Annotated in this window: 55 protein-coding genes and 3 tRNA genes (1 of these 58 only partly in view); 30 read left to right on the top strand and 28 right to left on the bottom strand. The window is 59.7% G+C overall.

The features are described 5' to 3' along the window. The first annotated feature begins 457 nt into the window (after positions 1-457). The 12 genes from IEV53_RS12090 (at position 458) to IEV53_RS12035 (ending at position 11,965) form a co-directional block, all read left to right on the top strand. Complete coding sequence (locus IEV53_RS12090) at positions 458-970, top strand: Spy/CpxP family protein refolding chaperone (RefSeq protein ID WP_188427075.1); 513 nt, start codon at positions 458-460, stop codon at positions 968-970. Positions 971-1,152: 182 nt separating this feature from the next. Further along, positions 1,153-2,550 carry a signal recognition particle protein gene (ffh, locus tag IEV53_RS12085; protein ID WP_188427074.1) on the top strand — a complete coding sequence of 466 codons (1,398 nt, stop codon included), beginning with the start codon at positions 1,153-1,155 and terminating at the stop codon, positions 2,548-2,550. A 50-nt stretch (positions 2,551-2,600) separates the two neighbouring features. Continuing rightward, positions 2,601-2,936: a 30S ribosomal protein S16 gene (gene rpsP, locus IEV53_RS12080; RefSeq protein WP_023978627.1), complete on the top strand. Its 336-nt coding sequence runs from the start codon at positions 2,601-2,603 to the stop codon at positions 2,934-2,936. 31 nt (positions 2,937-2,967) lie between these two features. Continuing rightward, positions 2,968-3,525 carry a ribosome maturation factor RimM gene (gene rimM / locus IEV53_RS12075; protein ID WP_188427073.1) on the top strand — a complete coding sequence of 186 codons (558 nt, stop codon included), beginning with the start codon at positions 2,968-2,970 and terminating at the stop codon, positions 3,523-3,525. Further along, a complete protein-coding gene (gene trmD, locus IEV53_RS12070; RefSeq protein ID WP_188427072.1) occupies positions 3,522-4,223 on the top strand; it encodes a tRNA (guanosine(37)-N1)-methyltransferase TrmD in 702 nt (233 codons plus the stop codon). Before rimM ends, trmD begins: the two co-directional genes overlap by 4 nt. A 24-nt stretch (positions 4,224-4,247) precedes the next feature. Then, entirely contained in the window at positions 4,248-4,628 is a 381-nt protein-coding gene (rplS, locus tag IEV53_RS12065) for a 50S ribosomal protein L19 (RefSeq protein WP_025884695.1), read from the top strand. A gap of 41 nt (positions 4,629-4,669) precedes the next feature. Continuing rightward, positions 4,670-6,070 carry a 3-isopropylmalate dehydratase large subunit gene (gene leuC, locus IEV53_RS12060; RefSeq protein WP_025884696.1) on the top strand — a complete coding sequence of 467 codons (1,401 nt, stop codon included), beginning with the start codon at positions 4,670-4,672 and terminating at the stop codon, positions 6,068-6,070. Further along, positions 6,070-6,702: a 3-isopropylmalate dehydratase small subunit gene (gene leuD, locus IEV53_RS12055; protein WP_188427112.1), complete on the top strand. Its 633-nt coding sequence runs from the start codon at positions 6,070-6,072 to the stop codon at positions 6,700-6,702. The genes leuC and leuD overlap by 1 nt, the downstream gene beginning before the upstream one ends. After that, the gene (leuB, locus tag IEV53_RS12050; protein WP_188427071.1) at positions 6,699-7,808 is read left to right on the top strand and encodes a 3-isopropylmalate dehydrogenase; all 1,110 of its coding nucleotides are present in this window, start codon (positions 6,699-6,701) and stop codon (positions 7,806-7,808) included. The genes leuD and leuB overlap by 4 nt, the downstream gene beginning before the upstream one ends. Positions 7,809-7,827: 19 nt before the next feature. Continuing rightward, complete coding sequence (locus IEV53_RS12045) at positions 7,828-9,030, top strand: pyridoxal phosphate-dependent aminotransferase (RefSeq protein WP_188427070.1); 1,203 nt, start codon at positions 7,828-7,830, stop codon at positions 9,028-9,030. A 10-nt stretch (positions 9,031-9,040) separates the two neighbouring features. Continuing rightward, the gene (locus tag IEV53_RS12040) at positions 9,041-10,246 is read left to right on the top strand and encodes a pyridoxal phosphate-dependent aminotransferase (RefSeq protein ID WP_188427069.1); all 1,206 of its coding nucleotides are present in this window, start codon (positions 9,041-9,043) and stop codon (positions 10,244-10,246) included. 36 nt (positions 10,247-10,282) lie between these two features. Beyond that, positions 10,283-11,965: a M3 family oligoendopeptidase gene (locus tag IEV53_RS12035; protein WP_188427068.1), complete on the top strand. Its 1,683-nt coding sequence runs from the start codon at positions 10,283-10,285 to the stop codon at positions 11,963-11,965. A 41-nt stretch (positions 11,966-12,006) separates the two neighbouring features. Here the strand turns inward: IEV53_RS12035 and IEV53_RS12030 are convergent, their stop codons facing one another. Further along, a complete protein-coding gene (locus tag IEV53_RS12030; RefSeq protein WP_229719859.1) occupies positions 12,007-12,555 on the bottom strand; it encodes a thioredoxin family protein in 549 nt (182 codons plus the stop codon). A gap of 112 nt (positions 12,556-12,667) precedes the next feature. On the opposite strand from IEV53_RS12030, the gene IEV53_RS12025 reads away from it, so the two are divergent. Further along, positions 12,668-12,979: a hypothetical protein gene (locus IEV53_RS12025; RefSeq protein WP_188427067.1), complete on the top strand. Its 312-nt coding sequence runs from the start codon at positions 12,668-12,670 to the stop codon at positions 12,977-12,979. Here IEV53_RS12025 and IEV53_RS12020 read toward each other — a convergent pair. Further along, entirely contained in the window at positions 12,952-13,338 is a 387-nt protein-coding gene (locus tag IEV53_RS12020; RefSeq protein WP_188427066.1) for a DUF423 domain-containing protein, read from the bottom strand. The two genes, IEV53_RS12025 and IEV53_RS12020, sit on opposite strands and share 28 nt — an antisense overlap. Before the next feature lie 91 nt (positions 13,339-13,429). Between IEV53_RS12020 and IEV53_RS12015 the strand changes: the two genes are divergently transcribed. From IEV53_RS12015 to IEV53_RS12005, 3 genes are all read left to right on the top strand, one after another. Further along, a complete protein-coding gene (locus IEV53_RS12015) occupies positions 13,430-13,987 on the top strand; it encodes a DUF4142 domain-containing protein (RefSeq protein WP_188427065.1) in 558 nt (185 codons plus the stop codon). A gap of 10 nt (positions 13,988-13,997) precedes the next feature. Next, positions 13,998-14,537, top strand: coding sequence for a cob(I)yrinic acid a,c-diamide adenosyltransferase (locus IEV53_RS12010; RefSeq protein WP_188427064.1), 540 nt, complete (start codon positions 13,998-14,000; stop codon positions 14,535-14,537). A gap of 654 nt (positions 14,538-15,191) precedes the next feature. After that, positions 15,192-15,668 (top strand): hypothetical protein, encoded by a 477-nt coding sequence (locus IEV53_RS12005; RefSeq protein ID WP_188427063.1) that lies wholly within the window; start codon positions 15,192-15,194, stop codon positions 15,666-15,668. A gap of 153 nt (positions 15,669-15,821) precedes the next feature. Here IEV53_RS12005 and IEV53_RS12000 read toward each other — a convergent pair whose 3' ends face one another. The 3 genes from IEV53_RS12000 to IEV53_RS11990 all read right to left on the bottom strand — a co-directional run bounded on the left by IEV53_RS12000 (position 15,822) and on the right by IEV53_RS11990 (position 20,174). Beyond that, positions 15,822-17,762, bottom strand: coding sequence for an OPT family oligopeptide transporter (locus tag IEV53_RS12000; protein WP_188427062.1), 1,941 nt, complete (start codon positions 17,760-17,762; stop codon positions 15,822-15,824). A 50-nt stretch (positions 17,763-17,812) separates the two neighbouring features. Beyond that, positions 17,813-19,513 carry an alginate export family protein gene (locus tag IEV53_RS11995; RefSeq protein WP_188427061.1) on the bottom strand — a complete coding sequence of 567 codons (1,701 nt, stop codon included), beginning with the start codon at positions 19,511-19,513 and terminating at the stop codon, positions 17,813-17,815. A gap of 94 nt (positions 19,514-19,607) precedes the next feature. Further along, positions 19,608-20,174, bottom strand: coding sequence for a hypothetical protein (locus tag IEV53_RS11990; protein WP_188427060.1), 567 nt, complete (start codon positions 20,172-20,174; stop codon positions 19,608-19,610). Between the two features lie 221 nt (positions 20,175-20,395). Between IEV53_RS11990 and ispH the strand changes: the two genes are divergently transcribed. Genes ispH through rnhA form a run of 3 tightly spaced genes read left to right on the top strand, consistent with a single transcriptional unit; the run spans position 20,396 to position 22,886 of the window. Further along, entirely contained in the window at positions 20,396-21,409 is a 1,014-nt protein-coding gene (ispH, locus tag IEV53_RS11985; protein WP_188427059.1) for a 4-hydroxy-3-methylbut-2-enyl diphosphate reductase, read from the top strand. A 45-nt stretch (positions 21,410-21,454) separates the two neighbouring features. Continuing rightward, positions 21,455-22,417 carry a homoserine kinase gene (thrB, locus tag IEV53_RS11980; protein WP_188427058.1) on the top strand — a complete coding sequence of 321 codons (963 nt, stop codon included), beginning with the start codon at positions 21,455-21,457 and terminating at the stop codon, positions 22,415-22,417. Continuing rightward, on the top strand, positions 22,410-22,886 hold the full coding sequence (gene rnhA / locus IEV53_RS11975; RefSeq protein WP_188427057.1) for a ribonuclease HI: 477 nt from the start codon (positions 22,410-22,412) through the stop codon (positions 22,884-22,886). Before thrB ends, rnhA begins: the two co-directional genes overlap by 8 nt. Before the next feature lie 56 nt (positions 22,887-22,942). Here the strand turns inward: rnhA and IEV53_RS11970 are convergent, their stop codons facing one another. Beyond that, positions 22,943-23,950, bottom strand: a complete 1,008-nt coding sequence (locus tag IEV53_RS11970; RefSeq protein WP_188427056.1) for an ABC transporter substrate-binding protein — start codon at positions 23,948-23,950, stop codon at positions 22,943-22,945. Positions 23,951-24,033: 83 nt separating this feature from the next. Here IEV53_RS11970 and IEV53_RS11965 point away from each other — a divergent pair. Further along, positions 24,034-24,109 (top strand) — tRNA-Asn (locus IEV53_RS11965). 19 nt (positions 24,110-24,128) lie between these two features. Here IEV53_RS11965 and IEV53_RS11960 read toward each other — a convergent pair. Continuing rightward, a complete protein-coding gene (locus tag IEV53_RS11960) occupies positions 24,129-25,391 on the bottom strand; it encodes an MFS transporter (protein WP_188427055.1) in 1,263 nt (420 codons plus the stop codon). A gap of 96 nt (positions 25,392-25,487) precedes the next feature. On the opposite strand from IEV53_RS11960, the gene IEV53_RS11955 reads away from it, so the two are divergent. The 10 genes from IEV53_RS11955 to IEV53_RS11910 all read left to right on the top strand — a co-directional run bounded on the left by IEV53_RS11955 (position 25,488) and on the right by IEV53_RS11910 (position 31,735). Continuing rightward, positions 25,488-25,841 (top strand): tRNA-binding protein, encoded by a 354-nt coding sequence (locus IEV53_RS11955; RefSeq protein ID WP_229719858.1) that lies wholly within the window; start codon positions 25,488-25,490, stop codon positions 25,839-25,841. Continuing rightward, a complete protein-coding gene (gene gpt, locus IEV53_RS11950) occupies positions 25,841-26,323 on the top strand; it encodes a xanthine phosphoribosyltransferase (protein WP_188427054.1) in 483 nt (160 codons plus the stop codon). The genes IEV53_RS11955 and gpt overlap by 1 nt, the downstream gene beginning before the upstream one ends. Positions 26,324-26,387: 64 nt before the next feature. Beyond that, positions 26,388-26,464: transfer RNA gene (locus tag IEV53_RS11945), tRNA-Pro, on the top strand. Between the two features lie 24 nt (positions 26,465-26,488). Beyond that, positions 26,489-26,565 (top strand) — tRNA-Arg (locus tag IEV53_RS11940). A gap of 903 nt (positions 26,566-27,468) precedes the next feature. Next, on the top strand, positions 27,469-27,984 hold the full coding sequence (locus tag IEV53_RS11935) for a hypothetical protein (RefSeq protein ID WP_188427053.1): 516 nt from the start codon (positions 27,469-27,471) through the stop codon (positions 27,982-27,984). Positions 27,985-28,182: 198 nt separating this feature from the next. Beyond that, the gene (locus tag IEV53_RS11930; protein WP_188427052.1) at positions 28,183-28,524 is read left to right on the top strand and encodes a hypothetical protein; all 342 of its coding nucleotides are present in this window, start codon (positions 28,183-28,185) and stop codon (positions 28,522-28,524) included. Beyond that, a complete protein-coding gene (locus tag IEV53_RS11925; RefSeq protein ID WP_188427051.1) occupies positions 28,481-28,954 on the top strand; it encodes a lysozyme in 474 nt (157 codons plus the stop codon). Before IEV53_RS11930 ends, IEV53_RS11925 begins: the two co-directional genes overlap by 44 nt. A 59-nt stretch (positions 28,955-29,013) precedes the next feature. Continuing rightward, positions 29,014-29,250, top strand: coding sequence for a hypothetical protein (locus tag IEV53_RS11920; protein ID WP_188427050.1), 237 nt, complete (start codon positions 29,014-29,016; stop codon positions 29,248-29,250). 167 nt (positions 29,251-29,417) lie between these two features. Then, positions 29,418-31,352 carry a GAF domain-containing protein gene (locus IEV53_RS11915; protein ID WP_188427049.1) on the top strand — a complete coding sequence of 645 codons (1,935 nt, stop codon included), beginning with the start codon at positions 29,418-29,420 and terminating at the stop codon, positions 31,350-31,352. Further along, positions 31,352-31,735, top strand: a complete 384-nt coding sequence (locus IEV53_RS11910; protein ID WP_188427048.1) for a response regulator — start codon at positions 31,352-31,354, stop codon at positions 31,733-31,735. Before IEV53_RS11915 ends, IEV53_RS11910 begins: the two co-directional genes overlap by 1 nt. Before the next feature lie 14 nt (positions 31,736-31,749). On the opposite strand, the gene IEV53_RS11905 is transcribed toward IEV53_RS11910, so the two are convergent. The 21 genes from IEV53_RS11905 to mraY form a co-directional block, all read right to left on the bottom strand. Beyond that, entirely contained in the window at positions 31,750-32,727 is a 978-nt protein-coding gene (locus tag IEV53_RS11905) for a DMT family transporter (protein ID WP_188427047.1), read from the bottom strand. A gap of 9 nt (positions 32,728-32,736) precedes the next feature. Then, the gene (locus IEV53_RS11900; RefSeq protein WP_188427046.1) at positions 32,737-34,209 is read right to left on the bottom strand and encodes a PepSY domain-containing protein; all 1,473 of its coding nucleotides are present in this window, start codon (positions 34,207-34,209) and stop codon (positions 32,737-32,739) included. A gap of 94 nt (positions 34,210-34,303) precedes the next feature. Further along, positions 34,304-34,879, bottom strand: a complete 576-nt coding sequence (locus tag IEV53_RS11895) for a nicotinamidase (protein WP_188427045.1) — start codon at positions 34,877-34,879, stop codon at positions 34,304-34,306. Positions 34,880-34,900: 21 nt separating this feature from the next. After that, entirely contained in the window at positions 34,901-35,848 is a 948-nt protein-coding gene (locus IEV53_RS11890) for an HlyD family efflux transporter periplasmic adaptor subunit (protein ID WP_188427044.1), read from the bottom strand. 13 nt (positions 35,849-35,861) lie between these two features. Continuing rightward, complete coding sequence (locus tag IEV53_RS11885) at positions 35,862-36,056, bottom strand: DUF1656 domain-containing protein (protein WP_188427043.1); 195 nt, start codon at positions 36,054-36,056, stop codon at positions 35,862-35,864. A 34-nt stretch (positions 36,057-36,090) separates the two neighbouring features. After that, positions 36,091-38,166, bottom strand: coding sequence for an FUSC family protein (locus IEV53_RS11880; RefSeq protein WP_188427042.1), 2,076 nt, complete (start codon positions 38,164-38,166; stop codon positions 36,091-36,093). Positions 38,167-38,275: 109 nt separating this feature from the next. Then, a complete protein-coding gene (locus IEV53_RS11875) occupies positions 38,276-39,586 on the bottom strand; it encodes a hemolysin family protein (RefSeq protein ID WP_188427109.1) in 1,311 nt (436 codons plus the stop codon). 115 nt (positions 39,587-39,701) lie between these two features. Then, positions 39,702-41,768 carry an NAD-dependent DNA ligase LigA gene (ligA, locus tag IEV53_RS11870; RefSeq protein ID WP_188427108.1) on the bottom strand — a complete coding sequence of 689 codons (2,067 nt, stop codon included), beginning with the start codon at positions 41,766-41,768 and terminating at the stop codon, positions 39,702-39,704. Further along, entirely contained in the window at positions 41,768-43,483 is a 1,716-nt protein-coding gene (recN, locus tag IEV53_RS11865) for a DNA repair protein RecN (protein ID WP_188427041.1), read from the bottom strand. Before recN ends, ligA begins: the two co-directional genes overlap by 1 nt. 78 nt (positions 43,484-43,561) lie before the next feature. Then, positions 43,562-44,377 (bottom strand): outer membrane protein assembly factor BamD, encoded by an 816-nt coding sequence (locus IEV53_RS11860; protein WP_371869875.1) that lies wholly within the window; start codon positions 44,375-44,377, stop codon positions 43,562-43,564. 142 nt (positions 44,378-44,519) lie between these two features. Then, on the bottom strand, positions 44,520-45,527 hold the full coding sequence (lpxC, locus tag IEV53_RS11855) for a UDP-3-O-acyl-N-acetylglucosamine deacetylase (RefSeq protein ID WP_188427039.1): 1,008 nt from the start codon (positions 45,525-45,527) through the stop codon (positions 44,520-44,522). A 167-nt stretch (positions 45,528-45,694) separates the two neighbouring features. Then, positions 45,695-47,182 carry a cell division protein FtsZ gene (gene ftsZ / locus IEV53_RS11850; protein WP_188427038.1) on the bottom strand — a complete coding sequence of 496 codons (1,488 nt, stop codon included), beginning with the start codon at positions 47,180-47,182 and terminating at the stop codon, positions 45,695-45,697. 84 nt (positions 47,183-47,266) lie between these two features. After that, positions 47,267-48,667, bottom strand: coding sequence for a cell division protein FtsA (gene ftsA, locus IEV53_RS11845; RefSeq protein ID WP_188427037.1), 1,401 nt, complete (start codon positions 48,665-48,667; stop codon positions 47,267-47,269). Then, the gene (locus IEV53_RS11840; protein WP_188427036.1) at positions 48,664-49,686 is read right to left on the bottom strand and encodes a cell division protein FtsQ/DivIB; all 1,023 of its coding nucleotides are present in this window, start codon (positions 49,684-49,686) and stop codon (positions 48,664-48,666) included. Before IEV53_RS11840 ends, ftsA begins: the two co-directional genes overlap by 4 nt. Then, positions 49,683-50,621, bottom strand: a complete 939-nt coding sequence (locus IEV53_RS11835; protein WP_188427035.1) for a D-alanine--D-alanine ligase — start codon at positions 50,619-50,621, stop codon at positions 49,683-49,685. Before IEV53_RS11835 ends, IEV53_RS11840 begins: the two co-directional genes overlap by 4 nt. Continuing rightward, the gene (gene murB, locus IEV53_RS11830) at positions 50,618-51,514 is read right to left on the bottom strand and encodes a UDP-N-acetylmuramate dehydrogenase (RefSeq protein ID WP_188427034.1); all 897 of its coding nucleotides are present in this window, start codon (positions 51,512-51,514) and stop codon (positions 50,618-50,620) included. Before murB ends, IEV53_RS11835 begins: the two co-directional genes overlap by 4 nt. Next, the gene (gene murC, locus IEV53_RS11825) at positions 51,511-52,929 is read right to left on the bottom strand and encodes a UDP-N-acetylmuramate--L-alanine ligase (RefSeq protein ID WP_188427033.1); all 1,419 of its coding nucleotides are present in this window, start codon (positions 52,927-52,929) and stop codon (positions 51,511-51,513) included. Before murC ends, murB begins: the two co-directional genes overlap by 4 nt. 55 nt (positions 52,930-52,984) lie before the next feature. After that, positions 52,985-54,100: an undecaprenyldiphospho-muramoylpentapeptide beta-N-acetylglucosaminyltransferase gene (gene murG / locus IEV53_RS11820; RefSeq protein WP_188427032.1), complete on the bottom strand. Its 1,116-nt coding sequence runs from the start codon at positions 54,098-54,100 to the stop codon at positions 52,985-52,987. After that, a complete protein-coding gene (locus tag IEV53_RS11815) occupies positions 54,097-55,290 on the bottom strand; it encodes an FtsW/RodA/SpoVE family cell cycle protein (protein WP_188427031.1) in 1,194 nt (397 codons plus the stop codon). Before IEV53_RS11815 ends, murG begins: the two co-directional genes overlap by 4 nt. A 28-nt stretch (positions 55,291-55,318) precedes the next feature. After that, positions 55,319-56,671 carry a UDP-N-acetylmuramoyl-L-alanine--D-glutamate ligase gene (gene murD, locus IEV53_RS11810; RefSeq protein ID WP_188427030.1) on the bottom strand — a complete coding sequence of 451 codons (1,353 nt, stop codon included), beginning with the start codon at positions 56,669-56,671 and terminating at the stop codon, positions 55,319-55,321. Position 56,672: 1 nt separating this feature from the next. After that, positions 56,673-56,790, bottom strand: partial view of a phospho-N-acetylmuramoyl-pentapeptide-transferase gene (gene mraY, locus IEV53_RS11805; RefSeq protein WP_188427029.1) — the 3' portion only. 974 nt of this gene lie beyond the right edge of the window; 118 of the gene's 1,092 nt are visible here — the last part of the coding sequence; its start codon lies off the right edge, out of view; it ends in the stop codon at positions 56,673-56,675.

Here is a 56,790-nt window from a genome sequence, read left to right as displayed (position 1 = left end):
TCATGTGGCGGAAAGGCACCACATTCATTCGTTTTCCCGGGAAATGTAACAGGGCAGGGGCCGTGTCGACCTGTCGCGGTGCAGGGGCGGGCGCGTTTTCGTGCCAAAGGCTTGGGGCTTCAGCCCGGACATGGTTCGCATGGCTTTTGTCGATCCGGTTCGTCTTGTGCCGCTTCACTGGAACGGCGCGAAGTGACGCTCTCATTCTTTCCGAAAATTAACAAGGGAATGACATGACCGTAACATGAATGTGTTATCTATGACAGATGGGCGTTCTCAAGGGGGCGCAGCCCCCGATAGTCATGCAGTAGAGAGTCTGTAACAATCCATACATTCTGTAGTGCTTTGGCCCTCGTTCTTCTTATTCTTCTTGCTAGAGAGAGGTCATAGGCATCGGACCCGATGTCTTCGCAAATACAGGAAGATGACGAGTATGATCTCGAAGAAGACTTTTAGCATGCTGGCCCTGGCTGCCGCGCCGTCTTTCATGGCGCTGGCTTATGCCCATGCTCCCGCACCGCTCCCGCCCGGACCGATGGCCCCTCCGGGCCATATGGGTCCCATGATGCCCCCGCCGCTCATGGGCATGCTGCGTGGCGTGGACCTGACGAAAGAACAGCGCGACAAGATCCACGCCCTGATGCATGGCCATCGTGCAGAGCGTCGTGATGCCATGCACCAGCGTTTCGATGTCGATCAGAAAATCGGGGCGCTGCTGATGGCGAAGGGGCCGGTCGACAAGGCAAAGCTCGATGCGCTCATCAAGCAGAAGGAAGCGCTCAACGCCAAGGACGAAGAAGCAATGGCTGCCGATGCCGTTGCGATCCATGATATCCTGACTCCCGAGCAGCTCGACAAGGCCCGCACGACCCAGGAGAAGCTCGACTCACTCGAAGGGCAGATCCGCGATCTTCTGCGCCCGCCGCATGCCAAGGGCGATGCAGACAAGGATGAGCCCGACGCTCCCTGATCTCTGGCTCAGGAAGAGGGGCAGGATGTCTCTCTCCTGAGCAATCGGGCGGCATGGGCACGCGAGCGGACGTTTTGTCTTGACTTTGCGCTCTCATGCCTTTAGCTGCCTGACCAGATTTGAAACGCCACCTCGCGAAGACTCGCGCAGTGGCGTCTTTCTGTTGCTTATAAGGGTTCCACGTGTTCGACACGCTTTCAGGCAAGCTTTCCGGTGTATTTGAGGGTCTGTCCAAGCGCGGCAGGCTGTCCGAGGCGGATGTTGCCGAAGCGATGCGCGAAGTGCGTCTGGCCATGCTGGATGCAGACGTGGCGCTGCCCGTCGTGCGCGACTTCGTCAACAAGGTGAAGGAAAAGGCCGTCGGGACGGAGGTGCTTGAGAGCATCTCACCCGGTCAGGCCGTTGCCAAGATCGTCAACGACGCGCTGATCGAGGCGCTGGGCGGTGCTGGTAACGTGCCGCTCAATCTTGCGGCCGTTGCCCCTGTGCCCGTCCTGATGGTCGGTCTGCAGGGTTCGGGCAAGACCACGACGTCGGGCAAGATTGCCCTGCGTCTGCTGACGCGCGAGCGCAAGCGTGTGCTTCTCGCCTCCCTCGACGTCCAGCGCCCGGCCGCCCAGCTTCAGCTGCAGCAGCTGGCGGAGCGCGTCGGCGTCGGCTCGCTGCCGATTATCGCCGGTCAGCAGCCTGTCGAGATTGCCAGGCGTGCCCTCGAGACGGGCCGTCGCGAAGGCTATGACGTCGTCATTCTCGATACGGCAGGTCGTCTGTCGATCGATGAAGCCCTGATGCAGGAAGTTCGCGACGTACGCGATGCGACCAATCCGGTCGAAACCCTGCTCGTGGTCGACGCCATGACGGGTCAGGACGCTGTCAACACTGCGCAGCGCTTCAACGAAGCCGTCGGCATCACCGGTGTCGTCATGACCCGTATGGATGGCGACGCACGTGGTGGCGCAGCGCTATCGATGCGCGCCATTACAGGGGCGCCGATCAAGCTCGTCGGTCTGGGCGAAAAGCTCGAGGCCCTCGACGATTTCTACCCCGAGCGCGTTGCCGGTCGTATCCTTGGTCTTGGTGACATTGCCGGGCTGGTCGAGAAGGCCAGCGAGACGCTCGACCACGAAGAGAGCGAACGCGTCGCCAAGAAGATGATGGCGGGCAAGTTCGATCTCGACGACTATGCCTCGCAGCTGCGCCAGATCGGCAAGATGGGCTCGATTTCGGGCATCGTCGGCATGCTGCCCGGCATGGGCAAGCTGAAGGAAAAGCTGGGCGATCAGGATCTCGATACCTCGATCTTCAAGCGTCACCAGGTCATCATTTCCTCGATGACCAAGGATGAGCGCAAGACGCCCGCCATTATCAAGGCCTCTCGCAAGAAGCGTATCGCTGCCGGTTCGGGCACCACGGTTCAGGAGGTCAACAAGTTGCTCAAGCAGTTTGACGACATGTCCACCATCATGAAGCGCATCAGCAAGATGGGCCTCGGTGGCATGAAGCAGATGCTTTCCGGTCTCATGTCGGGCGGTGCTCCCGGCGGGCGGCCCGGCGGTGGCTTTGGCGGCCCGCGCCGCTAACCCCAACCGGCATGATTTTCACATAGTTTTCGATACCCTGGAGTAAAAATATGAGCGTTAAGATCCGCCTTTCGCGCGCTGGTGCCAAGAAGCGTCCGTACTACCACATCGTGATTGCTGACAGCCGTAGCCCCCGCGATGGCCGCTTCATCGAGAAGGTTGGTGCCTACAACCCGATGCTGCCCTCCGACCATGCTGACCGCATCCGTCTGAACGACGAGCGCATCAAGCACTGGCTGTCAAACGGCGCGCAGGCGACCGATCGCGTTGCCCGCTTCCTTGGTAATGCCGGTCTGATCGAAAAGCCCGTTTACAACGAGCAGCCCAAGCAGTCCGCGCCGAAGAAGCGCGCCCAGGAGCGTGCAGCCGCCAAGGCCGCAGCCTGAGCCATAGACCAGGGATAGGCTTCAGCATTTCATGACGTCCGGCACCGCCTCCAGCAAGATTCTCGTGGCGACCGTGGGCAGGCCCCATGGCGTTCGGGGGCTCGTGCATCTTTTTGCGGCGACTGATGACCCGGCTTCGGTCGAGGAAATCGGCGCGCTGCAGGATGAAAAGGGCAGCGTCTGGCGTGCGGAATGGCAGGGTCATGGCATCGCGCGTCTGTACGATGCTGCCGGCCGTGCCGTAACCGACCGCGATGAGGCCGCACGTCTCGTCAATCTCAAGCTGTATGTCGAGCGGAATTGCCTGCCGGAAACAGAAGAGGACGAGTTCTATCATGCCGATCTGATCGGTCTGCGTGCCGAAACCCGAGAGGGCAAGGTGCTGGGCACGGTTGCGATCATTCATGATTACGGTGCGGGCGTCAGTCTGGAGATTACCGGAAACGGTCAGGACCTGATCGTGCCTTTCACCCATGCCTGCGTCCCCGAGATCCTGTTCGATCAGGGGCGTGTCATCGTCGAGCCGCCTCATGAGGTCGAGGTCGAGGGTGATCTTTCGGGCAAGGGCGATGTGGCGGTGCGTTCATGACCTGGCACGCGGATATTTTCACTCTGTTTCCGGACATGTTTCCGGGGCCGCTCGGGTTCTCCCTTGCGGGACGGGCGCTTGAAGACGGCGTCTGGTCGCTGGGTGTGCATGATCTGCGTGATTTCGGTCGCGGGCGTCATCGCGCCGTGGATGACACCCCCTTTGGTGGCGGTGCGGGAATGGTGCTTCGGGCCGATGTGGTCGCAGAAGCGCTGGACTCGATCGAGGCAGAGGGGCGGCCGGTCGTTTACCCGACGCCGCGCGGTGCGCGCCTGACTCAGGCGCAATCGCGTGACTTCGCCTCGGGTGATGGCGTGGTGGTGTTGTGCGGGCGCTTTGAAGGCGTCGATGAGCGGGTTCTGGAGCGCCGAGGCGTTGTCGAGATCTCGCTTGGCGATTTCGTGCTGTCGGGTGGGGAAATCCCCGCCTATGCGCTGCTCGATTCCTGCGTGCGCCTTCTGCCCGGTGTGATGGGTTCAGAGTTGAGCGATGCCGAAGAAAGCTTCGGCGACGGTCTGCTCGAATACCCGCATTACACCAAGCCCGCCTCATGGGAGGGTATGGATGTGCCACCGGTTCTGCTTTCGGGTCATCATGCGGCGATAGCGGCATGGCGTCACGAGCAGGCGTGTCAGACGACCCAGGTCAGACGCCCCGATCTCTGGGCGGCTTATGCTGAAGCCAAGACTAACAGATAAATTTCGTATTCTCGGAGAAGTAACATGAACATTGTCCAGCAGTATGAGGCGCGCGAAATCGAGCGTCTGACCGCCGCCCGTCCGGTTCCCGAATTCCAGGCCGGTGACACCGTGCGCGTTGGCGTGCGCGTTGTCGAAGGCACGCGTGAGCGCGTTCAGGCTTACGAAGGCGTTGTGATTGCCCGTTCCAACAAGGGCCTGAACAGCAACTTCACGGTTCGCAAGATTTCGAACGGTGAAGGCGTGGAGCGTATCTTCCCGCTTTACTCGCCCAGCATTGCCGAGATCGCTGTTGTCCGTCGCGGCAAGGTGCGTCGTGCAAAGCTGTATTATCTGCGTGAGCGTAGCGGCAAGTCGGCTCGTATTGCCGAGCGTCCCCGTGACACGGTGAAGACGGCTTCCTAAATCAGGATAGTCGAAACCGGTTTATAACAAAGGAGAGTGCGGTGGCACGAACATTGTTCGATAAAATCTGGGATGACCATGTAGTCGAACGCCTCCCGGACGGCACCTGCATTCTCTACATAGACCGTCACCTTCTACATGAGGTGACAAGCCCTCAGGCCTTTGAAGGCCTGAGGATGTCCGGGCGTCGTCTGCGTCGCCCGGATGCGACGGTCGCCGTGGTCGATCACAACGTGCCGACCTCCGACCGTTCGCTGCCGATCGAGGAGCCGGAATCCCGGCTCCAGATCGAAACGCTCGAAAAGAACGTGGCCGAATTCGGCGTTCCCTATTTCAAGCTGCGCTCGAAAGACCAGGGCATCGTGCACGTGGTGGGGCCCGAGCAGGGCATTTCCCTGCCTGGCATGACCATTGTCTGTGGCGACAGCCATACCTCGACCCATGGGGCTATGGGTGCTCTTGCCTTCGGCATTGGTACGTCTGAGGTCGAACATGTCATGGCGACGCAGACGCTGCTGCAGAAGCCTGCCAAGAACATGCGCATCACGGTTTCCGGGCAGGTTGGCCCAGGCGTGACGGCGAAGGACATCATGCTGGCAATTATCGGCAAGATCGGCACCGCAGGCGGTACCGGGCATGTCATGGAATTTGCCGGCGATGCCATTCGCGCTCTCGACATGGCAGGGCGCATGACCCTGTGCAACATGTCGATCGAGGCGGGTGCGCGCGCCGGTCTGGTGGCGCCTGACGAGACGACTTTCGCCTATGTCGAGGGGCGTCGCTTCGCCCCCAAGGGTGAGGATTTTGAAAAGGCCTGTGCGTATTGGCGCACGCTGGCATCCGATGAAGGCGCGGTGTTCGACACCGAGGTCACGCTCGATGCCGCCGAGATCCAGCCGAACCTCACCTGGGGTACGAGCCCTGAAGACGTGATTGCGATCGATGGCATTGTGCCCGATCCGGCGCAGTTCAACGATCCCGCGCGTGCCCGTCAGGTGCAGCGCATGCTTGATTATATGGGGCTCGAAGCCGGTCAGAAAATTGCGGGTACCAGGATCGATGTGGCCTTTATCGGTTCCTGCACCAACAGCCGTATCGAGGATCTCCGCTCGGCGGCCGCTATCGCCAAGGGGCGCCATGTGGCCCCCGGCGTCAGAGCGATGGTCGTGCCCGGTTCTGGTCATGTGAAGGCGGCAGCCGAGGCCGAGGGTCTTGATGCGATCTTCCGCGAGGCCGGGTTCGAATGGCGTGAAGCCGGGTGCTCGATGTGCCTTGGCATGAATCCTGACAAGCTCACCTCAGGCCAGCGTTGCGCCTCGACCTCGAACCGTAATTTCGAAGGACGTCAGGGGCCGGGCGGACGCACCCATCTGTGCTCGCCTGCCATGGCGGCAGCAGCGGCAGTTTCAGGCTGCTTTGTCGACGTGCGGGAGATGGCATGATGGACAAGTTCACGACGCTCACCGCCATTGCGGCGCCCATGCCGGTCGAAAATATCGATACCGATCAGATCATTCCGGCGCGTTTTCTCAAGACCATCCAGCGCAGCGGCCTGGGTAAGAATGCCTTTGCAGCGCAGCGTTATAATGATGACGGGTCGGAGAAGCCTGATTTCGTGCTCAACCGCGAGCCGTATCGCAAGGCTGAGATCCTGATTACGCTCGATAATCTCGGATGCGGTTCATCGCGCGAACATGCGCCCTGGGCGCTGCTCGATTTCGGGATACGCTGCGTGATTGCCCCGAGCTTTGCCGACATCTTTTTCAATAACTGCTTCAAGAACGGCATTCTGCCGATCCGCCTCCCGCGCGAGATCTGTGAATCGCTTATGGAAGACGCGCAGATGGGGGCGAATGCCCGCATCACCATCGATCTGGAAAACCAGCTCGTCCAGCGCCCCGACGGAAGCACCATTCCGTTCGAAGTCGATAGTTTCCGCAAGCATATGCTGATCGAAGGGCTCGATGACATCGGGCAGACGCTCCAGCATGACAGTGCGATCCAGTCCTTCGAGCAGAAGCGTCAGCGAGACGAATCCTGGCGCCCCACTATCGTGATGGAGACGGTTTCGTGAGCCAGGCCACCAAGCTACTCGTTCTTCCCGGCGACGGGATCGGCCCTGAAGTCATGCGTGAGGTCGTCAAGATCGTGCGCTGGCTTGGTGACGCCCGCGGGCTCTCTCTCGAGCTGACCGACGAACTGGTCGGTGGCGCGTCTCTGGCCGCTCATGGCGTTCCCCTGCGTCCTGAAGTCGTTGCGCTGGCCAAAGAAGCTGATGCCGTTCTGTTTGGTTCGGTAGGCGACCCGAAATGGAACCATGTCTCTTTTGACAAGCGCCCCGAGGCTGCCATTCTCGGCCTGCGTCAGGAACTCGAGCTTTTTGCCAATCTGCGTCCCGCACAGGTCTTCGCGCCGCTTGTCGATGCGTCTTCGCTGAAGCCGGAACTGGTTGCCGGGCTCGATATCATGATCGTGCGCGAGACTGTGGGTGGCATCTATTTCGGTGAGCCACGCGGTATCGAAACCCTGGCCGACGGGTCGCAGCGCGGCATCAATACCGAAGTCTATACGACGTCGGAAATCGAGCGCGTCGCCCGTGTCGCTTTCGAGTTGGCCCGTCTGCGCGGCAACCATGTCTGCTCGGTCGAGAAGTGCAATGTGATGGAAAGCGGTCTGCTGTGGAAGCAGGTCGTGACCGCGCTGCATGAGCGCGATTACAGCGACGTCAAGCTCAGCCACATGCTGGCCGATAACTGCGCCATGCAGCTCGTGCGCAATCCCAAGCAGTTCGATGTCATCGTGACCGGCAACCTGTTTGGCGATCTTTTGTCCGATCTGGCGTCGATGCTGACCGGCTCGCTGGGCATGTTGCCTTCGGCGACGCTCGGCCCGGTGCAGGAGAGCGGCAAGCGTCACGCGCTTTATGAGCCGATCCACGGGTCGGCACCCGATATCGCAGGGCAGGGCATCGCCAATCCGCTGGCGCAGATCCTGTCTTTCGCCATGCTGCTGCGTTATTCGCTCAAGCGCGAGGACGATGCGGCGCTGATTGAACAGGCTGTCTCGAATGTGCTGTCAAGCGGCTTGCGCACAGCCGATATCATGTCCGAAGGTATGACACGCGTCGGCACCGAGGAAATGGGCGCCGCCGTTCTTCAGGAAATGCAGAAGCTGGCCTGAGAGCCAGCCGGAGGAAGATATGTCCCTGATCGCTGCCCGGCTTAACCGGATCTCTCCCAGCCAGACGATCGCCATTTCGCAGAAAGCGCGGGCCCTGAAAGAAGCGGGGCGGGACATTATCAGCCTCTCCGCCGGTGAGCCGGATTTCGAGACGCCCGAAAACGTCAAGCAGGCCGCCTGTGCCGCCATTGCACGCGGCGAGACGCGCTATACCGATGTGGCGGGCACGGCCGCCTTGCGCAAGGCTGTTGCGGCCTGGCTCAATCGCGATTTCGGCCTCGATTACAAGGCCGAGGAGATTGTGGTCTCGACGGGCGGCAAACAGGTCATTTATGACGTGTTTACCGCAACACTCGATGCAGGTGACGAGGTTATCATCCCTGCGCCGGCATGGGTGTCCTATCCCGACATCGTAGCGCTGGCCGACGGTACGCCTGTCGTTGTGCAGACAAAGCCTGAAAACGGCTTCCGTCTCGATGCCGAGGCGCTGCGCGGTGCCATCACCCCCAGGACCAAATGGCTGGTGCTGAATTCACCCTGCAATCCGACAGGTGCTGTCTATTCAGAGGCCGATCTGCGTGCGCTTTGCGACGTTCTGCTCGATCATCCGCGCATCTGGGTTCTGACAGACGATATCTACGCAAAGCTGGTCTATGACGGGCTGGTGAGCAAGACGCTGGTGCAGGTCGAGCCCAGACTGCGTGAGCGCGTCGTCACCATGAACGGCGTCTCCAAGGCCTATGCCATGACCGGCTGGCGCATCGGCTTTTCGGCCGCACCTGCCGAACTGACGAAGGCGCTGATCAAGCTGCAGGGGCAGAGCACGAGCAATCCTTGCTCGATTGCCCAGGCGGCAGCGCTTGAAGCGGTTACCGGCCCTCAGGATTTCATCGGTGGCATGGTGTCGGTCTATCAGGAGCGTCGCGATCTCGTTCTGTCGATGCTGGCGCAGGCGCCGGGTCTGACCTGTATCCGTCCTGAAGGCGCATTCTACGTCTTTCCGTCCATTGCAGGCGTGATCGGCAAGAAGACAAGCACGGGCAAGGTGATCGAAAATGACGAGATTTTCGTCACCGAACTGCTTGAAGAGACGGGGGTTGCTGCCGTGCATGGCAGCGCCTTCCTGACGCCGGGCTATTTCCGTATTTCCTACGCCACCGACACTGAAAGCCTGCGCGAAGCGTGCACGCGCATTCAGCGTTTCTGCGCCTCCTTGAGCTGAGAAACCGACCATGAGCTTTCGTCTGGCACAGCGTCTTCAGGGGCTGCCGCAGCCCGCAACGATTGCCATGTCGGCGAAAGCAAGGGCGCTCAAGGCGCAGGGTGTCGATGTGATTTCCCTGGCTCTGGGTGAGCCGGATTTTCCTTCACCGCCCGAGGCGGTCGAGGCGGCCTATCAGGCCGGTCTTCGCGGCGATACCAAATATCCGCCCGTGGGTGGCCAGCCCGCCCTCAAGGCGGCGGTCGCGAAGAAATTTCTCGATGAAAACGGACTGCTTTATGCACCGGAAGAAATACTGATCGGCAATGGTGGCAAGCAGCTGATCTATAATGCGTTTGCGGCCACTATTGATCCGGGTGATGAGGTGATTGTACCTGCGCCCTACTGGGTCAGCTATCCGATCATCGCCCAGATGATGGGGGGTGTGCCGGTCTCTGTGATCTGTCATGAAGAAGACAGATTCCGGCTCAAGGCAGAAGCGCTGAGAGACGCCATCACCCCGCGGACACGCTGGCTGGTGCTCAATTTTCCGAATAACCCGAGTGGTGCCATTCTTGAGCGCGATGACCTCGAGGCTATCGCTGCCGTATTGCGTGACGCGCCGCATGTTCTGGTCATGGCAGACGAGATCTACGAGCATCTCACATTCGACGGCAAAACCCATGCCTCGCTTGCCTGTGTGGCGCCGGATCTCAAGGACCGTATCCTGACCATCAATGGTATGGCCAAGGCCTATGCCATGACAGGCTGGCGCGTTGGTTTCTGCGGTGGTCCGGGGCCCCTGATCAAGGCCATGACCAGCATCCAGAGCAATGCAACATCGGGTATCTGCACTCTGGCCCAGGCCGGTGCGGTCGCCGCGCTGGCGACCCCGGCTGCCGGACGCGACGCCATGCGCGATGTCTATCAGGCACGTCGCGATCTCGTGGTGGCCAGGCTCCGTTCCATGCCGCATGTCACCTGCGCCATGCCCGAAGGGGCATTTTATGCCTTTCCCGGTATCACTGGCGCATTGGGCCGGAAGAGTGCTGCCGGTCGGGTAATTGTCGATGATGTTGCCTTTGCCGAAGCCCTGCTCGAAGAGGCGCATGTGAGTGTCGTGCCCGGAAGCGCCTTCGGCCAGACGGGCCATATACGTCTGTCTGTCGCCGCGTCTGACGCGCTGCTGATTGAAGCCTGCACGAGGCTTGAGCGGTTCCTTCTGACGCTCGTCTGACTGGACGAAGCCGGGTGAGGATGCGACCATGGGCGCATGATCACATCCTTTCCCGTATTCGATACTCTGGATTTTCCCACACCCACGCGTGAGACGCTCGATCAGGCCTATGAGGCGATCGGTGCTGAGCTGGATAATGATGATCTGGCAACAGGACTGGCGCTTTTCGACGCACAGCGTCGTGCCTATGAATCCTGGTCGGCATTGGTCGAACTGCGCTTTTCACAGGATACGCGCAACGCCGATTACGTCGCCGCCCGGGACTATGCCGATAGCTTGACGCCCTACGCCACCAATCTCGAAACACAGATCAAGAAGCGTGTTCTTGCCCGTCGCGAAGACGCCCAAACGCATCTCGGCGCCCATGTTCTGGCGCTCTGGGATGCCGATATCACCACATTCGACGTGCGTATCGAGTCCATGCTGGCGGAAGAGGCGCGCCTCTGCGCTGAATACACGGCACTCCTTGCCGCGGGAGAGATTACGTTCAGGGAGGAGTGTCACAACCTCTCCGGTCTGGAGCCGTTCCAGCAGGATTCCGATCGGGCCACGCGTCATGAGGCTGAGTCTGCGCGCTGGGGGTTCTACGAGGCGAATGGCGAACAGCTCGATCGCATTTTCGACGATCTGGTGAGGCTGCGTACCGGCATGGCCCATACGCTCGGTTTCGATTCCTATATCGATCTCGGTTATCGTCGTATGCGTCGTACCGACTACAATGCGCAGGATGTCGCGCGCTTCCGTGAGCGTATCGCGAGCCATGTCACTCCTTTGGTGCAGGCGCTTCTGCAGCGCCGTCAGCTCGAGATGGGGTGGGATAGCCTCAAGGCCTGGGACGAGGCACTGGTCGATCCGAAAGGTAATCCCGGTCCCGCAGGCGATTACGATCTGATGATTGCGCGCGCCAGAGAGATGTTCACGCGTCTTGATGAGAGCGGTGAAATGGCCGCGTTCTTCACGGAGATGGTCGAGAAAAACTATCTCGATCTGAAAAACCGTGCGGGCAAGGCGGGCGGTGGTTTCTGTACGTCATTCTCGACACAGGGCACACCGTTCATCTTCGCCAATTTCAACGGGATTCACGGTGATATCGGCGTGTTCACTCATGAAATGGGTCACGCCTTCCAGAACTGGAAAAGCCGCGATCTGCCCATGATCGACATGCTCTGGCCGACAATGGAAGGGGCAGAGATCCATTCCATGGGCCTTGAATTCCTCACCTGGCCCGAGATCGATCTGCTCGTGGAAGAGGGGGCAGGTGAGCGGTATCGTCGTCTGCATCTGATCGAGAGTCTGAGCTTCCTGCCCTACGGAGCCTGTGTCGATCATTTCCAGCACGAGATTTATGCAAAGCCCGGCATGAGCCCTGAAGAGCGTCACGCGACATGGCAGCGCCTTGAAAAGCAGTATCTGCCCTGGCGTGACTGGGGCGATCTGGCCTATCCGGCCAAGGGTGGTCGCTGGCAGGCCCAGCGCCATATCTATAACTCGCCCTTCTATTATATCGATTATACGCTGGCGCTCTGTGTGGCGCTTCAGATCTGGCTGATCGCTCAGGTCGATACCCCACGGGCGCTCGAACTCTATCGTGGGCTATGCGAAGCCGGAGGAAGCCAGGCGTTCTGCAGCCTGGTGCGCAATGCCGGACTGACCGTGCCCTTTGAGGATGATGCTCTGGCCGAAATCGTTGATGAAGCCGAGCAGATGCTCATGATGTGACGGGTTTCCCCTCCCTCGTCTGAGGGAGGGGAGAAGCGGGATCAGCCGCGGCGGTTCCATTTGTCGAGCAGGTCGAGCACCGATTGCGACGACATTGCACGGGCATTGCCGAGCGTGTTGGCGCCGTCGGCATTGAGCAGCTTGCGGCCCGGCGTGACGATCAGCACGGTCGGCACTTCATGAATTGTGACACCGAAACGTTGGGCGATATCGAGATTCTTGTCGATGCGTCCGACATTGACCGGCACGACCACAAACTGGGATTCGAGCCATTGTGCGACTTCCGGCTGGTTGAAAAGTCCAGCTAGCATGCGGCAATCGGGGCACCAGTTGCCGCCGAAATCGATGAGTACCTTGCGCTTCGTGCGCGCTGCGGTGGCAAAGGCTTCTTCGACCTGGGTCTTCGCGAGGGCGATATCGGGATAGACATCCTTCGCCGGCGTGATCTGCACCGAACTGTCGATCTTTGGCGGGGCTGGCGGACCATCTTCGGCAAATGCCGTGCTGCTGGCACAGGGGAGCGTTGCGGGAGCAAGGGCGGAGAGGCCGAGGGCGAGGGAGGTCATGACGCCAAATTTGCGTTTCAGCACGATGCGGGCCTTTCGAAGCTTAAAAAAGGTTTGAGGGCAGGGTGGTTGAAAATCCGCCAGAGTATGAAATGTTTTGTCTCGCCGGGGAATACAAGAGCGCAAGGGACCTGTGATGAAAGAACGTAACGATGTCGGCGGGGCTGCAGGTGAAGTCTCCATCACCACGACCCTTGTCCGCACCATAGGGCTTGTTGGACTGACGCTTGTGCTCGCGCTTCTGATCCGGTTCGTGCCGTTCCTGTCCCATGGCGTGCAATGGGTGGCGGGAACGAGTGCATGGCAGGGGCTCTATTCCCTGTTCGGTATTGATACCAGTCTCGGGCGCGAGCAGCTTATCCTGATCGGGATCATGCTTTGCTGCTTCATTGTTGCGCTCGGGCTTCAGACGGCACTGACCTATGTCATGCTGCGTCTGAAGCGGTGAGCGAAGCAGGCCAGTACGGCCAGGCTCAGCCATGCGAGCATGGTCAGGGTGCCTCCGAACGGGGCCAGAAACGCGACATTGGGCCCCTTCAACGCCAGTGAGACGACAGGCAGGGTGAAAAGCACCGTACCCGCTGCCATGGGCAGGGCGACCCAGCGCAACGCTGCAATCCCGCTCACGCCGAGGCCGAGCAGGGCGAGCACATGCCACATCAGCATCTCGACCCCGCGTGACAGCATGGGTCTTCCGCCCGGTATGAATGCTTGATCGGGCAGATGGGCCCCAAGTGCTGCCAGCATGACGGCAAGGCAACCGAAAATACCGCAAAAACAAAAAATCACACGTTGCCAGACAGGCATGGGCGGAACGCTTTCGTCTCTTGAGGGTTCAGAACGAGGCTGCTGGCATTCTATGCCAGTCCTCGCAGAGTAAAAAGTAAAGGTCGTTATCATGAAAGCTGGTCTCTGGATCGGATTGGCAGCCCTGCCACTATGCGCGTGCACGCCGGGTTATCCCCGTCTGCCGCCCTTGCCGGACAAGGCGCCTCCTTTCACGACAGCAGATGCAGCGTTTCTGCAGCAGGCAAATGAGCATGACCTGACCCAGATCGCGCTGAGCAAGCTTGCGGTGGACCATGCGCGGGCCACCGAGGTGAAGGATCTCGCCCAGACCACCCAGAAGAATTACGAGGCGCACCGCAAGACGCTGGCAACGCTGGCGAGCAAGCATGACCTCACCCTGACAGAGACACCTCTGGCCAATGATCAGGCGGCGATAGACCGTGTATCGCATCTGCACGGACCGGCTTTTGACAAGGCCTATGTGACGGCACTGCGTGACGAATCACAGGCAAATGAAAAGGCTATCGCTTCGGCAACTGGCACGAAGGATAGCGATCTCAAGAGCGCAGCGACGGGGCTTCAGAAACTCGACGAGCAGGCGATCTCTTCAGCCTATAGCTGGATGCCCAAACTCGCCGTGCGCAAGACGCATAAAGTCGCACGTTGAGGGGCAGGTCGTGAGCGTTCGTCTGGACAGGATTGTCACCCGCGGTGGTGACCAGGGCATGACCTCCCTCGGCGATGGTGCGCGCATCCGCAAGGATGCTCCCCTGATAGAGGCGATGGGTTGTGTCGATGAGCTCAACGCGGTTGTGGGGCTTGTGAGGCTGCATTGTCCCGGTCGAGACGAGCTGGCGCGTATCCAGAACCTGCTTTTCGATCTGGGCGCTATCCTGTGCATCCCGGAACGCGGAGACGATCGGAAGCTTGTGGCCAGGGGAGTCATCTGGCTGGATGCCGAGATCATTGCTCTGCGTGAGAGTCAGCAGCCCCTCACCAGCTTTGTTCTTCCCGGTGGATCGGTGGGGGCAAGCTGGGCGCATATGGCACGGGTCGTCGCCCGTCGTATCGAGAGGCGCGTTGTAGCACTCGATCAGCCGCGTCTGGCTTCGGGCGTCATGTTCCTGAACCGGTTGAGCGATTACTTCTTCGTGCTTGCCCGTCACATGAATCAGGATGGAAAAACGGACATTCTCTGGCAGCGCGGGGTCGGGTGAGGCACGTAATGGCTGATTGCACCCCGAGAACGGTCTGAGCGGCGGTCGTTCTGCCGAGGGTGACTGCTGTGCGATATATGGACCATGCTGGGAGCGTTCTTTCAGTCGATATAAAGCAATGGAAACGAAACGAACACTGTATCGCTACAAGTTTTTGTGATATTCAGGAAATCGGACGTGCGGAAGCTACCTTCTCGTTTCTTGTCAAAATGTGACGCTCTATTCTTTGTTCTGACCCTAAACTATATCATGGTAGGTGGTATCATTTCTTGGGAAGCATAAAGCAGGGATTTACTCGATTTTTATGCTGTATTTTCTGTGTAATTTCAAGTAACGCCTCGGTGTAAATTATAATCTACACTTTTCCTATCGGGTGACACAGGTAGAGAATTCGTTTAGGAGCGAGCCGCAACACGTTAGGTCGCAGCTCAGAAATCAAGCGTATGTCAGTTTGGCTGCGGTATCCTGAATTAATGCCTGAAATGCATATGATCTCCTCAAATCGGATGAAATAAAGTGAGTATCGACTCAGATTTTTTTAACAAGGAAGTAAATCAGGAGGCAGAGCTCAGCGAAGATTCGCTTCGTCTTGCACTTGAGCGCCTCGGTAACAGAAGTAATAAGAGACCAGCTCAGCAGGCACACAAGAAGATAGTGCCCGACCAGCGTCGTCGTCGCTTTGTTCAGGAAGGGCAGGTTGTTGTCGAGCACCATCAGGTGTCGCGTGCCGCTCTGCGTTCCTCGCCGGTCCAGTCCGACGACCACAGTGAGGAAATTGCACGTCTGCGTAATCTTCTGAAGATGGAGCAGCGTCGTGCAGAAGATGCACAGCGCGATCTTGGCGATATGCAGGTTCAGTTGCGTACGCTCGAGACGCATCTCGTGCATGAAAAGCTGCATGTCACCGAACTGAAAACGAAATGTGCAGAAGCCGAGCAGGCGCTGCTCGAAGCTCAGGTTCAGCTCTCCGTGCTGCGCGAAGAGAGCCAGAAGCGTCACGTCGAACCGGCAGGGCCTGCCGATGAGACTGCAGAGCCTGTCGTCAAAAGAGGCAGGGGGCGCCCACCGCGCGTTCGGGAAGTGCCTGCGATGGCCGGTGAACCCGAACCTGTTCGCTGGTGGAAAGACTGAGATTTCGGACGGGTCGCCTTTTCAGTAAAGGGGCCCGTTTAGAAAGACGATGAAGCGACCGGGAGTTTGTCCCGGTCGCTTTTTTTGTCTGGGGTCGGCCATGGCATGGTGGCCTTCAACCCCAACCTGCGCCTGGTCAGGTAATCTAGCACCTCACACGGGGCGACTGGCCTTATGTAGTGTGCGTGCGAACCAGATCAGACAGAGGGCGAAGAGGGCAATGCCGATCAGACCCTGAAAGCTCTGGCCGACAGGGATCGTCAGCAGATCCGTATGGCCGCTCATACCGCTCAGCACGGCAATGACCACGCCAATCAGGCTTTCGCCAACAATAAAGCCGGACGCCACCATGGTGCCGGTGCTGTCATCACTGTGGGAGGCCGCATGCGGTGCGCGGTCAAAAAAGAAGGCAATGATAGCGCCGATGGCGATAGTTACCGAAACATCGGCAGGAAGGTAAATGCCCATGCCAACCGCCAGAGGTGGCATGGCGAGATTTCGGATTTTCAGCAGACGATCGATGATGATCAAGCCGACACCTATCGCAGCGCCGATCAGGATCATGGTCCAGTCGAGATTGCGCAGCAGGATGCCTCGGGCAATATCGGCCATCAGGGCAGGCTGCGGCGCGGCAAGGGCCCGGGACGGGTCCATGTCGGGGCGAGGCAACGTACTGCCGAAACCATAGGCCTGATAAAGAACATTCAGCACTGGCGGAATAACGAGCGCACCGACGACGCACCCTATGAGAAGCACGACTTCCTGCTTCCAGGGCGAGGCACCGACGAGTTGTCCGGTTTTCAGATCCTGCAGATTGTCGTTCGAGATGGCGGCCGAACCGGTAAGCGCCGTCAGGACGAAAAGAACATAGGCGATGGCGCTGTGCTGGTCATGGGCCGAAAGGGCATCCGGCACGAGATGCAGGGCTTCCAGCCCGAGCAGCGCAAGGCAGAGCGCGACGACGCTGATGATCGAGATGCCCGAAATTGGCGATGACGATGAGCCGATGATGCCCGCCATATAGCCGCAGGCACTCGCGACCAGAAAACCGATGAAGAGACAGGCAGCAAGTCCGAGTCCCAGCATGACGACGAGATAGAAATCATGCGTCGTGATCGGCCACAGGAAAAGCGTGAAAAGCGCGCCAAGCCCCAGAATAAGAGCCCCGAGCAGCAGGTTCATGACGAGCGGCGGCAGATCACGATCTGTCTCGTCCAGGCTGGCACGATGGGTCTGCGAAAATGCCTCGCGCAAGCCTCGCAAAACCGGTCCCATCAGTGAAAAGACTGTCCAGCATGCCGCGACAGCGATGGTGCCTGCGCCCATGAATCGGATCTTGTGAACCCATAGCCCTGTGGCGAATTCAGTCGCTGAAACCCCGGCGGGATGCGTGACAACCGCGCTGAGCCAGGGCACGCCAACGCCCCAGCCGATGACGACACCTGCCAGCATGGCGAGACCGCCGCCAAGCCCCACGAGATAACCCGTGCCGATCAGAGCCAGCGAATAGGCGCCCTGAAGACGAAAGACCGAGGGGCCAAGCGAGAAGGTAGCGCTCCAGCCATCCTTGATAATTCTGACGCCTGTGCTGAGAAACGTCAGGCCTGCTGCGATCAGACTGCCCCGGATAAGGGCCTTGAGCGCCTGTTGATTGCCTTCTGGCGAGGCCACGCGAAGGATCTCGGCGCAGGCAACGCCCTCCGGATAGGGCAGGGCGCTATGGGTGACGAGGGCCCGTCTGAGGGGAATGGTGAACAGCACACCTGTAGCGCCACCAAGCAGGGTGATGAAAAAGCTCTCCCAATAGGGAAAACCGCTCCAGAACCCGATCATGACCAGACCAGGTATGGTGGCGAATACACAGCTGAGCGTACCCGCTGCCGAGGCCTGTGTCTGGACAAGGTTGTTTTCGAGAATGGTACTGCCACCGAGTGCCCGCAGCACCGCCATGGAAATGACGGTCGCAGGAATGGACGAGGCAAAGGTGAGGCCGATCTTCAGGCCAAGATAGACGTTGGACGCGGTGAAGATGATCGTGATCAGGGCGCCGAGAACAAGTCCTCGAATGGTCAGTTCCCGTGTCGCCGCAGTCATGCTGTCTCTCTGTCTCGATAACGTAAGGAACAGCTCCTACGACGAAGCGCCTAGAAACGGAAGACGAAGTTCGACTGGTAATAGCTCCCGCTCTTGCCGCCTGCGGCGCGCAACCCGTCCGAGCCTATGAAGCGCGCCCCGTATTGCGTCCATGTGAGATGGCGGTTGAGCTGGAGAGTGAGAGAGGCTTGGGGCACGATACCCACAAAGCCGCCATGCAGGTTGGTGAAGGCATAGGCGCCGGAAGGACCGTAGACGGCGTCATTCGTCGAGGCGCGCCAGAAAAGCGGGCTCTTGAACTGAAGACTGAGCCAGTTGCGGGGCGTCAGTCGGATGACGGGAGACAGGCTGACGAGGTTGCTCGGAGCAATATAGGTGGTGGTATCGAGATAGTTGGTCTGCGGGTTGAATGGCGCGATATAGGTGCCGATCGTGCCGCTGTTGCGTTGCGATGAGCCGCCCGAATAGAGGTCGGCCTGGAGCCCTATGAACGGGTGAAGCGGCGAAGGGGTGTGACGATAGCCAGCAATGGCGTTGAAGGCAAAGGCCGAGACATCGCGGTTCTGCCCTGTCCGGTTCAGTTCGAAGCTGCCGCCCTGATAAAGCCCGCCCACGGAGAATTCGAATGACGGGGCGCCCCCATACCAGCGGAAGCCGTAATTCTGACGGGCTGTGGTCCCGCTGAGTGTGGTCTTGTTGTAGGGCAGGGCGGCGGAACTGCCGCCCACTCGAAAGGCAATCAGGAACAGGTCGAGAAAGGAGGAAATGCGCTCTGAACCAAGCGCAAAAGACGGGGGCGCCCAGGTGACATCAATACCGTGCAGGCGTGTGCTCCAGTCAACGCGGTCATGGAACATCTTGTTGAAGGTTATGTTCGTGCCGACAAAATCGTACACATCGGCGCGCAGACGCGGCCAGATGGCATAGCCGCGCACACCATTCCACGCGAGCGGCACGTTGGGGGTTTCGCGGTTGTAGAGAATGTAGGAAGGCGCATCGAGAAACTGCTGGCGCCCGATGATCAGGCCGGTTTTGGCTTTCGCGAGTCTGGTTCGCAACTCGACGAAGCCCTGCTGCAGATCGAGCCGTTTGCGGAAGGTGGTGTTGTAGCCATAGCCCCCCCAGCCTGCGGCATCGCCATTCACAAGCTGGCCGAAAAACCTGACATGTTCGCCCAGATGCAGGTCGGCACCATAGAGGTTGCGCACGGCGAAACGTCCCGAGCCGGGAGTGCCACGCGTGCCGAGAAAAGGTGCCTCTTCCGACCAGTTGCGCAGACGCGTTTCACCGGAAAAAGTCAGCCACCAGGAGCCATTACGCGTCAGCGGGATGAATTTCAGAGGATCGAAAAGATCGTCATGGCGCTTCTTGTCCCGCAGGAAGGACCAGTCTTCAGCCCAGGGGGCAACGCCGTAGCGTCCGACAGGGCCAAAACCGGCAGATTCACCGTTGCCTCTCGTAAAAACGCCCCAGTCTCCCTGTGTGCCGTGAGGGGCCTTGTTCTGCAAAGGCGTGACGCGGCGAGGCTGACCGACCGGGCCGGCATGAGGGTAGTTCTGGATTTCGGGGCGCTGTGTTCCGTTGACCGTCAGATGCTCATCGGTCGCTGTCGGATCGACAAGCTTGTGAGGCGTCGCCGCAGGCGAATTGGGGTCTGCGCTGGCATTGCCCTGCACGGTTGCTGCTTGAACGGCACAGGGAGCCACGCCTGCAAGCAGGAGGAGAGCAGGCAGGGCGTGACGAATGCGCATTGCGGAACGTTCCGGAGAAAGATAGTTCTCCAGAATATCATCGTATAAACAAAAAACAACGTGTTTTTATGAAAACACGAAACTTCGCTGTGTATTAGTTGGTGTGTGTGGTGAACTTGGCCGGGCGGAGATGGGTCTGGTTGTAGTCGAGCTGCTCATGCGTGAGCTGGAAGCCGACCTTCAGGGTGTAGTTGGTCTGCTGCAGATCGGGCGACGCCGGAACGTCGATGATTCGCACGGGCGTACGCAGCGAGACCGTCGACTGGTTGCCAGCGAAAGATACGGGGATGTCGAATTCCTTCTTTTCCAGAATCTTGCCGTCACGAAGCACCGCCACGAAATAGGGCAGAACGATATCCTTGCCATCCGAGGCCGGGCCACGCTCGACGACCACAGCAAGGCTCAGGCGCGAACGGACGCTTTTTTTCGGGCCGGCTTCACAATTGCCGGTAAGCCCGCTCATGCCGGCATGGGTCACAAGGCTGCCTGCATCGAGGCCATGGCCGTCATACTGATAGAAATCGGCGGCCTGGCTGAGAATCTCGACAGGCGGGCAGGTGGGGGCGAAAGCGCTCTGATCATCCTGGTTGCAGCCCGTCAGGGCGACAGACGAACCGATCAGGGCGATGAGGGGCAGGAACGGGCGAGCGTATAGGGTCATGGACAAGGCTCTTCGTCTATTCACCGGTGCGGAAACCGAGTCCGGTATGGTAAGAAGGCGACACGAAGCCGAATGATCGTGCAATGACGGGCTTGCATACTGGCAACGGGTTGCGTAGCTCCCATATGCGAGCCCATATCGCGAAGCGTTGCATCATTCGTCATGCGTGCTGCCATGGGGCTTGTTCGCATATACCGCCTGCCGTGAGATTGGGGAACACCATGCCCGACACCTTGACCACTTCACGCCCGCAAGCGTCCTCGGAGCAGGGATCTGAAGCGCAAACGCTTCGTGTTCTTCTGGCCGGGCCGCGTGGCTTTTGCGCTGGCGTTGATCGGGCCATCCGCGTGGTGGAAGAAGCCCTGCGCCGCTATGGCGCGCCTGTCTATGTCCGTCATGAGATCGTGCACAACCGTACCGTTGTCGAGAATCTCGAAGAGCAGGGCGCGATTTTCGTCGAGGAGCTCGATGAGGTTCCCGCCGATGGCCATGTCGTCTTCTCCGCACATGGCGTGCCGAAATCGGTGCCTGCCGAAGCCCAGCGCCGTAATCTGCTTTATCTGGATGCGACATGCCCGCTGGTGTCGAAGGTCCATCGTGAAGCCGAGCGTCATTTTGCCGGTGGCGGCCCCGATGCGCGTCATATCCTGATGATTGGTCACGCCGGCCATCCCGAGGTGGTTGGCACGATGGGCCAGCTTCCGAACGGCGCCGTGACGCTTATCAACGATGCTGAAGAAGCCCGCACGGTTCAGCCTGCCGATCCGTCCCGCCTGGCGTTCATCACCCAGACCACGCTTTCGGTGGATGATACCTCAGAGATCGTTGCCATCCTTCGTGAGCGTTTCCCGCTGATCGAAGGGCCTAAGAAGGAAGATATCTGCTACGCCACGACCAATCGTCAGGAAGCAGTGAAGGCCATCGCGCCGGAGAGCGATCTGGTGATCGTGATTGGTTCGCCGAATTCGTCGAACTCGCAGCGTCTGCGCGAAGTGGCAGAGCGTTCGGGTGCCAAGCGCGCGCTTCTCGTGCCCAAGCTGGCGGCGCTCGACTGGAGCGTTCTCGAAGGGGTCGGCACTGTCGGTATCACGGCCGGAGCCTCGGCGCCTGAGTCGCTGGTGCAGGAAATGGTCGATGCCCTTTCGACGCGGTACAAGCTGCAGATCGAAGAGCGCATCGTGAAGAAGGAAAACGTGGCCTTCCGTCTGCCGAGCCCGCTCGGCGAGCCTGTCTGAGGGCTGATGCAAGCATCATGAACCCTCTTTTTTCCGTCTGATATCATGGCGGTCTATACAACCATTCCGCCGGAGAGGCTCGAGGCCTTTCTGGCGGATTATGATCTTGGTCCGCTCGTTCAGATCGACGGCATTGCCGAGGGTGTCGAGAATACCAACTACCTGCTCGAAACCGAGGCAGGTCGCGCTATTCTGACGCTTTACGAAAAGCGTGTGCGCGCCGAGGAACTGCCCTGGTTTCTGGGGCTTATGCAGCATCTTTCCAGCCGGGGGCTGAAATGCCCCACGCCCGTCATTGCTCGTGACGGGGTGGCGCTGCGCAGCCTCATGGACAAGCCTGCCGCCATCACGACCTTTCTGCCGGGTCGGCCGATTGCGGCCATCACCCCGTCGGCCTGTTTCAGTCTGGGGCAGTCTCTGGCGCGTTTTCACCTTCTGGGGGAGGGTTTCCGGGCGACACGCAGGAATGCTCTCGGGCCGGAATCCTGGAAGCCCCTTCTGGATTCCTGCAAAGGTGCAGGGGACACGCTACGCCCCGGTCTGACGCGGGAACTGGACGAGGCGATTGCAGCCGTACTGCGTGACTGGCCCCGGGAAGGCACGCTTCCGGCAGGGCAGATCCATGCGGATCTGTTTCCGGATAATGTCTTCTTTCAGGAGGGTGATGTCTCGGGGCTGATCGATTTCTATTTCGCCTGCACCGACCTCCTTGCCTATGATCTCGCGATCTGCCTGAACGCCTGGTGTTTTCCGGATGAGGCGACTCCTTCGGCAGCGCTCATGGCCGGTCTGATGGGCGGGTATCAGTCAGTGCGGCCGCTGAGCCCTGACGAGAAGGCAGCGCTTCCCGTACTGGTGCAGGGGGCAGCCATTCGCTTCCTTCTGACGCGGCTCTATGACTGGGTGAACACCCCTAAAGATGCCATTGTGACTCGCAAGGACCCGCTGGCCTATTATCATCGCCTGACAGCGTGGCGTGACGACGCGAAGGGTCTTCTGCATGTCTGAAGAGGTCAGAGCTCCTTTGCCCGATGATGCGCCTTTCGTCGAAATCTGGACCGATGGCGGGTGCAAGCCCAATCCGGGGCCTGGTGGTTGGGGTGCATTGCTCTGTTCCATGGGGCATGAGCGCGAGCTTTCCGGTGGCGAGCCGGAAACCACCAATAACCGCATGGAGCTGACGGCTGCGGCCGAAGCGCTGGAAGCACTCAAGCGCCCCTGCAAGGTTACGCTTCACACGGACAGCGAGTATCTGCGCAACGGTATCACGCGCTGGCATACGGGCTGGGTGCGTCGCAACTGGCGCAATGCGGCGGGTGATCCGGTAAAAAATCTCGATCTCTGGCAGCGCATTCTGGCGGCGGAAAAGCGCCACAAGGTCGAGTGGCTCTGGGTGCGCGGCCATAGTGGCAATGTGAACAACGAACGGGTCGATCAGATCGCCACGGCTGCCCGCGAATCGATGGAGCGCGGTTGATTCCCTCCTGACGGGGGAGAGCGGTCATGTGCTGCTCTCCCATTTGTCCTGGGTCGTCAGACTTCGAGACAGATCCGATGGGCGATATCGGTCGTCTTGTCGGCGTCGGGCATTAGGCCGATCAGTTTGAGTTCGTCGACATATTGTTCGACCTGCACCCTGAAGGGGTGCCCCGTGACGACATGGCTCGCGATTTCACGCTCGAGCATGCCTTTGGCTTCCTCCGGCGCATCAGAATCTTTTTTCCATAAACGCGCCAGCTCGTCGCGATGGGCCGGAAATTCGTTCTGGGCGTCCTGCAGAGCGGCTGTGAGTGCTGCGGCGAGACCTGGGTCCTGCGCCATAGCCTTTGTGGCGATTCCCAGAGTGAGATCGATTCGTTCACGTTCGGCGCCTGTCATGCTGTCGAGCATGTTCCAGCTCACGCCTTTCGTCTGCTGGAGGATTCGCCAGCCGCTCGGATCGTGCACGGCAACCGCATCGAGGTCTCCTGCACGCAGGGCATCGGCCATGTCATCGGCAGAAATCGCGACCCATTGCACCGAATCGGTCGGATGCAGGCCGCGGCGCCGCAGCTGGATGCTGACGAATCGGCGATCTGCCCCTTCGAGGCTTACGACGCCGATTTTTCTGCCTGCCAGATTGCCGACCTTGTGCAGGTTGAGCGCGCGTCTGACGAGCAGACGGTAACTGCCGCCGCGCACGCCGCAGGCGAGTCGTGCAGGCAATTCATTTTCTTCATCCTGATAAAGGGCAGGCAGCCAGTCGAGCAGGGGGCTCAGAGCTGCGTCGGCGCGATTGTTCACGACGGCGTCGATGGCGCTGTTGCCGCCCGGCGTTTCCACCAGATCGACCGTGAGATTGTAGCGCCCAAAAATGCCCTGCTGGCACAGCCAGAGCAGGGGATCATAATCGGGTTCGGGCCAGGCAAGGCGGATATGGCGCTTTTTGCCATCGGTCTGAACGGGCTTGTGACGATGGAAGAAGCTATGCGTTTGCAAGGCTGTAGCCAGAATAACGCCCCCTGCACCCATGAGAAGAAGACGACGGGAAGGCGCTGCCATCAGAAGAAAATCTCCATATGCAAAAAAAATGACAAAGGGGGGTTTACCCCAGGAAAAGCTTTCGCTAGATAGTGCCTCGCCGGTCCCGAATAGCTCAGTTGGTAGAGCAAGCGACTGTTAATCGCTGGGTCGTAGGTTCGAGTCCTACTTCGGGAGCCAGGCATTTTCCTTTCAAAATTCATGTTTCATCAGGTCTGATCGTATCGAGACGATCCAGCGTCCACAGGCGCGGGAACATCCTGATCCAGAGACCTGCGACGATCAGTGTACCGATGCCGCCTGCCACGACGGCCGCTTCGGTCCCGATTGCAGTGGCCAGCATGCCGCTCTCGAATTCCCCCAGCTGATTGCTCGAGCCGATGAACAGCATGTTCACGGCTGAAACACGGCCGCGCATGCCATCTGGTGTGGCCAGCTGTGTCAGGGCGCCGCGCACGACCACGCTCACCACGTCAGCAGCCCCAAGAACGGCGAGAGACAGAACCGAGAGGGTGAGGGAGTGCGACACGCCGAAGACGATGGTGGCGATGCCGAAAATGCCGACCGAAGCGAACATGATCGGCCCGGCATGGCTCTTGAGCGGATAGCGCGCCAGAACGAGGGAGCCGAGCAGCGCCCCGATGGCGGGAGAGGCTCTCAGAATGCCGAGGCCAATAGGGCCCAGATGCAGGATATCATCGGCATAGACCGGCAGCATGGCGGTAGCGCCGCCCAGAAGCACCGCAAACAGATCGAGCGAGATTGCGCCCAGAAGGTCACGACGGCGGCGCAGGAAGGCAATGCCGCCAAAGAGCGATTCGAGGCTCATGGGGGAGCGGCCTCCCGCATAGGGGCGCAGCTTGAGCAGCGATGTCGACAGGAGGGCGATGGAAAAGCCGATCGCACAGGTGAGATAGCAGAAATCGGCGCCAAGCCCGTAAAGCAGGCCTCCGAGTGACGGGCCGATGATCGAGGCAGTCTGAAACAGCGACGCCGAGAGCGCAGCAGCCTTGGGAAACTGGGCGGGGGTGGCGATGGAAGGCAGGAAGGTCTGCTGGCAAGGCCCTTCGAAGGACCGTAGCGCGCCAAAACAGGCAACAAGCACATAAAGCGCCCAGGGGGCCAACTGGCCGGTATAGGTGAGCAGTGCCATGGCAAAGGCGCCGATGATCTCGATCACCTGACAGATCTGGACGATGCGCTTGCGATTATAGCGATCTGCCACGTGGCCCGAGATAAAGACCAGGGCCAGCATGGGCAGGAACTGCGCCAGGCCGATCAGCCCCAGGGCTGCCACGCTGTGGGTCAGTGCGTAGGTCTGCCACGCTACCGCAACTGCGAGAACCTGGGCTGAAAGGGCGGAGAGTGTGCGCCCGGCGAGAAAGGGGCGCAGGCCAACGATGGCACTCAGGGCATCGTTTGGCTTGGGGGCGGGCTCTTGGAGCGTATGGGGATCTGGCATGGCGCCTTCACTATAAGCAGAGGGCGCAAGGCAGAGCCAGCGGGCAGCCTTGTGGAGTCGATTGCATTTCAGAGGCTGTGCGGGCAGGTTCCGCCGATGACCCCAGAAAATGATCTTCCTGCCGAATCGAGGGCTTCAGCCTTTTCAGCCGACCCGGTGCAGCCTGATATCCGTGTCGGGACAGTCGCCTCCGCGCGGGAAGAGGGCGATAAAATGATGCTCTGGATCGATTTCGGCGCACTCTTGGGTGTCCGCCGGGCCACAATGACGCTGGCGAAGCGTTATGAGGCGTCGCAGCTGGTTGGCAGGCAAGTTTGTGCTGTGGTTAATCCGCAGCTGCACAACGCTTCTGTCAATCAAGTTCTGGCGCTTGGCATGCCCGATCGCTCCGGCGACATGGTTCTGATCTGCCCGGATCGCCGGGTGCCAGATGGAGGAAAACTGTTCTGATGGCTACCAACTACGCAACCGTCACCTGGGACCAACTGCATCGCGATGCGCGTACCCTTGCCTCGGCCCTGATGGCGCGTGGCGAGTTCAAGGGCATTGTTGCCGTGACCCGTGGCGGTCTCATTCCGGCTGCGATCATCGCCCGTGAGCTAGATTGCCGCCTTGTCGAATCGATCTCGGTCATCAGCTACTCAGGCGAGAGCGCGCAGGACCAGAAAGAGCCGCGCGTGGTCAAGGCGCCAATCGCTGCCGGCGATGGCGAAGGCTTTCTCGTAATCGATGATCTGGTTGATTCGGGTGAGACGGCCAAGGTTGTGCGCGATGTGCTGCCCAAGGCGCATTTTGCCTGTCTTTATGCAAAGCCCAACGGCAAGCCGCACACGGATCAGTACGTGATGGAAGTGGCTCAGGACACCTGGGTGCTGTTCCCTTGGGACACTGCACCGCTCTTTGTGCCGCCTCTGGCGCGTAACCTCGGATAATTCTTCACTTTTTTTAAAACCGCATCTTTCACCCTGCCGCGAGTTGCGGTAGGGTCCGCGCGTTCGGGGCGTGGCGCAGCCTGGTAGCGCGCTTGTTTTGGGTACAAGAGGCCCCCGGTTCGATTCCGGGCGCCCCGACCACCACCACCAAGGGTATGGCGATACGCGCCCTTAGCTCAGTTGGATAGAGCAACAGCCTTCTAAGCTGTGGGTCGCTGGTTCGAATCCAGCAGGGCGCGCCATTTTCGTCTAGTTTTGGCTCCCTGAGTATGTGGATGGTTTACTGGCATTTTGGGCTGGTTGCTAAAATATCAAAAAGCCCCATTGCAACATTGCTGCTAGCAGAACGATTCCTGTCCTCTCTCATACCTCATTGCAGGTTAATGCGGTCGCGATGCGCATGGCGGGCCTTCGTTGATGAAGCGTGTTCGGTTCTGATCCCGAGCTTGAGATGAGGCGTGATTTGCAGCGTCGTTGACCCCCTGACTGTCTGTCACGGGTTATCAGCCAGCACGCGGTGCGCTTCGACGCGCCTGTCCCCCCCCGGGGGGGGGCTGCCTCAAGGAATAGTGTCTTTCGATATGCGTCATCGAACATGAGAAAATGCTGTGTGCGTCTTTGGATCAGTGAAACCCGCTCGGATCTCATTGCGGTGGTTGGCTCTCAGGGCTCGATAAGGGATGTGCAGATCACTATAGGCGGTGATCTGCGTACATGAAGCTGGCTTTCCTTAGCTCTGATTGGCGAGGAGCGTTATTAATCGCCGGGAAGGCGCGTCTTTTTTTTCCTCTTTATGAGGTGTTGCTTTGCTTCCAATCGATCCGATGAGCGGAATACCCTTTGGCTCGGAAGCAGTCTGTGAAAAAGTGATCCGTGAGTACGGATCTATATTCACGTGGAAAAATTATTCATTTTGTGCTAATCGAAAGACATCATGAAAAATGTAGAGATTTTTCAAAAATAAATGCATTTTCTTTTTGCTCCAAAAAATAGATGTATACGTAATTTAAATACTATATTTTATGCGCAATTAATAATTATTATGTTAAAATATAATTTGCGCATTATTTATAAATATAAATATAAATATAAATATAAATTTCAAAAATATTTATCTCGATTAACCTTTTCGCGAGGAGTTAGCCATGACATGGCGGCCTAGTGCCAATATTCTTCGTCCCCTGACTGGGGCGAATGTGAGCGCTTGTCCTTCGGTCAGATCCGCACTGGTCTGGCCCCCTTCCGCGCTCAATGGCGGGGGAGATTACAGCATCGATTTCGACGGTATTCTTGCGCCTGGGGAATACATCGTGTCCTTCGTATTCGACGCGGGCAATGCTGCTGATCAGGCCTGGACCAGCCTTTTCGGAACAATTGCGACGGTGTGGTTGCGCTGGAAAACTTCTGGAATGTCCGTGGTCACGGTCTGCGCGCTAACGAGCCACGGAAACACACATCAGGTGGAAGCCAACATAATGGTCTCGCCCCGGGCCTCACTTTTTCCGGTTTCACTCCCTACGGCACCTGAGACGCCAGCGTTACCTCTTTCCAATGCAACGATGGACGCGTGGCTGGGGCATCTGCCCACCGATCCCGCAGGGCTGACGCAGGGATGGTTCAATAATGGAGGCATACCAACCCGCCTCGGTAACCTCGGGTGACTAGACGGTTTCTGACGCAGCACGCCGACAGGAGCGTCGAACCCTTTCTGGGCTGCTATCGCGGCTATCGACAGGCCCGGGCGTATCGCTGGTTAATTGGAAATGAGCTGATGATGAATCTCTCGTGCCTGCACTGTTTGGGGTGGGCGGCTCAGGGCCGTAGTCTGACCTATCAGTTTCAACAATGAAAGAACGGCGATGCCGGAAAACTTGCAACCGCAGCCTTGGTGGGTGGCGGTAATCGGTGGCGTGCTGTTCACCGTGCGTTGGCTGATCGGCCTTGGAGCCTCCGGAGCGAGAGCCACAATTGAGGCGCAAAAGGAGACGCTGGCGCGGCTGAACGCGCGTGTCGACAAGCTGGAGCAGCGTGAGGACGAAAATCTGACGGTAATCCAGGAGTTGCGAACCCAGAATGCCATGCTGCGCAATGCGCTGTGCCGCGCCGGGATCCACGTGCCTGACCGTCCTGAATATACCGATCAATTGAAAGACTGGAATGAAGGATTCACTGGAAATCGTTACGGCGTTGCTGCGTCGTGACGATATGGAGGGCTTGCGATTAGCCCCTTATCTTTGCCCAGCAGGATATTGGACGATCGGTTGCGGTAATCGCTACCTTGAGGACGGAACACCGGTCACGGCAAAAACGAAGCCGATTACCGAGCAGGAGGCAAATGCCCTGCTACGCACAACGCTTCTAGAGCTGCGAAAAAAGCAGCGTGACATGGTGCACGTTCCGCTCGTGCCGTGTCAGGAGGGCGCCTTGCTTTCCTGGCAATTCAATATCGGTACGGCAGTCATGCGAAGCTCCACACTTTTGCGCCTCCTGAATCAGCGCTTTTATGAGGCAGCGGGACAGCAGCTTCTACGTTGGGACAAGGCGACGATCCGGGGCGACCTCGTCGTGTTGCCCGGATTGAAAAGACGGCGCCTTCTCGAATTGCGCGTCTACAGGGGGCAATTGCAGTAGAAACGTTATTTTTCGATCTGCTGCCTTTCCTGCTTTTCTCAAATAAAAGGAAGTAATTTATGCCGCAAGAATGGCAGTCTTTCTATGCGTCTATTCTGCCCATCATCCCTGCTGAAATCGCGAGCGCCCTCACAGTGATCGGCACTTTTTCAATCGCGCTTTGTGCCGTTCTCGCACGGTTCTGGCCTAGGCCCGATACTGGATCGAAATGGATGTATCTCTATCTTCTGGTCAATCGCGTGGCGATGAACAGTCGGCATGCGACTAATGCCGACGACACGCGACCCGGGGGCTGAAAGAACGTGCCCGGGCAAAGATGTCTTGGTTGGAGGAGCGTCGTTTTTTTGATGCGCTGGTTTTATTTGCGCTTCTGGAACGAATGGAAACGTCGTAGGAGCGAAAGCTAGACAAAGCCGGGATAGCCGGTCATGCGTTGGAGCCGAAATGTCGCCTGGATTTACGCATGGTCGATAAGACGCCTCCTGTGCTCGGTATCGAGGCCTACGAGATTTTCGACACGCTTCCCGAGCGTGGATATGACGATCTCGTCTCCCTCGCAGCCCAGATATGCACGACGAAAATTGCGGTCGTAAGTCTGATCGACAAGGATCGGCAATGGTTCAAGGCCCGTATCGGTACCTCGCTGTGCCAGACGGGGCTGGAAAGCTCGATCTGCCGCTTTGTGGTCGATGAGGATTGCCTGATCGAGATTGAAGATCTGACAGCTGATCCACGAACGTCGCAAAATCCGCTTGTCACTGAGCAGCCTGAAATTCGTTTTTATGCCGGAGTGCCGCTGCGCACCCCCTTGGGGACTGTTGGGGCGTTGGCCGTTATTGACGATGTGCCCCGGCATGGCGGTCTGCTTCCAAGTCAGCGCGAAGCGCTCGAAAAACTTTCTTCCCTCGTGGTCGATCTGCTTGAACTGAGAAGGCGCAGCACTGCACTTGGTGCAACGCGCAAGCGCTGGCGCAGCCTCATCCAGGCTATGGATGAAGGATATTTTCTTGCCCAGGCGCTGCGCGATGAAGCAGGCCGCTTGCGCGACTGGGCCTATCTCGAGGTCAATCCCGCTTGGGAGCGCCATGTCGGCATCCCGGCAGATGCGGTTATCGGCGCTACCTATGCAGCGCTTTTTCCTTTCATCGAATCTGACTGGATTGCACTGGCTGCGAAAGCACTGGAAACGGAACAGCCTGTCTCATTTGTTCAACGCGTCAAGGCGACCGGCCGCTGGTATGAAGGCACGTTCTATCCGGTCGGGCAGGATTATTTTTCAGCGACGTTCAAGGACGTCACCAGCCAGATTGCTGCGCGGAACCGGCAGGACGGACTGATTGCCCTGGGCGATGTGCTGCATGACGAGCGTGATATCGCAACCATGATCAGCCAGGCCATGGCCGTAATCGGCAAGGCCCTCTGTGCCGACCGGGCGACTTATGGCGAACTCGATCATGATATCGAGACCATTACCGTTGCCGAAGGCTGGGCGTTGCCCGGAATGCCGCCGATCAAGGGGCTTTATCGTTTTGATGATTACGGGCGCCTGCGTGAAACGCTGCTTGCTGGCGAGGCGCTCGTCATTACCGATATCTTGACCGATGAGCGCACACGCGATGACAGCACGGGCTGGCTCGCATTAAAGGCGCGTGGTGTCATCAACGTGCCGGTGCGGGAGGATGGGCGCAATGTCGCGCTCATGCTGGTGCATTTCTGCATGCCTCACGACTGGACCAGTGAGGAAATCCACTGGCTGCATAACGCTGCTGATCGTCTTGAACTCGCCATCGCACGCAGGCGTGCGGACGAGCTTCAGATCATGATCAATGGTGAAATTGCCCATCGGCTACGCAACACATTGGCCATGGTGCAGGCGGTCGCGCGCATGACCCTGCGCGACGCGCTCTCCAAAGAGGAAGCCAGCCGTTTCTATGAGCGGCTCCAGTCTCTTGGGCGCGCGCATGACCTGCTTCATTGCGATGAGCAGCGCGCCGCAGTTCTGGGCGATCTCATCGCCAATATTCTTAGAGATGCTTCCGTGTTCGAGCGCTGCCAGATATCGGGGCCAGTCATGCGCCTTGGGTCACGGGCCGCTATGTCCACGGCATTGCTCATTCATGAAATGACGACAAATGCCTGCAAGCACGGAGCACTTTCTGTGCCTGAAGGGCAGGTGGTGATTTCGTGGCAGGTAGAGGCCTCACAGGCGGGGAACGATCTGGTGCTGTTCTGGCAGGAACAGGGCGGCCCACCCGTCAGTGAGCCGACAAAGGGCGGCTTTGGCGCGCGTTTAATATCCTTCGGTCTGATTGGAACGGGAGGCGTTTCCCTGCGCTATGAACAGGAAGGTCTGTCGGCCAGCTTCCGGGCCGACGCAGAAAAGATCATGAGGACGTAATGGCGCATTCACTGGACTACAAGCCGCAACAGGCACCGACCGTTCTGGTGGTCGAAGACGAGCCGTTACAGCGTATGAGCCTCATGGATCTGCTTGAAGAGGCTGGTTATACGGTCGCCGAAGCGTCCGACGCCGATCAGGCCCTGATCATTCTCGAGAGCCGTCCCGATATCCGCATCGTTCTTGCCGATGTCGACATGCCCGGCTCGATGGATGGTTTGCGCCTGGCAGCACTCGTCCGTGACCGCTGGCCCCCTATCGAGATCATCGTGACCAGTGGGCGGGGTATTCCACAGCTTGCGACCATACCGGCGCGTTCCATTTTTCTGCCGAAGCCCCTTAACGAGCAGCGGGTCAAAGAGGCGCTTTCGCTCTTTTCCTGAGTATCACATCGTCATCAGGAGAGCGTGTTATCCAGCGGCTTCATGGCGGGCTTGCGATGGGCCGCCACGCAGCACAGCACGCTGGCCACGATGAAAAGGAACGAAGCAATCTCAAGCGGGCGGGGCAAACGCTGGTCCCATACAAACCCGTAGAGCAGCGCAAAAAGCGTTTCGAACAAGATCATCTGCCCTGTCAGCGTGAGTGGCAGTAGGCGGCTCATGCGGTTCCATAAGGCATTGCCGCAAAGCGACGCGATAACGGCGACACCGATCGAGACCGTGGCGAAACGCCCCCAAGCGGACAGGGCATGGGTAGTCGGGTCAAATAAAAGGGCCAGCGGCAGCATTACCAAAGCCTGGGCGCCGGTGACGAGCCCGGTCAGCAGATTCCATTCATGGCTCGACACATGATCGAGCCGGGCCAGAGCGCGACTGTTTCCTACGGCGAATCCCGTCCAGGAGGCCAATGCCGCGCAGGCACAAAGCAAGCCGGCAAGGCTGCTCGCCCCCATGGTCGCGGTCTGACCAGCGGGGAACAGGGCCTGCCAGCCGATGCAAAAAGCGCCGATCACGCAGAAGAACAGCGAGGGGGCCAATTTGAGGAAAGGCGGCGCATCCTTGTCACGGCTGCCGATGATCGTCACCGCAACGGGCATGAACCCGATCACGAGTGAGGTCAGCGCGATACCGCCTTTCTGCACCGCCATCGAGAGCATGACGTAATAAAAGCTGTTACCGAAAAACGAGAGCCAGAAGAGCCCGTGCCAGTCGCGCCTGTGCAGACGACGGCACAGAACAGGCAGTCGGGTGCCAATCAGGCTTAGTGCAATGAGCCCATAGGCCAGATAGCGACCTGCAGCGAGGTCAAGCGGCGGAAAGTCGCGCGCGAGTTCGGGTGCCAGAAAGACCAGCCCCCACAAGGCTCCGGCGCCAGCGCCGCATAACACGCCGAGCGGAAGGTTTTTCTGAGGGGGATTTGTGCTGCGGCTCATGCTGTCTTTCTAGCTTGAGGCACGCGACCTGTCTCGCCTGCGCCGAAGGCCGCGAGTCGTTGTGATACGAAGACGGGCGACACCCAGACAGAACCCGGCGAGGCAGATCGTGCTGACGCCCAGCAGAAGGGGCAGAATAATCAGCAACCGGGCGAAGGGCGCACGTAGCCAACGGAAGAAATCGAGATCATGCGGTCCATAGATAAACCATCGCGTCTCTCTGGCACCGGCTTCCACAACCCGCAGCTGCGCTCCATTATGCATATCGAGATAGAGCCGCGTCCCATCTGCACCTGTTACGCGCATTACGGGAAAAGTTCGTTTGAGGTGACGGGTGGAGAAATAATAGGAATCGTCGTGATCGAGCACGGCTATGGTCGTGGCGATGCCCGCTCTGCTCAGACCCGGCCTCAGGGTTTCTGCTGTCAGGGAAACAGGCGACAGAGTCTGGTCAAGTGTCCGATATTTCCCCGCATCATCGACGACTGCAAGAAAAGCTGTATCGCCCCAGGTACCAAGCGTGACGCTACGGAACCGTGCCTCGGGGTGTGCTCGTAGCGTCGAAACAAGGGGCTGAAGCTCGGAAGACGTAACGGGCCTGTTGAGGCGATCTATCCAGCCCGGCGCCGGGCCCGGTTCGAATAATCCGGCCGGGTTCATGCTCAGAAAACCGGTCGTGATCCATGAAAGCAGCATGAGGCCAAAACACAGCCCGGCCATATGGTGGAGCCGATGGATGCTTCTGTAGGGGGAAAGACGTCGCCCCGCACCGAGGCGTTGCCAGCCGATCCAGAGCCCCATGATCGTGAGGAATATGCCAGCGCCTGAAAAGACAATCAGAGTGTCTGCCCAGAGGCTCTGATGGCGTTTGAGGAGAGACGGATAGAGCCAGTGTGGTATGGCCCCGACCCATGACCAGAAGCGGGTTGTGCGTGTCGTCGCCTGAACCACATCGCCCGTCGCGGGCGAGAGATAGACGAGGGTCTTTTGCGGGTTATTGAGGGCGTAGCGGTAAAATCCTGATCGATGGTTCCGCGTGTTGAGTATCCACTGGTCGTGGTCGCGCAGACCCTCGAACCGTGCCGCGTCACGAGGCAGATCGGCATAGCCTGCCGCCACGCCAGCAAGGGCCTGCGGCGAGAGAGAGAGGTCCTGCCCGGTGCGGAGGTCGAAGCTTTTGGACGATCCTGTTTTGGAGGCTACCTGCAGGACAGGGATCGATCCGACCATCAGGATTCTGAACGATCGACAGGATTTTGCCAATGGCGGCAGAATGGTGGCCGTATCGATCTGAATGCGCTCATGCGCCAGATTTACTCGTGTCTCGTCGGGCTGCGGCCAGGCTTTCCAGAGCATCACAAAGCCGGAGAGGCACCAGACGCACATCATCAGCCCAAGCGTAATGCCAAGCCAGCGATGAAGCAGGAAAACGGCTCGGATTGTTTTTTTGCGCAGAGAGGTTTTCACCTGCGCGTTGAGCATGATGAGGCCAGAGCGGCGCAGTCGGGACGCAGTTCAGAACAAATCGCTCGCGATAGAAGGTCAGCTGGTTCGTCCGGGACGCGGTTGACCAGCGTCACGAGCGATCAATCTTCACACCGAGCGCTTCAAGTGCGTTCAGGCACGCTGCGGGATCTTTAGCTATCCCCTTGCAGGCGGCGAGGCTGATGACTGTCTCGAAACCGAGCTTCCTGGCATCCAGTGCGGTCGCCGCCACGCAGAAATCGAGTGCCAGCCCGCAGAGTGTGACATGGGTGATCCCCAGGCCGCGCAGAAGCGCGTCGAGCCCGGTCGAGTGGCGCTGATCGTTGTCGAAAAAGGCCGAATAGGAATCGCATGCGGGGTCGAGCCCCTTATGCACGATATGGCTCAGCCGGTTCTGATGCAGGAGGGGTGAGAAATCGGCGCCTTCCGTCCCGGCGACGCAATGGATCGGCCAGTCGCCTCCCTGAGGCACGAATGAGATATGGTTTTGCGGATGCCAGTCGCGGCTGGCGATAATGGCATCGAAATCCTGCGTCATGAGCGCATTGACTGCCGGGAGGATCAGATCGCCCTTCGGCACTGCGAGCGTACCCCCCGGTAGAAAATCGTTCTGCACATCAATGACGAGCAGGGCGCGACGGGGCGCTGCAGGGAATGAAGAGGCCATGAGAAGAAACTCCGCGTGTCTTCAGTGACCGATAACATGGCGCATGTCGTCACCGAAATGATGCAGGGCATCTTTTGCCGACATATGACGCCTGTGCCCGTTTTCGGCCACGATGGTGACAGTGGCGGTCATGCCGGCCGCCAGATGCAGGTCGGGCGGCAACTGGTCGATGTGAATGCGGACCGGAATACGCTGTGCCAGACGGACCCAAGTATAGACCGGATCAACAGAAGGCAGGCCTTGCGTGGCTGTGGTGGCGTTCATGCTTGAAATGCCGCGCGTGATGCTTTCGACATGGCCGAAAACAGGGTGATGACCGCCCATGAGATCCATCCGCACCGGATCGCCGATTTCGATATTATGAACCTTGGTTTCCTCGAAATAGCCATCCACCCAATAGGAGGCTGAGTCGATGATCTGGATGTTGACATGCCCGGCCGTAGCGAAGTCGCCGGGGCGCATCAGAAGGTTCGTGACATAACCATCGATCGAGCTATGGACGATCGTACGATCAAGATCGATGCGTGCCTGACGCAGGGCAGCCTGTGCCGCGTCATATTGTGCCCGTGCCTGCGCGGCAGCCGCGGAGAATTGCTGTTTTTCTTCCGCCGAAACCGCAACACCGGGAATGATACGACGCCGCTGATATTGCGAGATGCGGAAATCGAGATCGGCCTTGCGCTCGGCCAGATTGGCCTCGGCCGTTGCGACACGCACCTTGAAGTCGAACGGGTCGATGACGAAAAGCACGTCGCCGCGATGCACGAGCTCATTGTCATGAACCCGCACCTCAATGATCTCACCTGAGACACGGGGCGCCATATTGACGACCTGCGCGCGCACCTGACCGTTTCGGGTCCATGGGGCAGCAGTATAGTAATCCCACAAGATCACGATCACGATCCCTGCAACGACAAGGATAGACAGGGTGATGAGCCATCTGATCAGGCGTGAGGCACGAGCGAGCACGAGCGGAATTCTTTCACAAGAGCCAGGTGTAAAGCCCAAGCAGGCAGACAAGCAGGCCGAACTGGGCGAGGGGCGGATTCCAGAAGAAGCGCCAGAGATTGAGCCGTCCGAAACACCAGCGGATGAGGGCGAGGGTCAGCAGCGCCAGAAAGAGATTGGCAACGAAAGCCGAGACAAGCACGCCTTCGAGATCGATGACTTCACTCATCGGGCAGGCTTCCTTTCATGGCGCAGGCTAGGCGTTACCATCGCTTGCGCCCTAGACCGAAATGGATGAGCGTCGAATGGTTTTCGGCAAGCGTTGAGCGCACCGCCTCGAGACTTCCGGCACAGAGAATGGCAATGGCACGCTCTCTCGGCGTCGCGTCCTGGGCAAGAACGAGAAACTCGCCGCTCAGGCGCGGAAGGGTATGGGCGAGCGTCGGGAAAGACGCGGAACTCACCAGATGCCGAGCTTCTCCTGCGAGCCGGGCAAGGCAGGCGCAGTTATCGGCCTCGCGCAGATAGTGGCGCACACGTGCCAGTGTCGTGGCAAGATCTTCGAGCGTGACCAGACGATTGAAGACATGGCGGTTGACCGGGCGTTCGGCGCCCTGCCTGCTGGCAGGATGGGCATGAAGCTGCTTTGTCCATGTCAGGAGCTGAACGAGACGGTCGTATTTCTGGCTGAGCAGGGCGGCACCGGCCGGTTTGCCTCTGCCCCTGAGCTGGGCTTCGAGATCCTGTCCGATCGAGGCTGCAATACGAAAGCGCCTGCTGCGCGGTGTCGGCGAAAACAGCAGCACGAGGATGATGAAAGAGATCACGCCGGAAATAAGATAGAAGATATTGCGTGAGATGAAGGCGACCGGGTCGTAATCCTGATGGTTGCTCAGGCCCAGGATGATCGGAAAAAACGCCCCGTAATTGAAGCCCATCGCGCTCGTGCGGGCATTCATGAGCATGACGCAGGCGAAAATCGTATGGGGAAGAAAGACCAGAGCCAGAGCCCCGAAGGCGGCGATATGCGGCAGGATCAGATAATTCATGATGACCGCAACAAACACGGCCAGTGTCAGGCCCAATATCGCACCCATGCCGAATTTCGATGTGTCCAGCGCCGTGGAGGCAAGGGTGAGGATGAGCGCCGCCTGAGACAGAGCGGCCATTGAGGCAGGCTGACCGCTGGCGATGCAGAGCCCTGCCGTGATCGAAAAACCGAGAAGCACACGCAACGCGTTGACGAAGGCAGCAACGTGATCAGGATGCTGGGCGATCTGCGCGAGTTTGAGCGCTTCGCCCGCAGGGGTGGCATATTGAAGCGTGTTGATGCCGGTCGAGATATGCAGGCGATTGCTCAGAAGCACGGCTGCGCGCTCCAGATAATGCGCATCCGTGGCGTCAGGGTGGTAATCGGGTTCATCCTCGCGCATGGTCTCGATCAGCGATCCGACCGTTTCGAAGCGGTCACTGTGGTCCTCACGCAATTCATGCCACGTCAGCACATGACGCTGCGCCAGAGCGGAGACGTTCTTTGTGCGCAGGATATGGGCGATGGCGCGCCCCGAACCGAGCACCGTCAGCATGCCGATAATGGCGAGACGGGCTCCGGCCGTACGGCGTGTCGAGCGGTCGATTTCGGTCTTGGCGTAGGAGATTTGGGCCGAGAGCGAGAGAATATCACCCGCGAGCGCCGTGGTTTCCATCGCGTCTGCCACGCTCTCGCCCTGCACGGCCCGCCGACCGAAATCGCGTATCTGGCGGGCGCGGTCCTCGAGCCCGTCAGCGAGTTTCTGCCATGCCTTGGGCGATCCGGTGAGCATGTTCACGAACGCAACAGAGGCGATGCCAATGGCCACGCAGCTGGCGCGTGACAAGGCCACATCAAACACGTTTTGCGGGGTATCGATCACATTGATCGCGACAAGCGCGATGGTGTAGCCCGCCAGCAGCGCCCCGTAGGAGCGGAAATGCCGCTCAAGCGAGCCGATATAGGTGCACCCCGCAAGCCACAGGGCACATCCACCAAGCATCATGCCGCGATCCTGACTGAAGCAGGCAATAAGCAGGATCGATGCGGCGACCCCCAGAGCGGTGCCGATCAGTCGATAAAGGGCTTTCGAAAGCGCCTGCCCGCGCAGGGGCTGTGTGATGATCATGACGGTGACGGCAGCACCGGCAGGCGCGTCCAGCTGCGCCCAGAAAGCCGTCGCCAGAGCAAGGCAGACAGCCGCCCAGCTGCGAAGGGAGAAACCGAACCAGCCCGGAGGGAAGGGTGGGGTGGGCAGATCGCTGAGGCGTGGCCACCAGCGTATAGGCGTCTCAACCCGCTCGGTCATTCGGCTCCATCCAGAAAACTGACTTCCGGTTGAGGAACGCCCTGATGGCGGGTGAGGTCAAGCACGCAACACGATTGCGTGGGCTGTGAAATCTTTTGTCAGATACGCTTCAGAAACCAGTGTTTTCACCGGGCGCCATGCGCGAGACCAGAAGCTGGTTGATACGGAAGCCGTCGACGTCGACCACTTCGAAACGATAACCTGCCGCTTCGACCCTGTCCGCCTTGCGGGCCATACGGCGCAGACGATGCATGACGAACCCGCCAATTGTGTGGAACAGGTCGCGTTCGGCATCGAGATCGATATCCAGCTCGCGAAACACATCCCCGATGGGGGCAGCGCCGTCGATCAGCCAGGAATTGGCATCACGACGCACGATGGCCTGCTCTTCGAAGGGGCTGGCGAGCCCGTCCATGAGCGCGCCCATGATATCCTTGAAGGTGATCAGACCGACAACGAGCCCGTATTCATTGACGATGAGTGCAAAACCCGCGCCATGCGAGTCGAATTGTGCCAGCGTGTCCCATAGATTCAGCGTGTCTGGCAGAGAGAGCGTATCACGCCGCATGCGGAAGATCTGATTGCTGATCGGCTGGCTTGGGTCTGCATTGGGGGGCACTTCATCCACCACCGCCACCAGAACGTCTTCGGCGCGTATCGATCCGATGACATGATCGAGCCCGCCATCGCAGAGCGGATAGCGGGAATAGGGGCGGATACGCACCTTGTCGCGCTGGGATTCAAGACTCTCCTGCACATCGAGAAAAACGATCTCGTCACGCGGGGTCATGGCCGAAGTGACCGACCGATCCTGCAGCGCCAGCACGTTCTGAATGAGCTGATGCTCTTTTTCCTGCAGCACGCCCGAGGCGGTTCCTGCGGCCAGCATGGCATTCAGATCCTCAGGGGTTACGGGCTCTACCGCAGAGGCGGCGGGAATGCGCAGCAGGTTCAGCAGCCAGTCGGAAATGAGCGAGAAAATCCAGACCGCCGGATAAAGCACACGCAGCGCGCCGGTCAGAAACCAGCTTACTTTCAGTGCCACACGGTCTGGGTTGTTCAGGGCGATCCGCTTCGGCAACAGATCGGCAAAAAGCACGAAAAGCCCCGTGACGACTACGAAGGCAAGGCTGGCGGCAACCTTGCCGGCAAAACCCGGCGTAAGGCCTGCCTCTATGAGGGCCGCGCTGAATGCAGGGGTCAGCAATTCGCTCGAAATAACACCGCCGAGCACACCCACCGCATTGAGGCAGATCTGCAGAACAGTGATGACCTGACCGCTGTTACGACGCAGCTTCAGAAACGAAGAGGCGCGCGGATCTCCCTGATCGGCAAGGGCACGCAGGCGGATATCGCGTGCGGCAGCAAATGAGATCTCCGAGAGCGAGATCAGAATGGAGACGGCAATCGCTGCCACCATGGCCGCGAGGCCCAGAAGCAGCAACGTCACGCGCGTGGCTCCTCAAGAAAAGGGGGCTTTGAAACAGGAGCCTCAATACTAGACGCGTTGTGCTCCATATTCCAGTATCCGCGCCTTAATTCGCAGGAGGCAGGCCAGCGATTTCACGCCATCCCGCCTCGTCGCATGTTTCGAGACCGAGTTCGGCGGCCTTTTTTGCTTTGGACCCCGCCTTTTCACCAAGAACGACCAGCCCCGTTTTCTTCGACACTGAATCGCTCACCTGCGCGCCCAGACGCTCGGCAATGGCCTTTGCTTCCGGGCGGGTCATGCTGTGCAACGTGCCCGTAAAGACGATGGTCTTCCCCGAAAGTGGCCCCTCTTCAGGACGGGCTTCGGCCTCGATCGTCAATTCGTTGCGCAGGTCTGTAAGCGTCGACAGATTATGGGGTTCGGCGAAGAAGGCGAGCAGATCGGCGACAATGCTTTCACCGATCCCCATGATGCTGCCAAGCGCCAGTCGATCGTCGGAGCCGATCAGGCTGGCAGCTTTCATTGCGTCGAACCAGGCCTCATAGGTCTGATAGTGACGGGCCAGAAGTTGCGCATTGCGCTCACCGATGCGCCTGATTCCCAGCCCGAACAGAAAGCGGCTGAAGGCGATGCTGCGGCGCTGCTCGATGGCGCGCAGCAGATTGCGTGTCGAGAGTTCGCCCCAGCCCTCACGCGCGCGGATCATATCGGCTTTTTCATGCAGGCGGAAAATATCGCCCGGCTTGTCGATCAGGCCGATTTCATGAAATTCGCGTATCGACCGCTCACCCAGACCGTCGATATCGAACGCTTGGCGCGAGACGAAATGGATCAGTCTTTCAACCACCTGCGCCTCACAGGTGAGGCCGCCTGTGCAGCGACGCACGGCTTCACCCTCAGGGCGCTCGGTCAGGGAGTGACAGACCGGGCAGGTGGTTGGAAAGACGAAAGCCGGACCACGCGGTTTGTCTTCCGGCACGGGGCCGAGAATTTGCGGAATGACGTCGCCCGCACGCTGCACGCGCACCAGATCGCCGGGGCGTACATCCTTGCGGGTAATCTCGTCTTCATTGTGCAGCGTCGCACGCGACACGATGACCCCGCCTACATTGACGGGTTCGAGATGCGCGGTGGGTGTCAGGGCGCCTGTGCGTCCAACCTGTATCTCGATTTTCTCGAGCCTCGTGATGGCCTGCTCGGAGGGAAATTTCCAGGCGATGGCCCAGCGCGGCGCCCGCCCGGCAAAGCCCAGCCGCGTCTGAAGATCTAGGTCGTCGAGCTTGAAGACGACGCCATCGATATCATAGGGCAGCGAGGCACGGTCGCGCGCGAGGTCTTCGATATAGGCGGGGATTTCGCTTGCATGAGCAATCGCTTTGGAGAGTGGATTGACCACGAAACCCCATTCACGCAGCTTTTCCAGATAGGCCCAATGTGTGGCGGCGCATCGTTCGCTGGCATGGCCCTGCGCATAGGCAAAAAGCGAGAGAGGGCGCCGCGCCGTTACGGCGGGGTCAAGCTGACGCAAGGACCCTGCAGCGGCATTGCGTGGATTGGCAAAAGGCTTCTGCCCCTGTGCCAGCATCGTCTCGTTGAGGGCCAGAAAATCGGCCTTCGCCATGAAGATCTCGCCGCGTATCTCGATTTCTTCCGGCGCTTCACCGGAAAGCGCGCGCGGGACCTCTGCGATTGTCAGAAGATTGGCCGTCACATCTTCGCCCACCAGACCGTCACCGCGTGTCGTGCCACGCAGGAGCTTGCCGTGGCGATAGGTCAGATTGATCGAAAGACCGTCTATCTTGGGCTCTGCCACAAAAGCCAGCGCATCCGCAGCCTTGCTGTCGAGGCCGAGAAAGCGTGCAGCTTTGGCAACGAAAGACTCGAATTCCTCCGAGGTGAAGACATTGTCGAGAGACAGCATCGGCACGCGATGGGCCTGCTTGCCGAAAGCGGAATCAGGGGCTGCCCCTACCTCGTCGAGAACGCTGCCTTGCGTCTTGAGGTCCGGATGCGCTTCTTCAAGCGCGATGAGCGCGCTTCTTGCGCTGTCGTATTCCGCGTCCGACACTTCAGGCGCATCGTTCTGATGATAGGCGGTGTTCCAGCGAGCGATGAGCGCGGAAAGCCGGGCATGCTCTTCGGCGTGTCTGTCGACCGTCGTGTCGTCCATCATTCCTGTTCCAAAAGACTGTCGGCGGCTGTACGGGCGGCGTCCGTAATGGTTTCACCGGCCAGCATGCGTGCAATTTCTTCCCGCCGTTCGTCGGGCGAGAGTTTCTCGGCCAGCGTCTCGGTGCGTTCCTTGCGGATGCGCTTGCTGATGCGCAGATGCTGGTCGCCGCGTGCCGCAACCTGCGGGCTGTGCGTGACGACGAGAACCTGCACGTCGCGCGCCACGCGATGCAGACGATCGCCGATGGAGGATGCTGTTGCCCCGCCCACACCGGAATCGACCTCGTCGAACACCAGTGTCGGAATGGCGGATCGCTCGGCCAGAACGACCTTGAGCGCGAGCATGAGACGCGACAATTCGCCGCCCGAGGCCACTTTTGCGAGAGGGCCGGGGGGCTGGCCTGGATTGGCCGCGATAAGAAAGGAAGCCTGCTCCTTGCCGCGTAGATTCCAGGCTTCGGGTTCGAGCGGTGTGAGGGATACGATGAAGCGGGCGCGTTCGAGCCTGACCGGTTTGAGCTCGGCCATGACGGCAGTTTCAAGACGCCGGGCGGCGCGCTCGCGAATGGCGCTCAGCTTTTCTGCCTCAGCTGCGAAGACTTCACGTGCCGCCCTTGTTTCTGCCTGAAGCTGCTCGATACGGGCATTGCCTGAATCCAGCGCTTCAAGCCGGGCCTGCAGACTGGTCAGCAGCGACGCAAGTTCGTTTACCGTAACGCCATGTTTGCGACCGGCCGCACGAAGGGCGAAGAGCCGTTCTTCCGTTTCTTCCAGCAGGCGGGGGTCGGTATCGGCATCGGCTGCGAGACGGGAAAGCAGGGTTTCGGCTTCGGCGAGGGCTTCTTCCGCTTTTTCCAGCGCGACCAGTGCCTCCTGAGCCTGTTGCTGCTGCGCTGAACTCGGGGCGCTTTCTTCACCCGGCGAGGGCAGAAGCCGGGCCAGCGTGCGACTGGCGCTGCGAAGCGCTGCGGCAGGGGCGGCAGATCGGCGGTCGCGCGGGGTCAGTTCTGCCAATGCTGCTGCGATGGCTTCGCCACGTCTTTCGCCCTGTTGCAGACCGATGCGCAGGGCCGCCAGCTGTTCTTCCTCATTTTCCTGCGGTGCAAGAACGCCAAGGTCGTCAACGGCCTGTCTCAGCCAGTCTTCCTCGCGTCGCGTGGCTTCCATTTCCGACTGTGCCGCGGCAAGCGCTGCTGTGGCTTCTATCCAGCGGCGATAGCTGCGGGCGACGGACTCACGCGTGGCACGCTCCACACCGAATGCATCAAGGAGATCGAGATGGGTCGCCTGATCGGCAAGGCCCATCTGGTCGTGCTGGCCCTGTATCTCGACCAGAAGGGCGGCAATACGGCGCAGCAACCCGACGCCAATCGGCTGATCGTTGACATAGGCACGCGAGCGCGCATCTGCCGTAACCGTACGCCGCAGAACGACCGGCTCATGCGTATCATCCAGCGCGATACCCTGCTCGGCAAGAAGCTGATGGACCGGATGCCCGTCTGGAATTTCGAAACAGGCAGAAACCGCAGCCTGCTCGGCCCCGGCGCGCACAAGGCCGCCGCTGGCGCGGTCGCCAAGCGTAAGCCCCAGAGAGTCGAGGAGAATGGATTTGCCCGCACCGGTCTCACCCGTAAGGACAGTCAGACCCGGATGAAAAGGCAGGTCGAGCCTCTCGATAAGAACCACATCGCGTATCGAGAGGTGAGTCAGCATGAGGCGGAATCCTGAAAATGCGGCAAGAAGGTTTCGCTGGCAGCAACGTATGACACCAGCGGAAAGCCTTGTTTCGGATCAGAAAACCGAATGCCAGGCGCGCCCGAAGAAGCCGCGCTTGCCGGAACCCGGTGCCTTGCTGTTTTCGGGCAGCAGGTTGCGGTTGCGGAGCAGGTTGTAGCTGTAACGATACCACTGGCTGTTGGGATAGTTATAGCCCAGCACCGAGGTCGCCTTGCGTGCTTCATCGACCATGCCAAGCTGGAGATCGACTTCGACGATGCGCTCGAGCGCTTCGGCAACGTGGTTGGTCGTCTGGAAATCGGCTACGACGCGCTGATAACGCCCCAGAGCGGCTTCGTAGTTATGCTGTTGCTGGTAATAGCGGCCAACAAGCATTTCCTTGCCAGCCAGATGGTCGCGGCAGAGATCGATCTTGAGCTGGGCATCACGGGCATAAGCCGTCTGTGGGAAGCGTGTCACCACTTCCTCGAGAGCGTTCAGGGCTTCGACAGTTCCCTGCTGGTCACGCTGGACTTCGGCAATCTGCTCGTAATAGCAGAGCGCGCGCAGATAATAGGCATAGGCAGCGTCAGGGCTGGTCGGATGCAGAAGCAGATAGCGCTCGAGCTGCTGAACCGAGAGCGCATATTCGCCCTGCAGGTAATAGGCATAGCCTTCCATCAGCTCAGCATTGCCGACATAACCGGAATACGGATAATTCTGTTGCAGCAGTTCGAACTCACCGCTCGCCAGCGTATAGCGCTTCGAATGCAGGGCATCGATACCGTAATTATACAGTGTTTCGGCGCTCGCTACTTTGGGCGCCTTGACCTCTTCCTTGTTGGAAAAGATCGAGCAACCGCTCAGGAGCAGAAAACTGCTCGCCATCATTGCGGCAACGAGACGCTGACGCTTGGGAGCAGGAATAACGTTACGTTCTGTGTTCTGATGCATGCCGACTCTTCCACTGACGAACGGTCTTATATCACGCCTTACCGTTCGCGGAAGACCTGGGCGCATGAGATCGTTGCGCTTACGCTGTAGCGCGCAACACGGGCTGTTCGGCCCTTTCGCCATCGACAAGACGCCAATTTTCCGGCGAGGCGAAAAGGGCATGCAGAAGGCGATTGTTTAGCCCATGGCCTGATTTGTGACCCATGAACCCGGCCTGAAGCGTATGGCCAGCCAGATAAAGATCGCCCACCGCATCCATCAGCTTGTGACGGACGAATTCCTTCGGATGACGAAGCCCGCATGGATTAAGAACTGTGTCGTCCTCGACAACGATGGCGTTGTGCAACGAGCCACCACGGGCGAGCCCCATTTTCTGCAGGGCTTCGATTTCCTTGCGCTCGACGAAAGTACGGCAGAACCCGACTTCCTGACGGAAACGCTCAAGGGTGAGAGGCATCGCGTGGCGCTGCTGACCGATCACGGAAGCAGTGAAATCGATCGACATGGCCAGGGCCATACCGGAACGTGCCGGACGCAGCTCGGCATAGGCTCCACTGGCTTCTTCGACGCGAACGGGCCGCAATACCTCGATGAAGCTGCGGGCACGCTCCTGCGTTACCGTGCCGGCACACTGGATCAGAAAGTCGAACTCGGCAGCAGAACCGTCCAGCACAGGTGTTTCAGGGCCGTCGATCTCGATCAACGCGTTGTCGATGCCATTGGCATGCAGGGCCGCCATCAGATGTTCAATGGTGGCGATACGGATACCCGGGGCATCGGGATGAGCGATGACGGTGCTGAGCCTTGTGCAGACCACATGGTCATGACGTGCCGGGATCAGTCGTGATTCTGGCAGATCGCTGCGCTTGAAGACGATGCCATGATCGACCGGGGCCGGGTTGAGCACCATGCGCACACGGGACCCGCTGTGCAGGCCGATGCCGACGCAGGTGATTGCCTGATTGAGCGTGGCCTGGCGCGCGACGCGCGCGGCGCTCGACGTAATGGAAGAAAAACCCTGAGCGATGTTGGAAAGCGGAAGAGGCACAATCGATGCTTTGAACGGTGTTTCAGCCGTGATCTGCATGATGGGAGGCTCTCCTGTGTTTCCGCGACATTATGCCCGGATCATGTAGAGAGCTGTAGCCGCTTAAGGGGAGCGCAGACCAGTCAATGTTTATTGCCAAGTATTACGCTCTAAGGTCCTGAAACTGAACTGTAATTTCAGTTTCAGGACGCAACAGAGCGTCTGTTTCAGCGTCCCTGATCGCGGCGCAGGAAGGCCGGAATGTCCAGACCGTTTTCTTCACCGTTATCGTGGGAGGAAGAAACACGCGGCGAGTCCTCGCGCTCGACGATTGTCGGCGCATGACGAGGCGTTTCTTCGTGAGGGGCGCTGACCGGTGCCGCCGGGCGCCCGCGCAAGGCTCCTGTCACGATGCCGAAAAGGCTGCGTGGCTGTGACTGGGGCTCTGGCGCAGAGCGCTGGTTCTGGTCGGAAAAAAGACCCGAACGCGGCGAGGGTGTATGAACCGCCCCCTGCTTGTTGGCCTGCGGAGGCACGGAATGCGGTGAGGGTGCCGATGCCGGGGCACCGTTCTGACCGTCGAGCGCGTAATGCGGCTGCTGACGGGGTACCGAGGCATAGGTCGATGCGGGCTGGAAGGCGGGCTGGCTGCTTGAGGGCGCGACTTCAGCGCCTTCCGGCGCAACGGGGGCCTGATCGACGGTCTCTATAGGGGCTTCGACCACTTCCGGTTCGGGAGCACGGCTGCCATCGATACCGGTCGCCACAACCGACACGCGGATGCGGCCATTAAGTGTCGAGTCGATTGCAGAACCCCAGATGATGGTCGCATCATCGGCGACTTCCTGACGGATGCGCTCTGCGGCCTGATCGACTTCATAAAGCGTCAGGTCGTCACCACCCGTGATGTTGATCAGCAGGCCGCGTGCGCCCGACATGGAGGAATCGTCGAGAAGCGGGTTCGAAATGGCGCGGTTTGCGGCTTCAAGAGCGCGATCTTCGCCTTCAGCTTCGCCTGTGCCCATCATCGCCTTGCCCATTTCGGCCATGACGGTGCGGATATCGGCAAAGTCGAGATTGATCAGTCCAGGCGCCAGCATCAGATCGGTGACGCCACGCACGCCCATATAAAGTACTTCATCGGCCATCTTGAACGCTTCGCGCAGCGTCGTGTGCATGGTGGCCATGCGGAAGAGATTCTGGTTCGGGATGACGATCAGCGTATCGACATATTGCTGCAGCTCGGCAATGCCAGCTTCGGCTACCTTCTTGCGTCGTGCCCCTTCGAAGCCGAAGGGCGTGCTGACGACGCCAACGGTGAGGATCTTGCGATCACGTGCCATCTTGGCAATGACAGGCGCTGCGCCCGTACCGGTGCCGCCGCCCATGCCAGCCGTGACGAAGACCATATGCGCGCCATCGATATGGCGGCTGATTTCTTCTGCTGCTTCCTCGGCCGCTGCCTTGCCGATCTCCGGTTTCGCTCCTGCGCCCAGGCCCTGTGTCAGGTGCGGCCCGAGCTGTACGCGGCGTTCGGCGCGTGAGCCGGCAAGGGCCTGCGCATCCGTATTCGCTACGACGAACTCAACGCCCTGCAGCTGCATCTCGATCATGTTGTTGACGGCATTCATGCCGCCACCGCCGACACCGATCACGGTGATGCGCGGCGAGAAATCGGAATAATTATACTGCGGTGCTGTGAGATTGAGCGTCATGGCGAGATCCGAAACAGGGCTGAAATCAGTCGCTAAAAGCAAAACAATGACTGAGGAGCATGAACTACATAGGTTACTTTTTACTCACGCGCGACCCCTAATGAAATGCACCAGACGCTTTAGCATCCCATTCGGGCGGGGGTCAGGGGCATCGGCATCGTGAAAGCCCCGATCGGCGCCAGCCGCCCAGGCCAGGAGACCTGACGCGGTGGAAAACCCGGCAGAATTCGCGCCAATTTCCGGCAGGCCCACGATGCCCAGAGGGCGCCCAAGCCTGACAGGGCGGTCCAGAATACGGGCGGCCATCGGACCAACGCCATCAAGGAGGGACGCACCGCCTGTCAGCACCACGCGCTCGCGACCGGTACGACCGAAGCCTGCATCGTCGAGTCTGTCGCGAACGAGTTCGAGTGTTTCCTCGATACGGGGGCGAATGGCAGAGACAAGCCTGGCACGCGACACGGTGGTCAGCACGCCCGTTGCTTCCCCGATTTTCTGCAGCGTGATCAGTTCACTGCTGTCTTCTGCCGAAAGCTCGGCGGCTCCATATTTGGTCTTGAGCCGTTCAGCTTCATCCAGCGAAGTGGAGAGCATGCCGGCAAGATCGCGCGTCACATGCAGCCCGCCGACCGGCAGAAAGGCCGTGTGGCGCAACATGCCTTCTCCGAAAACGGCAATCGATGTCGTGCCCCCGCCCATATCCACGACGGTCGCACCAAGTTCACGCTCATCTGCATCGAGCACCGACAGCCCGGAGGCGAGGGCGGCCGAGACGAGATTGGTCATTTTCAGCTCGGAACGCATGAGCACGGAATCGAGCGTCCTCACCGCTGCCGTTGCAGCGTCGACGACATGCAGCCGGGCTGTCAGTTGCTCGCAGACCTGGCCTCTTGGGTCGACAATGCCATAGGTGTCATCGACGGCATAACCGATAGGCAGGGTATGAATAACCGTCCGCCCTTCGGTATAGGCGCGTGACTGCCCCTCGGCCACGACGCGACCCATATCGGCCTCGCTCACCTCGCGCCCGCCGATCGGCATGCGGGCATTGAAGAGATGGCTCTCTGGATGGCCGCAGGAGAGATTGACCGCAATATTGTCGAGGCGTCGGTCGGCTGCGTCTTCTGCCTGTCCGACCGTTGCGCGAATGGCCTGCTCGGCCTCTTTCAGGTCAACGATATTGCCATTGCGTATGCCGCGTGAACGGCGCCAGCCATATCCGAGGACACGCAACGTGCCATCGGCCTCGCCCCTGCCGATCAGACAGGTCATTTTGGTCGAGCCGATATCCAGCACGCCAAAGACGCCAACACGCCAGTGTCTGGGCAGGCTGGGTTCGTCTGCCGGTGGCAGTGACAGGATATGTTCCTCAGAACGCTCGTGATTCTTGTGTCGCGAACTGACCGGCAGCAGTGAGCGACTTCTCACCGTGCGGCGGCGCTTCTTGCGTGGGGCTTCCGGGTCGGTTGGCACGAGGTCGTTCATTCTTCCGGGGCTTCATCTGCGGGGTGGGGGGCTGGGAGATGCGCTGCGCTCCCGTGTGTCGCTGCAGGGTGAGAGGGCTTGCCCGATGCAGGCGCGGGCGCGGCACCTGCGGCTGGTGCCGGCTTGTCATCCGTAGCCTGCGTGGCATCGCTCTTGTCAGCAGCAGGAGCATTCGGATCGGGCGTAGGCGCTGGTGTCTGATGGATGACCATACGATCAGGCAGGCGCATATCGATCGAGACGACCGGGCGCTCCATGAGGCGGAACTGGGCCTGATACTGGGCCAGTCTTGAGAGCGCCGCCTGTTCCTGCCCTTCTGGCAGAAGCACGGTTGCGCCATCGCGCAGAGTGAGGTTCCAGCGCCTCTGCCCCACCCGTACGGCAGCGACCACAAAATCCTTCACAGCCGGGTTGGCAGTCAGGGCGTCTGTCAGGGTTGCCGCCGCCAGATTGGCGCCTTCTCCTACCACCAGCGGCAGCTTGATGAAGGCCTGTCCGTTCTTGCCTTCCAGCCCCTGATCAGGCACGCGCTCCCCCGCCCGGTTGATGAGGATGAACTGGCCGTGGTCCTGCCAGACAGCGATCGGGCTGCGCTCGACAATCTTGACGATGACTGTGTCCGGCATGTGGCGGGCCACGGTGGCATGGTCGATAAACGGCAGCGCATCGATACGGTCACGTGCGGCAGAGACAGAAAAACCGAAAATAGGCTGACCGACAGAAGTGCCCAGCGCCTTTGCCAGATCAGCCTCGGTTGTCAGATTGCGCCCTTCGATACGGATGGTCTTGATCTGAAACGGCAGGTACTGGACCAGTTTTGCCCGGTAAGGGGCGAAGCGGGATTCCGAACTTGTCAGTTTGAGCGCTGAAACGCCAAGGCCTACCAGCCCCAGCAGGACGAGCAGAGCCAGTATCTGACGCAGCCCGCGTTTGTGGCGGCGCATGAACAGGATCAGACGTGACGGTCTGTCCTGTTGCACGGGGCCGCGATACGGCGTTTCTGGCCGCCTGTCTCTCATGCGATCGGTTTGCCTCGTGTCGTGAGGGCGTCGCGCACCAGCCAGTCGCACAGCTCGGGATAGGAAATCCCGCAATAGGCCGCCTGTTCGGGCAGCAGCGATGTGGCCGTCATGCCGGGCTGCGTGTTGACCTCGAGCAGGATCAGCCGCCCGGTTTCTTCATCGTATCGATAATCCGCGCGCGAGGCACCGGAGCAGCCAAGAGCGCGATGCGCCGCTTCGGCCACACGCAGGGCCTGCTCGAAAATCGCTTCCGGCACCTGGGCGGGGACATGATGCACCGAGCCGCCGGGAGCATATTTTGCATCGAAATCGTAGAAATCACCGGTTGGCGAGGCGGCGACGATATCGGTCACGGTCAGGGCGCGATCGCCAAGCACGGCGACGGTGAGTTCGCGACCAGGAATATATTCCTCGATCAGAGCTTCTTTTCCGAAGGCCCAGTTTGCGGCGATGGCCTGACGGCGATTGCTGCCGCTGCGCACGATCTCGACACCAAAAGAAGACCCTTCCGAGATCGGCTTGACCACATAGGGGGTGGGCAGCGGATCGGCAGCAGCGAGTTCCTCCATCGTGACAACACGCCCCTCTGCGACCGGCAGCCCGGCGGCAGCAAAAACGCGACGTGAGGCGTCCTTGTCCATGGCCAGCGATGAGGCCCGTATGGAGGAATGCGTATAGGGAAGCCCGAGCCATTCCAGCACGCCCTGAATGGCACCGTCTTCACCCAGCGGCCCGTGCAGCGCATTGAAAACCACGTCGGGGGCGGAGTCACGCAGCGCCTTGATTGTCTGCACCAGATCCGGCCCGGCATCGACGCTCACCACGTCATGGCCCGCTTCTGTCAGGGCCTGGGCGACACCGGCACCGCTGCGCAGGCTCACCGGGCGCTCGCTTGAAATTCCACCCTGAAGGACAGCGATTTTCAGGCTCATGGCAATTTCCCCAGACGTTTGATTTCCCAATGCAGCGCAATGCCGCTGTGTTCCTGCACGCGACGACGCACCTCGTCGCCAAGGGCTTCGAGATCGCTGCTCGTGGCCTCGCCGAGATTGAGCAGGAAATTGCAATGTTTCTCGCTCACCTGCGCGCCGCCCTGCATCAGCCCGCGGCACCCGGCCTCATCAATGAGCTGCCAGGCCTTGTGACCTTCCGGATTACGAAAGGTGGAACCACCTGTCCGTGCCCGAACGGGCTGCGACGCCTCACGTGCGGCTTTGATCTCGGCAATATGCGCGCGTATCGCCGAGGCATCGCCGGGGCGGGCATTCAGGCGTGCCCGCAATACGATGGCGCCTTCAGGGAGCACGGCATGGCGATAGGTGAAGGCGAGCGCCTCATTGCTCAGTCTTGCAATGGTCTGGTCGGGCAGAAGCACCTCTGCCCAGTCGAGCACGGCATTCATGTCAGAGCCATAGGCCCCGGCATTCATGACCACGGCTCCGCCTATCGAGCCGGGAATGCCAGCGAGGAACTCGAGCCCTGCCAGCCCCGCATTGGCGGCCTGTTCGGCAACGATCATGTCGAGAGCGGCAGCGCCCGCAATCAGCCCGTCAGGCTCGATTACGATATCCGCAAAACCACCGGCAAGACGCACGACGAGCCCGTCTATCCCACCATCGCGTATGATGACATTCGAACAGGCGCCAAGCACAGTGACCGGCGTTCCTGGCGGCAGAGCGGCGAGGGTCTCGGCAAGATCCTGTGCATCCTTGGGCACGAAAAGCGCTTCGGCGTTGCCGCCCGTACGGAACCAGGCGCGTGGGCCAAGCGGCGCATCGAAGCTCAGCCTGCCGCGCGGGGTGAGGGAACGAAGCGCCGTGCTCATGAGGCCTTGCCGTTCAGTTCGGCGAGCTGTCCCGGAAGAGCGTGCGCCCAGTTGGTGATGGTGCCAGCGCCGAGGCAGACCACGAAATCACCCGGCTTGGCGATGGCATTGATCATTTCAGCCAGATGTTCCGGTCCAGGCAGCGGCACGACAGAGCGATGACCGCTGGCCCTCAGCCCTTCGATCAGCGAGTCACGATTGACGCCCTCGATCGGCGCCTCACCTGCGGCATAGACATCGGTCACGATCACCGTGCCAGCGTCATTCATGCAGGTGCAGAAATCGCTGAAAAGGGCTTCGAGACGCGAATAGCGATGGGGCTGCACGACGGCGATCACATCGCGGGCACCCGCCTGACGGGCCGCGCGCAGAACCGCAGCGATCTCGACAGGATGATGGCCGTAATCGTCGATCACCGTGATGCCGTTATAATCGCCGCAGCGCGTGAAGCGACGCTTGACGCCGCGGAACCCGGCGAGCGCGAGGCGGATGGTCTCGTCGCTGATATCCATCTCGCTTGCGACCGCAATCGCAGCAAGCGCATTCAGCACGTTGTGCTGGCCAAGCATGGGCAGGCGGAACGGCCCTGCGCGACGCGTGGTTTTCTGGGTGCGGCTGGTGATGACCACCTCGAACGTGGCGCCGAGACGATCGGTAATCAGCTTGTCGGCGCGTACATCGGCCTGGGGGCTGAACCCGTAGGTGACGATGCGATGATCAGACAGACGCGGGATCATCTGCTGCACGGCGGGGTGGTCGATGCACAGCACGGCAAAGCCATAGAAGGGAATATTCGAGACGAACTGGTCATAGGCAGCCTGCATGGCTTCGGCCGTGCCCCAGTGGTCGAGATGTTCGGGGTCCATATTCGTCACGACCGCAATCACCGCAGGCAGACGCAGGAAGGAGCCATCGCTCTCATCGGCCTCGACGACCATCCAGTCGCCTGACCCCATGCGCGTATTGGTGCCATAGGCTTCGATGATGCCGCCATTGATGACGGTCGGGTCGAGCTTTGCCTGTTCCAGCACGCAGGCGACAAGGCTGGTGGTGGTTGTCTTGCCATGTGTGCCGCCAATAGCCACCGCCCAGCGCAGGCGCATGAGTTCGGCCAGCATTTCGGCGCGACGCACGACAGGAATCAGGCGCGCCCGTGCAGCGAGAACTTCAGGATTGTCTTTCTTGACCGCCGTTGAGGTCACGACAACCTGCGCTCCGCCGAGATTGGCCTCATCATGACCGATGGCCACGGTAATGCCCAGCTTGCGCAGGCGCAGCACATTGGCGCTTTCGCTGATATCCGATCCCTGAACCTTGTAACCCAGCATATGCAGCACTTCGGCAATTCCAGACATGCCAATGCCGCCGATACCGACGAAATGGATGGTACCAATGGAAAGGGGAAGTGCGCGCATGAAACAGGCTTTCAGAGAAACAGCAAAAACAGACGTCAGTAAAAAACGCTGCGTGTCAGGAAGTGGAGGAGCGGTAGTCCGAAATACGCGCCTCGACAAGGTCGGCCAGCAGTCTGGCACTGTGAGGATGGGCAAAAGCGTGCGCCGCTCTGGCTGCCGCAGCCAGGCGTTCGGGATCGTTCAGCAATGAGCCCAGAAAAGCCGAGAGTGTCTCGGGCGTCAGACTGTTCTGCCTAAACATCCAGGCGCCCCCCTCATCAACCAGCTGGGTCGCATTGGCGCCCTGTTCGTCAGAGGCGGCAATCGGCAGCGGCACGAGTATGGACGGGCGACCGGCAATGGTGAGCTCGGCGACAGACGACCCACCGGCACGTCCGATGACCAGATGCGCTTTTTTCAGAAGGCTTGCGACGTCGGAAAAGAAAGGGGCCAGTTCGCAATCAATCCCGGCTTTTTCATAGGCAGCGCGCACATCGGCGAGATCTTTCTCGTGTACCTGCTGCGTGACATGCAGACGCGCACGAAATCCTGCGGGAAGCTGGGCAAGAGCCGCAGGAATGATCGTCGAGAAAATCTTGGCGCCCAGCGAACCGCCCCAGACCAGAAGATGGATGGCATCACCCGGAGGCGTATATTCTTCCTCGAGTAGGGCTTCGATTTCAGAACGTACCGGCATGCCGGTCAGCGTGGCGCGTAATCCGAGCGGCAGTCGCGCAACAGTGGGATAGGAGGTGGCGATGGCCGTGGCAAAGCGCGCCAGCAGCGCATTGGCCTGTCCCAGAACGGCATTGCCTTCATGCAGGATCACAATCGGGCGGCGCGACCCTGCCATGAAACGGCTGCCCAGAATGGGCGGTACGGATGGGTAGCCGCCAAAACCGATGACCGCAATCGGGTTGATCTGGCGATGCAGCCTGCGCGCGGCCCATGCCCCCCGCAGCAGGGAAGCCACGCCGCGCAGCTTGGCAGAAATACCCTTGCCTGCAACGCCGGTACCATCGAGCACATATTGCGGACGATCCTTGAAAACACCGGTCAGGCGCTTGCCCGCACGTTTATCGGTCATCAGCACCAGCTCATGACCGCGCGCAGCGAGTTCTGTAGCGAGCGCTTCTGCCGGAAAGAAATGGCCGCCCGTGCCTCCTGCGGCAATCACGATTGGACGGTTCATGATGTCGGTCCTTCCCGAAGCGAGGTCCAGTGGCCCTGGCTGGCATAATGCGAGCTGATCGGGCTGGCAGAGACCTGATGACGCGTCAGGGCCAGCACCATGCCCAGAGTCAGGGCGATAGAAAGAGCGGATGAGCCGCCATAGGAAATGAGCGGCAGCGTCATGCCCTTGGTCGGAATCAGATGCAAGGTCGAGCCCATATTGATAAAGGCCTGCAGGCCAAAACCCGCCACCAGACCCGAGGCTGCAGTGATAACGAATGGATCGCTCTCACGCATCAGCTTGAGTAATGTGCGCACCACGATCACGGCAAAAACGAGAATAATGAAGAGGCAGATGAACAGCCCGTATTCCTCGCCTGCCACGGCAAAAACGAAATCGGCATGGGCGTCTGGCAGAAGATCCTTCACCCGGCCTTCACCGGGACCACGGCCCATCATGCCGCCATTGCCAAAAGCGCGCAGAGCCGTGTCGATCTGATAGTGATCACCGACATTGGGGTGCAAAAACCGTTCCACGCGCGAGCGCACGTGGGGGAAGGCCACATAGGCGCCCGCGAAGGCTGCGATCATGGCGCCCACACCGGCACCCACGAAAATGATCGGCAGGCCATTCACGAAAAGCTGGATGAAGAACACCATGGTGATGACCGACAACATGCCGATATCCGGCTGCGATTTGAGCAGCAGCAGAATCAGCCCGAAACAGCCAAAAGCGATCAACATGCCCGGAAAGCGGATCGAGCCCATGATCGTCCGTCGGCGTTGCTCTGCCAGCAGCCATCCCGTAACGACAGCGAAGAACGGCTTGAGGAACTCTGAGGGCTGAACCGACATCATGGGCAGCGCGATCCAGCGACGTGCGCCCTTGATCTCGACCCCATGCACCAGCGTCATGAAGGTGGCCGCAAGGGCGATCACCCCGCCAATCAGGGCGAGACGCCTGATCGCCGGACGGGAAAGCGATGACACGACCAGCACTACGGCGCCTGCGAGCAACAGGAAGATGACCTGCTTGAGAATGAACATCTCGCGTGAGGCGCCGATACGCACGGCCACGGCAGGGCTGGCGGCGAGCATGAGGATATAACCGAAGGCGATCAGGATTCCGACACAGCAGAGTGTGACGCGATCGATATTGCGCCACCACCGTCCAATTCTGGACGTATCGACACGTGAGAGCCCTGCCATATTCCCCTAATCCCTCTGGCCCTACGGATCAGGGCGTTTCTGAATCGTGTAGACGAGTCAGGATATCCACAAACTGCGCACCACGCGCCTCAAAACTTGCAAACTGGTCAAAGCTTGCACAGGCAGGAGACAGCAGAACAACCGGCACATCGAGGGCTCTTGCGGCGGCAAGGGCTGCTTCGGTCGCCACATCGAGTGTGCCGCAGTTTTCGACGGCAACATGATGGTCCTGCAGGGTCTTTTGCAGCACAGGCGCGTCGCGCCCGATCAGAAATGCCTTGGCAATACGTCCGAAAAGCGGCGCCAAAGCGTCGATCCCGCCAGACTTGGCGGTGCCCCCGGCAATCCAGATCACCTTGTCATAGCAAAGCAGAGCCTTTTCGGCGGCTTCGGCATTGGTTGCCTTGCTGTCATTGATGAAGCGTACGCCGTCAATCACGCCGGCCAGGGCCTGACGATGAGGCAGGCCCGGATAGGTCCTGAGGCCTTCGGCAATTTCTTGCTCATCCAGACCGAGATGCCGCGCCATGGCGCTGGCTGCGAGAGCGTTCTGCAGATTATGCGCCCCCGGCAAAGTCGGGGCCTGCTGCATCGGCGTTGCGATAGCCGCTACGGAAGGCGCATCACAGACCGAGAGCCTGAGAACCGTAAGACCCTCGAGAGCACAATCCTGCGCTATTTCACGGCAATAGGCGTCGTCTATGCTGATCACAGCGAGATCCAAAGCCGTCATATTGTCGAAGACGTGACGCTTGGCAGCGGCGTAGCCTGCCATGTCGCCATGTCGGTCGAGATGATCCGGGGTCAGATTGAGCAGGCAAGCCGTGTCAGCATGAAAATCATGCAGACGTTCGAGCATGTAGGATGACATCTCGATCACATACACGCCGTTATCGGGCAGGAGCGGCAGGGCGAGCGAGGCTGTGCCGAGATTGCCACCTGCAGCTACCGGATAACCGGCCTTTTCCAGCATATGCGCGAGCAGCGCGGTCGTGGTTGACTTGCCATTGGTGCCGGTGATGGCGGCAAAACGCGCCTTCGATCCCGCACGGCGTACGGCCTGAAACAGGATTTCCGCATCCGACAGAATGGGCACATGGGCTTCGCGTGCCTTGACGGCAGCCGGGTGCGGTGTGGGCAGAAGATGCGGGATGCCTGGTGACAGAATGAGCGCGTCAAAACCCGCAAGCGTCTCGATCGGAGCTGCCGTAAAGCGTTTCCGGGCTGGATCGGCTTCAGGCGGGTTTTTGTCATCCCAGGCCTGCACTTCTGCGCCCATGGCAAGAAGCGCTCTGACCACGGCGCTGCCATTGCGGCCCAGTCCGGCCACGGCGAAACGCGACCCGGCAAAGAGATCGGAGGGGAAGGCGCGCTCCGTCATGTCAGCGCAGCTTCAGCGTGGCGAGACCGGCTAGGCCGAGCAGGATCGAGACGATCCAGAACCGGATGACGATCTTGGGTTCCTGCCAGCCCTTTTTCTCGAAATGATGGTGTAGGGGG

It is taken from the genome of Asaia siamensis (genome assembly GCF_014635085.1).
GTDB classification, from domain to species: Bacteria; Pseudomonadota; Alphaproteobacteria; order Acetobacterales; family Acetobacteraceae; genus Asaia; species Asaia siamensis.
Note: the sequence above shows the minus strand (reverse complement) of the source record. Positions and strands in the feature narration are given on the sequence as shown.

Excerpts from the sequence above, each read along its gene's own strand:
- IEV53_RS12090 (WP_188427075.1), top strand. The coding sequence starts at position 458 with ATGCTGGCCCTGGCTGCCGCGCCGTCTTTCATGGCGCTGGCTTATGCC.
- IEV53_RS11895 (WP_188427045.1), bottom strand. The coding sequence starts at position 34,879 with ATGGCCTCTTCATTCCCTGCAGCGCCCCGTCGCGCCCTGCTCGTCATT.
- IEV53_RS12020 (WP_188427066.1), bottom strand. The coding sequence starts at position 13,338 with ATGCCTGTCTGGCAACGTGTGATTTTTTGTTTTTGCGGTATTTTCGGT.
- IEV53_RS11905 (WP_188427047.1), bottom strand. The coding sequence starts at position 32,727 with ATGAGCCGCAGCACAAATCCCCCTCAGAAAAACCTTCCGCTCGGCGTG.
- IEV53_RS11880 (WP_188427042.1), bottom strand. The coding sequence starts at position 38,166 with ATGACCGAGCGGGTTGAGACGCCTATACGCTGGTGGCCACGCCTCAGC.
- rnhA (WP_188427057.1), top strand. The coding sequence starts at position 22,410 with ATGTCTGAAGAGGTCAGAGCTCCTTTGCCCGATGATGCGCCTTTCGTC.
- murB (WP_188427034.1), bottom strand. The coding sequence starts at position 51,514 with ATGAGCACGGCGCTTCGTTCCCTCACCCCGCGCGGCAGGCTGAGCTTC.
- murG (WP_188427032.1), bottom strand. The coding sequence starts at position 54,100 with ATGAACCGTCCAATCGTGATTGCCGCAGGAGGCACGGGCGGCCATTTC.
- IEV53_RS11875 (WP_188427109.1), bottom strand. The coding sequence starts at position 39,586 with ATGGTGGCAGCGATTGCCGTCTCCATTCTGATCTCGCTCTCGGAGATC.
- murC (WP_188427033.1), bottom strand. The coding sequence starts at position 52,929 with ATGCGCGCACTTCCCCTTTCCATTGGTACCATCCATTTCGTCGGTATC.
- ftsZ (WP_188427038.1), bottom strand. The coding sequence starts at position 47,182 with ATGACGCTCAATCTCACAGCACCGCAGTATAATTATTCCGATTTCTCG.
- IEV53_RS11960 (WP_188427055.1), bottom strand. The coding sequence starts at position 25,391 with ATGCCAGATCCCCATACGCTCCAAGAGCCCGCCCCCAAGCCAAACGAT.
- recN (WP_188427041.1), bottom strand. The coding sequence starts at position 43,483 with ATGCTGACTCACCTCTCGATACGCGATGTGGTTCTTATCGAGAGGCTC.
- ligA (WP_188427108.1), bottom strand. The coding sequence starts at position 41,768 with ATGGACGACACGACGGTCGACAGACACGCCGAAGAGCATGCCCGGCTT.
- ispH (WP_188427059.1), top strand. The coding sequence starts at position 20,396 with ATGCCCGACACCTTGACCACTTCACGCCCGCAAGCGTCCTCGGAGCAG.
- IEV53_RS11840 (WP_188427036.1), bottom strand. The coding sequence starts at position 49,686 with ATGAGAGACAGGCGGCCAGAAACGCCGTATCGCGGCCCCGTGCAACAG.
- IEV53_RS12035 (WP_188427068.1), top strand. The coding sequence starts at position 10,283 with ATGATCACATCCTTTCCCGTATTCGATACTCTGGATTTTCCCACACCC.
- rplS (WP_025884695.1), top strand. The coding sequence starts at position 4,248 with ATGAACATTGTCCAGCAGTATGAGGCGCGCGAAATCGAGCGTCTGACC.
- IEV53_RS11970 (WP_188427056.1), bottom strand. The coding sequence starts at position 23,950 with ATGGCAGCGCCTTCCCGTCGTCTTCTTCTCATGGGTGCAGGGGGCGTT.
- IEV53_RS11955 (WP_229719858.1), top strand. The coding sequence starts at position 25,488 with ATGACCCCAGAAAATGATCTTCCTGCCGAATCGAGGGCTTCAGCCTTT.
- gpt (WP_188427054.1), top strand. The coding sequence starts at position 25,841 with ATGGCTACCAACTACGCAACCGTCACCTGGGACCAACTGCATCGCGAT.
- IEV53_RS12045 (WP_188427070.1), top strand. The coding sequence starts at position 7,828 with ATGTCCCTGATCGCTGCCCGGCTTAACCGGATCTCTCCCAGCCAGACG.
- IEV53_RS11930 (WP_188427052.1), top strand. The coding sequence starts at position 28,183 with ATGCCGGAAAACTTGCAACCGCAGCCTTGGTGGGTGGCGGTAATCGGT.
- IEV53_RS12025 (WP_188427067.1), top strand. The coding sequence starts at position 12,668 with ATGAAAGAACGTAACGATGTCGGCGGGGCTGCAGGTGAAGTCTCCATC.
- IEV53_RS12000 (WP_188427062.1), bottom strand. The coding sequence starts at position 17,762 with ATGACTGCGGCGACACGGGAACTGACCATTCGAGGACTTGTTCTCGGC.
- IEV53_RS11935 (WP_188427053.1), top strand. The coding sequence starts at position 27,469 with ATGACATGGCGGCCTAGTGCCAATATTCTTCGTCCCCTGACTGGGGCG.
- IEV53_RS12040 (WP_188427069.1), top strand. The coding sequence starts at position 9,041 with ATGAGCTTTCGTCTGGCACAGCGTCTTCAGGGGCTGCCGCAGCCCGCA.
- rpsP (WP_023978627.1), top strand. The coding sequence starts at position 2,601 with ATGAGCGTTAAGATCCGCCTTTCGCGCGCTGGTGCCAAGAAGCGTCCG.
- IEV53_RS11915 (WP_188427049.1), top strand. The coding sequence starts at position 29,418 with ATGGTCGATAAGACGCCTCCTGTGCTCGGTATCGAGGCCTACGAGATT.
- trmD (WP_188427072.1), top strand. The coding sequence starts at position 3,522 with ATGACCTGGCACGCGGATATTTTCACTCTGTTTCCGGACATGTTTCCG.
- IEV53_RS11910 (WP_188427048.1), top strand. The coding sequence starts at position 31,352 with ATGGCGCATTCACTGGACTACAAGCCGCAACAGGCACCGACCGTTCTG.
- rimM (WP_188427073.1), top strand. The coding sequence starts at position 2,968 with ATGACGTCCGGCACCGCCTCCAGCAAGATTCTCGTGGCGACCGTGGGC.
- IEV53_RS11815 (WP_188427031.1), bottom strand. The coding sequence starts at position 55,290 with ATGGCAGGGCTCTCACGTGTCGATACGTCCAGAATTGGACGGTGGTGG.
- IEV53_RS11885 (WP_188427043.1), bottom strand. The coding sequence starts at position 36,056 with ATGAGTGAAGTCATCGATCTCGAAGGCGTGCTTGTCTCGGCTTTCGTT.
- IEV53_RS11990 (WP_188427060.1), bottom strand. The coding sequence starts at position 20,174 with ATGACCCTATACGCTCGCCCGTTCCTGCCCCTCATCGCCCTGATCGGT.
- murD (WP_188427030.1), bottom strand. The coding sequence starts at position 56,671 with ATGACGGAGCGCGCCTTCCCCTCCGATCTCTTTGCCGGGTCGCGTTTC.
- IEV53_RS11925 (WP_188427051.1), top strand. The coding sequence starts at position 28,481 with ATGAAGGATTCACTGGAAATCGTTACGGCGTTGCTGCGTCGTGACGAT.
- IEV53_RS11835 (WP_188427035.1), bottom strand. The coding sequence starts at position 50,621 with ATGAGCCTGAAAATCGCTGTCCTTCAGGGTGGAATTTCAAGCGAGCGC.
- IEV53_RS11920 (WP_188427050.1), top strand. The coding sequence starts at position 29,014 with ATGCCGCAAGAATGGCAGTCTTTCTATGCGTCTATTCTGCCCATCATC.
- thrB (WP_188427058.1), top strand. The coding sequence starts at position 21,455 with ATGGCGGTCTATACAACCATTCCGCCGGAGAGGCTCGAGGCCTTTCTG.
- ftsA (WP_188427037.1), bottom strand. The coding sequence starts at position 48,667 with ATGAACGACCTCGTGCCAACCGACCCGGAAGCCCCACGCAAGAAGCGC.
- leuD (WP_188427112.1), top strand. The coding sequence starts at position 6,070 with ATGGACAAGTTCACGACGCTCACCGCCATTGCGGCGCCCATGCCGGTC.
- lpxC (WP_188427039.1), bottom strand. The coding sequence starts at position 45,527 with ATGCAGATCACGGCTGAAACACCGTTCAAAGCATCGATTGTGCCTCTT.
- IEV53_RS11900 (WP_188427046.1), bottom strand. The coding sequence starts at position 34,209 with ATGCTCAACGCGCAGGTGAAAACCTCTCTGCGCAAAAAAACAATCCGA.
- IEV53_RS11995 (WP_188427061.1), bottom strand. The coding sequence starts at position 19,513 with ATGCGCATTCGTCACGCCCTGCCTGCTCTCCTCCTGCTTGCAGGCGTG.
- IEV53_RS11860 (WP_371869875.1), bottom strand. The coding sequence starts at position 44,377 with ATGATGGCGAGCAGTTTTCTGCTCCTGAGCGGTTGCTCGATCTTTTCC.
- IEV53_RS12015 (WP_188427065.1), top strand. The coding sequence starts at position 13,430 with ATGAAAGCTGGTCTCTGGATCGGATTGGCAGCCCTGCCACTATGCGCG.